Source organism: Stutzerimonas stutzeri (genome assembly GCF_024448895.1).
GTDB lineage: Bacteria > Pseudomonadota > Gammaproteobacteria > Pseudomonadales > Pseudomonadaceae > Stutzerimonas > Stutzerimonas stutzeri_Q.
Genome location: NZ_JAMOIC010000027.1, coordinates 1 through 52,514, shown reverse-complemented (window position 1 = coordinate 52,514; position 52,514 = coordinate 1). Strand labels below are relative to the sequence as shown.

General features: G+C 61.8%; 48 protein-coding genes, 2 tRNA genes and 3 pseudogenes. 28 read left to right on the top strand and 25 right to left on the bottom strand.

Annotated elements, in window-relative coordinates:
* From NA619_RS22185 to NA619_RS22160, 6 genes are all read right to left on the bottom strand, one after another.
* Positions 1–393, bottom strand: a 393-nt coding sequence (locus NA619_RS22185) for a hypothetical protein (protein WP_255963951.1), incomplete at its 3' end; no start/stop codon positions are given.
* A 92-nt stretch (positions 394–485) separates the two neighbouring features.
* Positions 486–950: a periplasmic heavy metal sensor gene (locus NA619_RS22180; RefSeq protein ID WP_064481056.1), complete on the bottom strand. Its 465-nt coding sequence runs from the start codon at positions 948–950 to the stop codon at positions 486–488.
* Complete coding sequence (locus tag NA619_RS22175) at positions 947–1,375, bottom strand: anti-sigma factor family protein (protein WP_003302068.1); 429 nt, start codon at positions 1,373–1,375, stop codon at positions 947–949. Before NA619_RS22175 ends, NA619_RS22180 begins: the two co-directional genes overlap by 4 nt.
* The gene (locus NA619_RS22170; RefSeq protein WP_230357763.1) at positions 1,368–1,928 is read right to left on the bottom strand and encodes an RNA polymerase sigma factor; all 561 of its coding nucleotides are present in this window, start codon (positions 1,926–1,928) and stop codon (positions 1,368–1,370) included. The genes NA619_RS22175 and NA619_RS22170 overlap by 8 nt, the downstream gene beginning before the upstream one ends.
* A gap of 149 nt (positions 1,929–2,077) precedes the next feature.
* On the bottom strand, positions 2,078–2,602 hold the full coding sequence (locus NA619_RS22165; protein WP_003302071.1) for a diheme cytochrome c: 525 nt from the start codon (positions 2,600–2,602) through the stop codon (positions 2,078–2,080).
* Positions 2,603–2,612: 10 nt separating this feature from the next.
* Positions 2,613–3,020: a DUF1924 domain-containing protein gene (locus NA619_RS22160; protein WP_034064865.1), complete on the bottom strand. Its 408-nt coding sequence runs from the start codon at positions 3,018–3,020 to the stop codon at positions 2,613–2,615.
* Between the two features lie 140 nt (positions 3,021–3,160).
* Here NA619_RS22160 and NA619_RS22155 point away from each other — a divergent pair, with 140 nt between their 5' ends.
* Positions 3,161–4,756 carry a 2Fe-2S iron-sulfur cluster-binding protein gene (locus tag NA619_RS22155; RefSeq protein WP_034064884.1) on the top strand — a complete coding sequence of 532 codons (1,596 nt, stop codon included), beginning with the start codon at positions 3,161–3,163 and terminating at the stop codon, positions 4,754–4,756.
* 96 nt (positions 4,757–4,852) lie between these two features.
* On the top strand, positions 4,853–5,134 hold the full coding sequence (locus tag NA619_RS22150; protein ID WP_064481053.1) for a hypothetical protein: 282 nt from the start codon (positions 4,853–4,855) through the stop codon (positions 5,132–5,134).
* Here NA619_RS22150 and NA619_RS22145 read toward each other — a convergent pair.
* The 8 genes and pseudogenes from NA619_RS22145 to phnC form a co-directional block, all read right to left on the bottom strand.
* Complete coding sequence (locus NA619_RS22145) at positions 5,127–5,486, bottom strand: MBL fold metallo-hydrolase (protein WP_230357762.1); 360 nt, start codon at positions 5,484–5,486, stop codon at positions 5,127–5,129. The two genes, NA619_RS22150 and NA619_RS22145, sit on opposite strands and share 8 nt — an antisense overlap.
* Before the next feature lie 73 nt (positions 5,487–5,559).
* Positions 5,560–6,027, bottom strand: a pseudogene (locus NA619_RS22140) (methyltransferase domain-containing protein); the annotation flags it as partial.
* A gap of 1 nt (position 6,028) precedes the next feature.
* Positions 6,029–6,337, bottom strand: a pseudogene (locus NA619_RS22135) (IS5/IS1182 family transposase); the annotation flags it as partial.
* A gap of 107 nt (positions 6,338–6,444) precedes the next feature.
* Positions 6,445–7,314 carry a LysR family transcriptional regulator gene (locus NA619_RS22130; RefSeq protein ID WP_003118428.1) on the bottom strand — a complete coding sequence of 290 codons (870 nt, stop codon included), beginning with the start codon at positions 7,312–7,314 and terminating at the stop codon, positions 6,445–6,447.
* Positions 7,308–8,318, bottom strand: coding sequence for a phosphonate dehydrogenase PtxD (ptxD, locus tag NA619_RS22125; RefSeq protein ID WP_003118429.1), 1,011 nt, complete (start codon positions 8,316–8,318; stop codon positions 7,308–7,310). The genes NA619_RS22130 and ptxD overlap by 7 nt, the downstream gene beginning before the upstream one ends.
* An 8-nt stretch (positions 8,319–8,326) precedes the next feature.
* The gene (gene phnE / locus NA619_RS22120; RefSeq protein ID WP_010466252.1) at positions 8,327–9,154 is read right to left on the bottom strand and encodes a phosphonate ABC transporter, permease protein PhnE; all 828 of its coding nucleotides are present in this window, start codon (positions 9,152–9,154) and stop codon (positions 8,327–8,329) included.
* An 8-nt stretch (positions 9,155–9,162) separates the two neighbouring features.
* Positions 9,163–10,026 (bottom strand): phosphate/phosphite/phosphonate ABC transporter substrate-binding protein, encoded by an 864-nt coding sequence (phnD, locus tag NA619_RS22115; protein WP_010466255.1) that lies wholly within the window; start codon positions 10,024–10,026, stop codon positions 9,163–9,165.
* Entirely contained in the window at positions 10,023–10,850 is an 828-nt protein-coding gene (gene phnC, locus NA619_RS22110) for a phosphonate ABC transporter ATP-binding protein (protein WP_003118432.1), read from the bottom strand. The genes phnD and phnC overlap by 4 nt, the downstream gene beginning before the upstream one ends.
* A gap of 272 nt (positions 10,851–11,122) precedes the next feature.
* Here phnC and NA619_RS22105 point away from each other — a divergent pair.
* Together NA619_RS22105 and NA619_RS22100 are read left to right on the top strand one after the other, a co-directional pair.
* Positions 11,123–11,461, top strand: a pseudogene (locus NA619_RS22105) (tyrosine-type recombinase/integrase); the annotation flags it as partial.
* A 152-nt stretch (positions 11,462–11,613) separates the two neighbouring features.
* Positions 11,614–13,449, top strand: a complete 1,836-nt coding sequence (locus NA619_RS22100) for a hypothetical protein (RefSeq protein WP_102828799.1) — start codon at positions 11,614–11,616, stop codon at positions 13,447–13,449.
* A 359-nt stretch (positions 13,450–13,808) separates the two neighbouring features.
* Here NA619_RS22100 and NA619_RS22095 read toward each other — a convergent pair whose 3' ends face one another.
* The 3 genes from NA619_RS22095 to NA619_RS22085 all read right to left on the bottom strand — a co-directional run bounded on the left by NA619_RS22095 (position 13,809) and on the right by NA619_RS22085 (position 16,693).
* Complete coding sequence (locus tag NA619_RS22095; protein WP_023443659.1) at positions 13,809–15,014, bottom strand: tyrosine-type recombinase/integrase; 1,206 nt, start codon at positions 15,012–15,014, stop codon at positions 13,809–13,811.
* A 198-nt stretch (positions 15,015–15,212) separates the two neighbouring features.
* Positions 15,213–15,740: an inorganic diphosphatase gene (gene ppa, locus NA619_RS22090; protein WP_015275614.1), complete on the bottom strand. Its 528-nt coding sequence runs from the start codon at positions 15,738–15,740 to the stop codon at positions 15,213–15,215.
* A 140-nt stretch (positions 15,741–15,880) separates the two neighbouring features.
* Positions 15,881–16,693, bottom strand: coding sequence for a zinc-dependent peptidase (locus tag NA619_RS22085; protein ID WP_255963950.1), 813 nt, complete (start codon positions 16,691–16,693; stop codon positions 15,881–15,883).
* Between the two features lie 168 nt (positions 16,694–16,861).
* Between NA619_RS22085 and NA619_RS22080 the strand changes: the two genes are divergently transcribed.
* On the top strand, positions 16,862–17,290 hold the full coding sequence (locus tag NA619_RS22080) for a RidA family protein (RefSeq protein ID WP_255963949.1): 429 nt from the start codon (positions 16,862–16,864) through the stop codon (positions 17,288–17,290).
* A gap of 274 nt (positions 17,291–17,564) precedes the next feature.
* Here NA619_RS22080 and eutC read toward each other — a convergent pair whose 3' ends face one another.
* From eutC to exaC, 4 genes are all read right to left on the bottom strand, one after another.
* Complete coding sequence (gene eutC / locus NA619_RS22075) at positions 17,565–18,371, bottom strand: ethanolamine ammonia-lyase subunit EutC (protein WP_255963948.1); 807 nt, start codon at positions 18,369–18,371, stop codon at positions 17,565–17,567.
* A 510-nt stretch (positions 18,372–18,881) separates the two neighbouring features.
* On the bottom strand, positions 18,882–20,276 hold the full coding sequence (locus tag NA619_RS22070; RefSeq protein WP_255963947.1) for an ethanolamine ammonia-lyase subunit EutB: 1,395 nt from the start codon (positions 20,274–20,276) through the stop codon (positions 18,882–18,884).
* A gap of 242 nt (positions 20,277–20,518) precedes the next feature.
* Entirely contained in the window at positions 20,519–21,967 is a 1,449-nt protein-coding gene (gene eat, locus NA619_RS22065) for an ethanolamine permease (RefSeq protein ID WP_255963946.1), read from the bottom strand.
* A gap of 165 nt (positions 21,968–22,132) precedes the next feature.
* Entirely contained in the window at positions 22,133–23,653 is a 1,521-nt protein-coding gene (exaC, locus tag NA619_RS22060; protein WP_255963945.1) for an acetaldehyde dehydrogenase ExaC, read from the bottom strand.
* A gap of 215 nt (positions 23,654–23,868) precedes the next feature.
* On the opposite strand from exaC, the gene mpl reads away from it, so the two are divergent.
* From mpl to dgoD, 12 genes are all read left to right on the top strand, one after another.
* The gene (gene mpl, locus NA619_RS22055) at positions 23,869–25,218 is read left to right on the top strand and encodes a UDP-N-acetylmuramate:L-alanyl-gamma-D-glutamyl-meso-diaminopimelate ligase (protein ID WP_255963944.1); all 1,350 of its coding nucleotides are present in this window, start codon (positions 23,869–23,871) and stop codon (positions 25,216–25,218) included.
* Between the two features lie 242 nt (positions 25,219–25,460).
* Positions 25,461–26,090 (top strand): flavin prenyltransferase UbiX, encoded by a 630-nt coding sequence (gene ubiX, locus NA619_RS22050; RefSeq protein WP_255963943.1) that lies wholly within the window; start codon positions 25,461–25,463, stop codon positions 26,088–26,090.
* 70 nt (positions 26,091–26,160) lie between these two features.
* Entirely contained in the window at positions 26,161–26,460 is a 300-nt protein-coding gene (locus NA619_RS22045) for a YceK/YidQ family lipoprotein (protein WP_255963942.1), read from the top strand.
* A 509-nt stretch (positions 26,461–26,969) separates the two neighbouring features.
* A complete protein-coding gene (locus tag NA619_RS22040) occupies positions 26,970–27,695 on the top strand; it encodes a FadR/GntR family transcriptional regulator (protein WP_255963941.1) in 726 nt (241 codons plus the stop codon).
* Positions 27,696–27,719: 24 nt separating this feature from the next.
* Positions 27,720–28,592 carry an SMP-30/gluconolactonase/LRE family protein gene (locus NA619_RS22035; RefSeq protein ID WP_255963940.1) on the top strand — a complete coding sequence of 291 codons (873 nt, stop codon included), beginning with the start codon at positions 27,720–27,722 and terminating at the stop codon, positions 28,590–28,592.
* Positions 28,593–28,642: 50 nt separating this feature from the next.
* Positions 28,643–29,461, top strand: a complete 819-nt coding sequence (locus NA619_RS22030) for an SDR family oxidoreductase (protein WP_255963939.1) — start codon at positions 28,643–28,645, stop codon at positions 29,459–29,461.
* 138 nt (positions 29,462–29,599) lie between these two features.
* The gene (locus tag NA619_RS22025; protein WP_255963938.1) at positions 29,600–30,604 is read left to right on the top strand and encodes a substrate-binding domain-containing protein; all 1,005 of its coding nucleotides are present in this window, start codon (positions 29,600–29,602) and stop codon (positions 30,602–30,604) included.
* A gap of 92 nt (positions 30,605–30,696) precedes the next feature.
* Positions 30,697–32,211, top strand: coding sequence for an L-arabinose ABC transporter ATP-binding protein AraG (gene araG, locus NA619_RS22020; RefSeq protein WP_255963937.1), 1,515 nt, complete (start codon positions 30,697–30,699; stop codon positions 32,209–32,211).
* Positions 32,212–32,232: 21 nt separating this feature from the next.
* Entirely contained in the window at positions 32,233–33,201 is a 969-nt protein-coding gene (gene araH, locus NA619_RS22015; protein WP_255963936.1) for an L-arabinose ABC transporter permease AraH, read from the top strand.
* Between the two features lie 38 nt (positions 33,202–33,239).
* A complete protein-coding gene (locus NA619_RS22010; protein ID WP_255963935.1) occupies positions 33,240–34,217 on the top strand; it encodes a 2-dehydro-3-deoxygalactonokinase in 978 nt (325 codons plus the stop codon).
* Positions 34,192–34,815: a 2-dehydro-3-deoxy-6-phosphogalactonate aldolase gene (locus tag NA619_RS22005; protein WP_255963934.1), complete on the top strand. Its 624-nt coding sequence runs from the start codon at positions 34,192–34,194 to the stop codon at positions 34,813–34,815. The genes NA619_RS22010 and NA619_RS22005 overlap by 26 nt, the downstream gene beginning before the upstream one ends.
* 26 nt (positions 34,816–34,841) lie before the next feature.
* Entirely contained in the window at positions 34,842–35,990 is a 1,149-nt protein-coding gene (gene dgoD, locus NA619_RS22000; RefSeq protein WP_255963933.1) for a galactonate dehydratase, read from the top strand.
* Positions 35,991–36,288: 298 nt separating this feature from the next.
* Here the strand turns inward: dgoD and NA619_RS21995 are convergent, their stop codons facing one another.
* Positions 36,289–37,437, bottom strand: a complete 1,149-nt coding sequence (locus NA619_RS21995) for an aldose epimerase family protein (protein WP_255963932.1) — start codon at positions 37,435–37,437, stop codon at positions 36,289–36,291.
* A 212-nt stretch (positions 37,438–37,649) separates the two neighbouring features.
* Positions 37,650–38,723, bottom strand: a complete 1,074-nt coding sequence (queG, locus tag NA619_RS21990; RefSeq protein WP_255963931.1) for a tRNA epoxyqueuosine(34) reductase QueG — start codon at positions 38,721–38,723, stop codon at positions 37,650–37,652.
* 161 nt (positions 38,724–38,884) lie between these two features.
* On the opposite strand from queG, the gene NA619_RS21985 reads away from it, so the two are divergent.
* The 11 genes from NA619_RS21985 (at position 38,885) to NA619_RS21935 (ending at position 51,849) form a co-directional block, all read left to right on the top strand.
* Positions 38,885–40,384, top strand: coding sequence for an NAD(P)H-hydrate dehydratase (locus NA619_RS21985; RefSeq protein WP_255963930.1), 1,500 nt, complete (start codon positions 38,885–38,887; stop codon positions 40,382–40,384).
* Complete coding sequence (gene tsaE, locus NA619_RS21980) at positions 40,372–40,842, top strand: tRNA (adenosine(37)-N6)-threonylcarbamoyltransferase complex ATPase subunit type 1 TsaE (protein ID WP_255963929.1); 471 nt, start codon at positions 40,372–40,374, stop codon at positions 40,840–40,842. The genes NA619_RS21985 and tsaE overlap by 13 nt, the downstream gene beginning before the upstream one ends.
* Before the next feature lie 17 nt (positions 40,843–40,859).
* Positions 40,860–42,275, top strand: coding sequence for an N-acetylmuramoyl-L-alanine amidase (locus NA619_RS21975; RefSeq protein WP_272891875.1), 1,416 nt, complete (start codon positions 40,860–40,862; stop codon positions 42,273–42,275).
* Entirely contained in the window at positions 42,272–44,137 is a 1,866-nt protein-coding gene (mutL, locus tag NA619_RS21970; RefSeq protein ID WP_255963928.1) for a DNA mismatch repair endonuclease MutL, read from the top strand. The genes NA619_RS21975 and mutL overlap by 4 nt, the downstream gene beginning before the upstream one ends.
* An 87-nt stretch (positions 44,138–44,224) precedes the next feature.
* Positions 44,225–45,196, top strand: coding sequence for a tRNA (adenosine(37)-N6)-dimethylallyltransferase MiaA (miaA, locus tag NA619_RS21965; protein ID WP_255963927.1), 972 nt, complete (start codon positions 44,225–44,227; stop codon positions 45,194–45,196).
* A 90-nt stretch (positions 45,197–45,286) separates the two neighbouring features.
* Positions 45,287–45,541, top strand: a complete 255-nt coding sequence (gene hfq, locus NA619_RS21960; RefSeq protein WP_255963926.1) for an RNA chaperone Hfq — start codon at positions 45,287–45,289, stop codon at positions 45,539–45,541.
* Between the two features lie 12 nt (positions 45,542–45,553).
* Positions 45,554–46,855 carry a ribosome rescue GTPase HflX gene (hflX, locus tag NA619_RS21955; RefSeq protein ID WP_255963925.1) on the top strand — a complete coding sequence of 434 codons (1,302 nt, stop codon included), beginning with the start codon at positions 45,554–45,556 and terminating at the stop codon, positions 46,853–46,855.
* A 97-nt stretch (positions 46,856–46,952) separates the two neighbouring features.
* A complete protein-coding gene (gene hflK / locus NA619_RS21950; protein WP_255963924.1) occupies positions 46,953–48,140 on the top strand; it encodes an FtsH protease activity modulator HflK in 1,188 nt (395 codons plus the stop codon).
* Entirely contained in the window at positions 48,140–49,012 is an 873-nt protein-coding gene (gene hflC, locus NA619_RS21945) for a protease modulator HflC (RefSeq protein ID WP_255963923.1), read from the top strand. The genes hflK and hflC overlap by 1 nt, the downstream gene beginning before the upstream one ends.
* Before the next feature lie 277 nt (positions 49,013–49,289).
* Positions 49,290–50,477, top strand: a complete 1,188-nt coding sequence (locus tag NA619_RS21940; RefSeq protein ID WP_255963922.1) for an ATP phosphoribosyltransferase regulatory subunit — start codon at positions 49,290–49,292, stop codon at positions 50,475–50,477.
* Positions 50,478–50,553: 76 nt separating this feature from the next.
* A complete protein-coding gene (locus NA619_RS21935; RefSeq protein WP_255963921.1) occupies positions 50,554–51,849 on the top strand; it encodes an adenylosuccinate synthase in 1,296 nt (431 codons plus the stop codon).
* 162 nt (positions 51,850–52,011) lie between these two features.
* Here the strand turns inward: NA619_RS21935 and NA619_RS21930 are convergent.
* Both NA619_RS21930 and NA619_RS21925 read right to left on the bottom strand, forming a co-directional pair.
* A tRNA-Leu gene (locus tag NA619_RS21930) sits at positions 52,012–52,098 on the bottom strand.
* Between the two features lie 106 nt (positions 52,099–52,204).
* Positions 52,205–52,291: transfer RNA gene (locus NA619_RS21925), tRNA-Leu, on the bottom strand.
* Between the last annotated feature and the right edge of the window lie 223 nt (positions 52,292–52,514).

Genomic DNA, 52,514 nt, shown 5'->3' with positions numbered 1-52,514 from the left:
ACCGGCCGGGGCGCCGCTCATGGCGTCGGCACCGGCGATTAGCTGGGCGATGATCAGGTGCAGCTGCGCGTCGGCCTCGGCGCTCAGCTTGCAGTTCTCCACCATGTAGGCGACCTGGCCGCGCACCGTCTCGGCCAGTTCGCCGTAGCGGGCGGCGGGCAGACGGTCTTCGTGGATCGCCGGCAGCGCCTGGCGCATATCGTTGTTGATGGTGCCCATTGCCTGGCGCAGCGGCGCGTCGGTGGCCCAGCGCTTGCCGGCATCGAGTTGCAGCGCCGGCGCGCCTTCGCCGTGGCCGTGGTCATGGCTGGTGGCGGCGAGGCTGGTGCCGGCGTGGCCGAGGGTGCCGGCGAGGATGATGGCGAGGGCGAGAGCGTGGGGTTTGCGGATCATCGATAGAACTCCATTGAGCGAGCCGGCGAAGTGCGGCTCCTGATGTTCTAACGCAGGCGCGACGGTTTTGTTCCATCGCGCCGTGCAATCCGTCATTTGCGGTGCAATTGCTCGATGCTGTCGGCGCCGAACGACTGCTGCGTGAGCACCTGGGCGAGCCGCGCGCGCTGCTGCGGTTCGAGGATCTCGCGCTCCTGCAGCAGCTGGTCGATGAGTAGGCGCTGCTGTTCGTTCTGCAGTTCGGCGATCTTCGCCTGCTCGGCGTCGATTACCGCGCGGTCTACCTGTTCAGCGAAGATCGCCTCGATCAGCCGGTTGCGGTGTTCGCCGAGGCTGGCGTTGGAGGCGCGCAGGTAGGCCAGGAACGGCGCCTCGGCATCGTGCCAGCGCTGCAGCTGGCTGGCGCTCAGTTGCAGCTCGCGCGACAGCTCGGTCGGTGCGCCAGAGGGCATCGGCAGGCCATCGCGACTGAGTTTCTGCCAGCCGAGGCCAGCGAGCACGCCGACGTTGACCAGCACGGACAGGACCAGGGCGTTGCGCAGGGTGGTGTTGCTCATTTCAGGTTTACCTTCAGGTAGCAGAATTCGGGGCGCGCGCAGAGCGCGCCAGGTGGGGTGCTGCCGAGGACGGCGAGCAGGTCGTGGCTGGGTGAGCTGCCCGGCGGCTGGCCGGGCAGGGCATAGCCGAGCAGCAGGCCGAGCAGGACCGACGCCGCGGCGCCGATACCCTGCGCCCAGTGCCGGGCCCACCAGCTGCGCACGGGCGGCGGCGCGAAGGGCCGCTGCAGACGCGCCTGCAACTCGGCCGGCAACTCCGGGCAGGCCAGCGCACGCAAGCCCTGGCCGAGCCCGTCGAGTTCGGCCAGGGTGGCGCGACACTGCGGACAACCCGCCAGGTGGGCGGCGGCGTGGCGCTGTGCGGCGGCGTCGAGTTCGTTGTCGAGGTAGGCGGACAGGATCGCCATGTCCAGATGCTCAGTCATCGAGGGTGCCTCCGTTGGCCTGGCGATAGCCGTGCAGCAGCGCCTCGCGGGCGCGTGCCAGGCGCGACTTGACGGTGCCGGCGGCGAGCTGCAGCGTGGCGGCCAGTTCGTCGTAGGCCAGCCCCTCCACCTCGCGCAGCAGCAGGATCTCGCGCTGTTCGTGGGGCAGGCGGGCTAGCAAGCGTTCCAGCAATGCCAGATCGCGCCCGGTCTGCAGCCGGCTCAGCGGCGATGGCGCCGGATCGACCGGCTCGGCCAGTTCCTCCGGCGCCACGTCGACGTAGCGTTGCCGCTGGCGCAGCGTATCCAGCGCGGCATTGCGTGCGATCTGCAGCAACCAGGTCTGCAAGCGTGCTTCCGGGCGCCATCTGGGCAGCGCCTGGAAGGCGCGGATGAACGTTTCCTGAGTCAGGTCAGCGGCCTCGTCGGCGCTGCCGAGCAGGCGACGGAGGAAGTGGAAGACCCGCGCCTGATGGACGCGCACTAGCGTGCCGAACGCCTGGCGATCACCACGCGCGGCCTGCTGGATGAGGTCCTGTTCGCTGTCGTTCATTAAGCGCTCGTCTGGGCTGACCGCGCAGGGCGCCGCTAAAACCTGCTGCGTTGCCAACGCCTCAGTTTTTGCAGTGCCCATGCGCTGCCGTCCGGGTTGCCGCAGGGATATAACGCAACGGTTGGCAAAATGTTCCGGCTATTTTTGTCTCAGCGCGGAATCTTCACCCGGTCCTCGTCGAAGTCGCCTTTTTCCGCGTCGCGATGGCAGGCCACGCAGTTGAAGCGGCCGCCGACCGACTCGCGGGCGAACTTGGCTTCGCTGAGCTCGTCGTGTTTGTGCTCGAACCAGCGCGTCTGGCTGATGCGTGGCGGCTCGCCGGCGGTGGGTGACGGCTCCACCGGTAGGCGGTTGGCGGCCGAGGCGCGGACCAGGAAGTCGAGGATTTCCTTTTCCTGCACCGGGTCCAGCGACGCGTTGCTGCCGTAGTGATCGCCCAGGGTGCGCATCTGCTCGCGCCAGGCATCGGCAGGCAGCAGGCCGGGAGAATAGAGCATGTGGCAGGCCGCGCATTCTTCCTTCCACACCAGCGGTGCGTCGCTGGGTACCGTCAGGCGCTTGGGCCGCTTGTAGCCCTTGCGCTCTCGATGGTCGTCGTCATCGGCGAAGCTGAGGCCGGCCAGTACCAGGGTCAGGCCCAGCCCGGCGACGGCAGCGAGGGGTGCGATCTTCATGGCAGGCTCCTTATCTGATGCTGTCGATCCAGCTGATGAAGTCACCTTTTTCCTGCGCGGTGCATTCACGGGCGTAGACGTCGTCGCAGTTGCGGCGGAACCATTTCTCGACCTTCTTCAGGTCGGTGAAGCGCTCGGGGTTGGCTGCCGGCGCCAGCGGATCGACCTTGCGATGCGCCGGCGTCTTGCCGGGCTGACGCGGGTCGGCGGTGTGGCAGGTGGTGCAGCTCATGGTCTTGCCATTGCGCTGCTCCTCGGCGAAGTACAGCGCCTTGCCGCGCTCGGCGGAGAAACCGGCGAAGTTCGGATTCTCCTGACGCGCCTGGGCGGCGTAGCCGGGCAGCAGTGGGTGTTCGGTTTCGGCCAGGGCGGGCAGGCTCAGGCAGCAGGACAGGAGGATGATCCAGCGGGCTTTCATGGTGCGCTCTCCGGTTGGGAATGAGTGCAGCCTAGGCGCGCCGCCTTACGCCAAGCTGAACCGCAGCGGCTGGCGGCGTTCAGTTTCGTTTCAGCTCGCAGGAATACAAAGGCGGCATCCATTCAATGAGGATCGCCGTCGTGGCTGCTTTCAATCGTTTCCGTCTGTTCCACTGGCTGCTGGCCGGTTTCTTTCTTGGCGCCTACCTCAGCGGTGACGACGCCGAGACGCTGCATATCTGGCTGGGCTACGGCCTGGTGGCGCTGTTGGTGTGGCGCCTGCTGATCGTGCCGCTGCGCCTGCGCGGCTTCCCACAGCTGCTGCCGCCGAAGGGCCAGCGGAGCAAGCCGGGCCTGTCGAGCGTCGGCAAGTGGCTGACGGTCGGCGCGCTGGGCAGTTTCGCCATTGCCAGCGTGGTCGGCCTGGGTATGGTCGACAACGGCGATGTGCTGGCCGCCCTGCCGGGCGTGGGGCCGGATGTCTTCGGCGCTGCCAGCGACATCGATTTCATCGGCTGGATGGGCGATGCCGAGGAGGTGCACGAGTTCTTCGCCAACCTGGGGCTGTGGCTGATCGGCCTGCATGTCGGCTATGTGCTGCTGTTCCGCCGCAAGTCGGTATGGCCGATGCTGCGCGGCGTGCCCAAGGCGGGGCCGGCTTCGACTGCACCTTCGGCTTCGACGTCGACACCGGCAACGACGTCGGTCGCGACCGCGTTCGCATCGGCGCCAGCGCCTGCCGCCGGGGAGTTCACCCGTCTGCGCATCGTCTCACGCCAGGCCGAAACCGCCGACAGCTGCTCGTTCACCCTGCAGGTGCCGGCCGCCCAGCGCGCACGCTTTGCCGCGCAGCCGGGGCAGTTCCTCACGCTGAAGGTGCCCGCTGCCGAGCCGGCGCTGCTGCGCTGCTACTCGCTGTCGCAGCGACCGCAGGCGGATGGCGCGCTGCGCATCACCATCAAGCGGGTGCCCGGCGGCCGCGCGTCGAACTGGCTGCTGGACAACCTGCAGGCCGGCGATTGCATCGAGGCGCTGCCGCCGGCCGGCGTGTTCGTGCCGCGCAACCTGGATGACGATCTGCTGCTGCTCGGCGCCGGCAGCGGTATCACGCCGCTGATGGCGATCCTGCAGGCGGCGCTGGTCGAGGGCAGCGGGCAGGTACGGCTGTTCTATGCCAGCCGCGATGCCGCCTCGCTGATCTTTGCCGAGGAGCTGGCCGAGTGGTCTGCGCGTTACCCCGATCGCCTGCAGCTGCGCATCTGGCTCGATGCCGAGCAGGGTGTGCCGAGCGGCCCGGCGATTGCCACGAAGATCGCTGACTGGTCAGCCGCCGACGCCTTCATCTGCGGGCCGCAACCGTTCATGGATGCCGCGGGTGCCGCGCTGGGCGAGCGGGGTGTGGATGCGGCGCGTATCCATCTGGAACGCTTTGCCGCCGCAGCGCCGACGGCCGCACCGGGCGGGCGCCGCAGCCGCCTGCGGGTCGCGCTCGACGGTCGCCGTCACGAGCTGGACGTGCCGCGCGGCGAGGTGCTGCTGGAGGCCATGGAACAGGCTGGCCTGCAACCGCCGAGCGCGTGCCGCTCGGGTGTCTGCGCCGCCTGCAAGTGCCGGGTGGTGGAGGGCAGCGTGAGCATGCGCAGCAACCAGGTGCTGAGCGAAAGCGAGGTGCGTCAGGGCTGGGCGCTGGCCTGCCAAGCCGAACCGCGCAGCGCCGAACTGCAAGTCGAATACTGACGTGTGGGAAAGGCCGCTGGCCGTTTTCCACCCTGCGCATCGGGTGATCGACGGGGCGTAGGGTGGATAACGGCGCAGCCTTATCCGGCAGTACCTGTGCCTCTGGCCGGTGGAAAAAGCGATTGGCCATTTGCCGAGGGTGGAGTGGCGACGGTCACCGATGGATTTGCCGCAGGCCGAGCCGGCGCCGTGGCAGGGGTAGATCTCGATGCGTTCGCCGAGCGGCAGGTAGCGGGTGAACAGCGTGGCGTAGAGCTGCGCTGCCAGCTGCTTGGTGCTGTCCTCGCCGAGCAGGTCGGGGCGGCCGACGTCGAGGTTGAACAGCGTATCGCCGGTGAACAGCGCGAAGGGCGCTTCGCCCTGCTGGCTGTCACGTAGCAGCAGCGAGATGTGCTCGGGGGTGTGGCCTGGCGAGTGCAGCACTTCCAGGCTGACCTGACCCAGTTCCAGCACCTCGCCGTCGTCCACCTGACGCAGCCCGAAGGCGTAGTCCGCCGATGATCTCGGCGCCGCAGCGTTCGGCCAGCGCCTGGGCGCCGGAAACGAAGTCGGCGTGGATGTGCGTCTCGATGGCATAGGCGATGCGCAGGCCCTTGTCGCGCGCCAGGTCGAGGTAGACCTCGACGTCGCGCCGCGGATCGATCACCGCGGCGACGGCGGCCTTGCTGTCGCCCACCAGATAGGAAATCTGCGCCAGACCTTCGGTGTAGATCGACTCGAATACCAGCATGCGTGTGCCTCCGTAATCCGTGAGGGTTACGGATGTGAGCGCCGGTTGGCCGCCGGCGTTCAATCGCAGCGGGTCACTTGCGGACCAGCAGCACCCCGGATTCCATGTGGTGGGTGTAGGGGAACTGGTCGAACAGCGCGCAGCGTTCGATGCGGTGGGTGTCGGCCAGCTGGGCGATGTTCTGCGCCAGGGTTTCCGGGTTGCAGGAGATGTAGAGGATGCGCTCGAAGCGACGGGTCAGTTCGCAGGTGTCCGGGTCCATGCCGGCGCGCGGTGGGTCGACGAAGACGCTGCCGAAATCGTAGCGCTTCAGGTCGATATCGGCGAGGCGGCGGAACGGCCGCACCTCGTTCAGCGCCTGGGTCAGCTCCTCGGCGGAGAGGCGCACCAGCTCGATGTTGTCGATGCCGTTGTCAGCGATATTGGCCAGCGCCGCGTTGACCGAGGTCTTGCTGATCTCGGTGGCCAGCACGCGACGCACGCGGGTGGCCAGCGGCAGAGTGAAGTTGCCGTTGCCGCAGTACAGCTCCAGCAGGTCGTCGAATGGTGGTTTCGTCGGGGATGCGCTCCAGGTTCAGCCCGGCAAACTGGCGCAGGATCGTGGTTTCGTACAGCGCTTCCTCCATCGCTGGATCGCTGTAGCCGAACCAGTTCTGCAGCAGATGCACACGCAGCATCGCCATCAACGGGTAGGCCGGACGGCCACCTTCACCCTTCGGATAATGTGGCTCGATCAAAGCAATCAAGCCCTTCCACGGCACCACCCGATCCATCTCGATCAGGAACAACTCCTTGCGGGTTTGCTTGCGCTTGCCAGCGTACTCGGCGTCGGCGAAGGTCATCTGCTTCATCGGGAAACTCGGTGGGTGGGGTCGCGGTATTTTGCCAAATCAGAAAGTCTTTTTCAGAGTTTCCCTAGGCTGACAAGCCAAGCGCTGGATCGCAACCATCCATCACCTTATCCAGCTAGATCTGCCTCCTCCAATAAGTGCCGCACAAATCCCGGCGGGTGCAGATTTCCGGGAGGTTTGCGCCAGATCAGTTGGAGACGCTTTTCAAGCCCCGGGATGGGAAGAGCTACCAGCGCGCCACTGCGAACTTCGTCTTGTACTGCGGAAGCCATCACCAACGACACGCCGAGTCCCGCCCTCACTGCTTGTTTGACTGCCTCGGTGCTGCCTAGCTGCATACCGCTGCGAGGCACGCCCAGTTCGCCAAAGTATTCGGTCAGAAGCCGTCCGGTACCGCTACCCGGTTCACCTCCCAGCATCGGCAGGTCCACCAGACGATCACGTTCTATGCACCCTGCTTCAGCCAGCGCATGGTCGGGGCTGACGATAAGCACCAGCGGCTCGACCCGCCAGAGGCGGTATTCGAAGTCGGGGTGAGGTAGCCACCATTCCATGATCGCGGCGTCGAGCTGGCCCGCCAGTAGCTGGTCGGCCACATCCGGGTTGGCGGCGATGCGCAGATCCACCTCGCCCCTCTCATTTGCGGTCGTCAGATAGTTGCGCACGAATGGCTGGAGAAGGTAGGTGCCGATGTTGGAGCTGGCCCCGACGCGCTCACGATTGCCATGCAGGGCTTCTAGCGCCCGGGCGTGCATGTCGAGCAAGGCGGTCGCATGCGGCATGAAGGCCAGCGCCCGTGTGGTAGGCTGGCAGCCGCTACGACTGCGCTGCACCAGCGTTACGCCGACCTGCTCTTCAAGCTTCTGCAAGTGCTGCGACACCGTCGGCTGGGCCAGCCCCAACGCCCTCGCCGCGCTCTGAAAACTGCCTGTTTGAACGATCGCTACCAGGCTCTTCAGCCAGACCGGATTCAACATGCGGCAGGCTCGGCCTTGGGCAGACGGTTCGCAGCGTTGATTGGGCGCGCACCTGCCAATACCTGGATGATGTTCTGCGCTGCACAACGTTCAATCTCCAGGCGCACCGCGCGCACTGCCGACCCTATGTGCGGAGTGAACAGCGTATTCGGATGCGCGAGCAGCGCAGGATCGATCAGCCGCGGCCGGTCCGCGCGAGCCCAGTCTTCCATTTCGAATACATCCGCCGCATACCCGCCGAGCTGGCCTCGCTCAAGCGCCGCGAGCACGGCGGCTTCATCCACTACCGAACCACGACAGGGGTTTACAAGCAGAGCGCCCGGCCGTACGAGGGCAAGCAGCTCGGCGTTGACCAGATGCTGGGTATCGGCATTCAAGGGAAGCGCCAGCAGGATGAAGTCCGAGCTGGCGAAGAGTTCGCTGCACGCCACCTGGCGCAGGCCGAGCCGTTGCTCGGTTTGTGTATCCAGAGCCTTCGCCTCGTGGTACTGCAGGGTCGCGCCCCATCCCTGCAAGCGATCAGCCATGGCCAGTCCGATGGCGCCCATGCCAAGGATGCCGACCGTAGCGTTATCCAGCCCCGTGCCGTAGAACTGTGGTTGCCAGCCCTGGAACTCGCCAGAGCGGACGAACGCATCTGCTGCCCGCAGATGCCGCCCCAGCCCCACCGCCAGTCCGATCGCCAGCTCGGCAGTCGGGACCGTCAACAGATCAGGCACGAAGGTCAGCCAGACCCCGCGGGCAGTACAGGCGTCCACATCGAAATTGTCGAAGCCCTTGAGCGCGCAGCCGACTACACGCAGCTCAGGGCAGGCTTGAAGAAAGTCTGCATCGACCCGATCGGGCATGAACGCCATCATCGCCTGAGCATCGCGACAGCGGCGCAGAATTTCCTCGCGCGTCAGCGTGCTGTCGGTCTGGTTGGTCATCAGCTCGCAATGTGGCGCCAGCAGTTGCAGGATCTCATCGTGTACTCGGTGAGTTATAACGAGTTTCGGCAGCATGGTTTGTCCTATTTGAAACGTTTGCGCAGCACGCCACTGAAGGCGTCTACTAGCGTGACCATGGCCAGGATGACCAGCAGGATTGCTGCAACCTCCTGGTACTGCATGATGCGCAGCGAGCCCATGAGTTCGAAGCCGATACCGCCGGCGCCAACCATGCCCATCACGGTGGAGGCGCGAAAGTTGTATTCCCAGCGGTAGATCGCCACGTCGGCGAACTGCGGCGTCACCTGTGGCAAAACCGCGTGCAGCAGCACTTGCATCGGCGTAGCCCCCGCCGCCCGAGCGGCTTCCACCGGCGCTTCGTCGACGTGCTCGATGGCCTCGGCGAAGAACTTGCCGACCATGCCGACCGAATGCAGACCCAGGGCAAGCACGCCCGGCAAGGCGCCGAACCCTACGGCTGCAACGAAGATGATGCCCATGATCAGCTCCGGCACCGACCGCAGGGCATTGAGCAGCACCCGGGCAACACCGAACACAAGGGGGTGCGGCGCCGTATTGCGCGCTGCAACGAAGGCCACCACCAGCGAGAACACCACTGCGATGGCCGTACCGGCGATGCTCATCGCCAAGGTGTCGATCAAGGGGCGAATCCAGCTTCGATAGCCCGAAAAGTCTGGCGGCATGGCCTCGCCTGCCAGGGTCGCGATGGAGGGCAGCCCGTTCAGCAGCGTGGTGGCATCGAGCAGCCCCACGTACCAGCAGGCCAACAGCACCACTCCGAATACAATCGCCACCTGCCCCAGCTGGCGCCACCAACCGAGGCCGAAGCCTCGAAGGATGTGCTCGCGTTGCTCTGCAGGCAGCGCCTGCACGTCGTAATGAGTAGACATATCGGTGCTCACATCGTGGCGAAGTCGAGGCCGAGCAGCGATCCCATGTTGCGGATCACATCGTAGTCGGCGTCGGTGATTGGCGCGAAGGCCTCGGCCTTGAAGTTGCGCAGCACTTCGGGATCGTCGATACCGACGAATACATCCCGCACCTTGGTTTTCAGCTCGGGGCTCAGGTTCGAGCGCATCGCCCAGGGGTACTGGGGGTATTCGCCGCTGTAACCAAGTACTTTCACCTTGCTCGGATCGATTAGGCCACGTTCGGCTACGTGATTGAAAATTACCTCCGACAGCCCACCCGCATCGGCGTTGCCGTTCGCCACGTTGACGGCAACGGCGTCATGCGTGCCCACAAAATGTTGTTCGTAGTCCTGCCCACCCGTCAAATCGGCCGTCTCAAGAAGCACGGTTTTGGGAATCAAATGGCTGGACGTCGATGCCCGGTCACCATAGGCCATCTTCTTGCCCTTAAGGTCGGCATACTCATTCACGCCTGACGCCACATTGGCGATAATCACCGAGCGATAGGTCGGCTTGCCGTCGATGACCATGGCAGCGAAGGGCTCGATGTCGCTTTTGCTTTTGGCCATGACGTAGGACAGCGGACCGAAATACGCCAGGTCGATACGGCCAAAGCGCATCGCCTCAATCATCGAGGAATAGTCGGTGGTTACGATCAGCTGCACCTTCTTGTCCAGATGCTCTTCCAGATAATCCTTCAGCGGCTGGTTACGCTTGATCAGCTCGGAGGCGTTTTCGTCCGGCAGCAGGGCAACCTTTAGCACATCCGGATCGGCATCGGCCGCTAGGGCGGACAAACTTGAAACAGCGGACAGCAAGCAAGTCAATAAGAGCGCGGATAAGCGTTTCATCGGGACATCTCCAGTGAAGGTTCGAGCATGACAGGTGGTTCAGCCGGAGCATTCGCTGGCTGAGTCGTAGAGCGGCCTGCATAGATGCGCTCAAGCTGCGCATCGGTGAGTTCCGAGGGCGCGGCATCGAAAACGATCTGAGAATCGGCCAGCCCGACGACGCGATCGGCGAAGCGGCGGGCATATTCGAGTTGATGCAGCGAAACGATGGCGGTGATGCCGTCTTCCTTGCAGATGTCGCGCAGCAATCCGAGAACACGGACCGAAGTGGCCGGGTCGAGACTGGCTACCGGCTCATCGGCCAGAATGATCGCCGGCTGTTGCGCTAGCGCACGCGCGATGCCTACCCGCTGCTGCTGGCCACCGGACAGTTTGTCCACCCGGCTTAGCGCCTTGTCTGCCAGACCGACCCGAGCGAGGCAACTGAGCGCAATCTCCTGATCGGCACGCGGCAGAGGAAACAGCGAGCGGAGCGTGTTGTGAAAGGCCAGCCGACCGGTAAGCACATTAGCCAGTGCGCTTTGACGTTCGATTAGCTGGTGGTGCTGAAAGATCATGGCGGTACGCCGACGATGCTGACGCAAGGCCGAGCCGCTGCCGAGCTCACCGAGTTCGCTGGTGACACTGCCGCCAGTGGGCGTGACGAGTCGATTGAGACTACGGAGCAAGGTCGACTTGCCTGCGCCCGAGAGACCAAGCAGCACGGTGAACTCACCACGCCGAAATGCAATCGAGGTATCGCGTAGGGCTGTCACGCCGCCTGGATAGACGACGCTCAACCGGTCGACCCGCAGCACGGCGTCCTGTATCGGATGGGGCGTCATTTGATCACCTTTCGCAATATTGCTGGCCGCACAATTGCGGTTCGCGATGCAAAGGGTAGAAATTCCTTGTTAACGCACTGCTTCTAAAGGATGACATTTCGATGAATACTTCGAATCTGCCGTAGCGGGGCGGCAAGCGAAGCCGTGGAAGAACGGGCGCAACGTAGCGTCTTTCTTCACGCGGGATACAGGAGGCTTTGATTGATACTGCTGCGGATTCGCTACAGTAACGTTGGGCCAGAACGTAATGCCATCCAAGCAAGAGAGCGCACACTAGGGAAACACGGTCTGCTCTCGCCGCCTGGATACATCAAGCACAGCTCCGGAGCCAGGACTGCCTTTTCCCGAGCAGGCTGCATACATCAGACCATCTATCCACTCGTCAATACGCTCGTATCGTCAAAGGCTGGGTAAAAGCCATTGGCCTAGATCCTGCCATATATGGCACACACACGATGAGACGTACGAAGGCATCGCTGATCTATCGCAGGACGAAGAACCTACGGGCGATTCAAATTCTGCTCGGCCATACGAAGCTTGAGAGCACCGTCCGATATCTTGGGATTGAGGTCGATGACGCTCTGGAAATGGCGGAGCAGACCGAGGTCTGACCATATATTGCGACGGTCGAAGTCAGACCGTCGCTAACCGGCCAGGAGCTGCCACCCACGATGAGAGCAGCTTTTAAGCCGCCCTGCTCCACTAGACAGATCTCATGTAGTTTTAATAGCGTTCTGCCATCTTCTTCATTGGGGTCTGGATGATGCGCGCCATCACAGCCTTTGCTGCCTTAGTTGTTCTTCAGTCCGCCCTTTTCGGTTGCGTCGCCTCAGCGGTTGATCCGCAACACCTCGGCCCACAGACGCCTCCGCCCAGCTTCACCGTCGACCCGCAGGCCAACCCGGAGGTATGGGGGGTCTATTCCCGCCTCGTTGGGCATCGCTACGCCCCAGCAACCGGTGGTTTTCCGGGTTTTGAGGTGCGCTGGAGCGAGCCCGGTAAAGCCATCATTGAGACCAGCTTGTTCTTAGAGGGCGCAATCGTTGGGCCGGATGTGAAATGGAGCCGGACTATTCGCCCGGGCAGCAAGCCCGGCGAACTGAATATGGACTTCAATGGCACGCCGTGGCTCGGCACGATCGAATCGGATGGCTCAGTGGTGTTTAAAGCGGTTACGCCGCGAGCGGGTGAATTTCCTTACCGGATTCGCCTGTCATCGCGTGGCGAGATGCTTGTGCAGAATATGCAGTGGGTGAATGGCTCGCTGTCGAATGTCATCTACTCGACGCCCTATCCGGTCGAATCCGTGCCGGGTGGTCCGGACCCAGCCGTGGCTGAGGTACCGGGCGTCGCAACGCCTCAGCCCCCTACCGACGCGGGCGTGAAGCCGTTGGTGCTGGGGCAAAAGATCATCGGCAAGCTGGATGACAACAGTCAGAAAACCTCGATCATGCGAACGCGCTATGACCTCTACCGTCTGCCAGCGCGCAAAGGTGAAAGCGTTGTAGTGGGCCTCGATTGCGATATCTACAGTTTCTACGGCTGCTACTACACATTCGTAAACCTGCGCGAAGGCTACGGCAACACCTACGAAGCGATGATCGATGCACCAAAGCGCAAGGCCTACCGTTTCACCCTCACTGAAGACCATCAGGTGCTGAAGGTGGAGAGCAATGGCAGGCTCGATTATGGCTTGGTGGTCGAACAGGGAGCAGCAGGCAATGCACTGTGGGCGGTGACTCAGGCCGAGCGGACTTCCTTCGATCAAGCAAAAGCACGGCAAGACGCCGCAAACAGCGCCGAGAACGCGCAATTATTAGGTGCCGTAATGCAGGGTTTGAGTCAGGGACTGACAGCGGCCAACCAGGCAGCCAGCGCCAACGCTGCTCAATCCAGTGCCAGCCTGGCCGCCACACTCGTCCAGGCCCGAGCACAACCGCCGGTAAGTCCATCCGTGCAATCCAGCCAAACGTCCAGTTTATCGAGCGGCGATAGCTCCGCGCAGGACGCCCAGGTGGCAGCCCTGATGGCGCAGAACCAAGCACTGATGCGCGAGATGGGCATCGAGAGCGAGGCCAATGCCATGGCGGCGGCCATGTTGGCGCAGATTGAGCGCCAGCAGGCTTCGGGGCGTGCGCAAAGCGTTGTCGAAGAGCAGGAAGACGAGGCTCCAACCGCCAAGCCCGAGAAGCCTGTCGCCGAGGCTGCACCCGCGAAAGATGGCGGACTCATCAAGACGGTCAATGGCCAGAGCTACAGCGTCGGTGCAACGCTCCCGGCGCAAATCGAGGGTCGTTACCTCTATGAGGGTGAAGGCGAGCCCATCGTCTTTATCGGATCGGGAAGCATGCAAAGCCGCTTTCAGCCCCACCAAGACCCCGAGATACCGATGACCGCCTGGATCGTGCAAGGGCCGGATGGCAGTCCTCTGCGCGAGAAGGGAGTCGGTGAGCGCTACCAGGTTACTCTGGTGGTCGAATATGGTGCCGGCGGTGGTGGAAACTATCCCGAAGGTAGTCTGAACCTGCTGCCCGTTGTGGTCGCGCCCGATATGAATAAAGCCTTCATCCTCGGCGAGCGGATCAAGAGCGGCCTGTAACCGCCGTGCTCGGCAAGCGCATTTAAGTCGACCTCCAGTCGATCCGCCTTGCCACCTCCAGCGCAACTTCTTGCGCTCCGAGCAACTGTCGACCAAGTTCTGGTGAGCGCACAGCAGAATTCTGAATCGCCTCCGGTTTCGTAGATGCTAGATGACCGCTTTTGGCCGGTTGCTGCCTGTTACTACCGTCTGCTTAACGGTAGTTGGCACTAATCAGCGTATCGAAACGACCTTTCTGTCCCGACTTTCCTTGATAGCTGACATCGAAAGATTGCCGGTAGCTGCTTGCTGAATGTGCTCACTCCATCAGGTCATCATCGGGCGTCTGCGTTCGATGTAGTCCCTTGATGCGAACCTCCTCATTGCAGGCTTGTGCAGAAATCTGCCCAGTCTGCCATCAGAGCTCTGCGCTTCTCCAGAAGATCGGAGCGTGAATAGGCTGCCTCGGTCTGGTCGCGTTCGTCATGCGCAAGCGCAAGTTCGCAAACCTCTCGCGGGTAGTTGGTGCATTCGTTTGCCCAGTCCCGGAAGGTCGATCGAAAGCCGTGCCTCGTGATGTCTGCATGCCCTAGCTTGTGCAGTAGGTTGCGAACTGCGTTGCCATGCATGACGCCGTTCTTCCCTTGCCCAGGGAAAAGATAGATTGAATGAGTCTTATTCATGGTCTTTAGCATCTCGACTACCTGGGGCGACAGTGGGATGACGAAAGGTTTTCGCATTTTCATGCGCTCAGCCGGAAGTGCCCAGGTGCCAGCTTCGAGGTCAAACTCGGACCATTGAGCATGTTGGATCATGTGGTAACGAGCACCGGTCAGAATCAGCAGCCTGGTTGCGATGGCGTCACGTGTATCGATGTTGGCTAGAGCGGCTATCAGCTTCGGAGTGTCTTTCCATTGCAGTGCTGGGAAGTGCTGGCGCTGCCTGGCCTTCTTCTTCTCTGCCTTGCTCAGCAAGTTGTCCAGGTGTCCGCGCCAGCGGGCAGGGTTGTCCCCCTCGCGTAAGCGCCGAGCCTTGGCTGCATCCAGTATTTGCTCGATCTGGCCCCGGACTTCATCAGCGGTACGGGTCTTGGTTGCCCAGATGGGTTGCAATGCAGCAAGCACATGCTCGGTACTGATGATGTCAGCAGACAGGTTGCCCATGGTTGGAAAAGCGTAGAGCTCCAGTTTGCGTAGCCAGCCTTTCCGCCATTTCTCAGACCAGCTGCCGCCGTGTGCCTGCTGGTATTCGCGAGCGAGATCCTCGAACGTCATGCGACGTGCTGCGGCTTGGCGTTCGGCCTCGCGCTTGGCTTCTTTTGCCGCGTCGCGGGCTGCGAGTGGGTCGCTTCCGGAGGCTAGGAGCTTGCGTTGGTCGGCGGCCAACTGTCGGGCTTGGCCGAGTGTGACGGCAGGGAAGGGGCCTAGCCCCATTTCGCGGCTTCGGCCGTCCAGCTTGTAGCGAAAGATCCAGCTTGTGCCGCCGCTCTTGGATACCTGGAAGTACAGGCCGTCGCCATCGTTGGTTTTTCCTGGCGTGGCAGCTTTGGCGATCGACTCCACTGTCTTGCTGGTTAGCTTACCCATTGCTCCTCCTCAAACCCACACCCCTCAACCCACACTCTGACCCACACCTTGGTCGCGGATTTTATAGGTGGCTACTGGATGTCTTGGGATGGATGCTAAGCTGTAAGCCGCTTATTTACTAGGGCTGTAGGATCTTGTTGGATTTCTTCGGGCAATAAAAAAGCCGGCTTGTGGCCGGCTTTTCTTCAGTGCTTTGGCTTACTTCTGATAAGCCTCGGCAGCTTTGATGATGGCGGCTCGGGCGGCGTCGGCGCCTTCCCAGCCTTCAACCTTGACCCACTTGCCCTTCTCCAGATCCTTGTAGTTCTCGAAGAAGTGCTTGATCTGCTCGATCAGCAGCGGCGGCAGGTCGGTGTATTCCTTCACGTCCACGTACAGCTGGCTCAGCTTGTCGTGCGGGACGGCGATCAGTTTGGCGTCGCCGCCGGCTTCGTCGGTCATGTTCAGCACGCCAACTGGGCGGCAACGGATGACCGAGCCTGGGGCAACCGGGTAGGGGGTCACGACCAGTACGTCGAGCGGGTCGCCGTCGTCAGCCAGGGTGTGCGGGATGAAGCCGTAGTTGGCCGGGTAGAACATCGGGGTGGCCATGAAACGGTCGACGAACAGGCAGTCGGTGTCGTGATCGATTTCGTACTTGATCGGCGCGTGGTTGGCCGGGATTTCGATGGCGACGTAGATGTCGTTTGGCAGGTCTTTGCCGGCCGGGACTTTGCTGTAGCTCATGAACATTGCTCCGTGGTCGGCCAACGCGGCCTGGGGCTAAAAAAGTGGGCGCGATTATAGGCGCACTGTCGGGCGTTTTGCCATGCCGGTCTCGGGGGGCCGCCATTGGCATCGTGATGCGCGCATTCGACGGCTCGAACTCAACGAGGTTCCGCGTACTCGGGACGGCTTTCCTGCAGGCCCTTCAGGCGCGTCAGCGGGTCCTGCCGGTAGAAGAGGGCGAGCTGCTCGTGGACGTCGGGAAAGGCGGCGTGCAGGACGTCCGGTGCACAGAAGAAATACTCGCTTGTGACGGCAAAGAACTCCGCAGGATTCTCCGCGGCATAGGGATCGATCGCGGTGTCGGCATCAGGGTTGGCGTCGAGTAAGGCATTGAGGGCGTCGTAGGCGCTCTGCATGACATTCGCCCAGGCCTCGATGCGCATGTTGCGATGCAAGGGGGGCAAGCCGTTGGCATCGCCGTTGAGCATGTCGAGCTTGTGCGCGAGCTCGTGGATGACCAGGTTGTAGCCTTCCCAACCGCCGCTTTCCTTGACGCCGGGCCAAGCCAGAATGACCGGGCCCTGCAGCCAGGCCTCACCGCTGTGTTCGCCGTCCCACTCATGAACGACGCCAGCGGAATCGCGGTGCTTCTGCGGGCTATGAAAATCGTCCGGGTAGATCACGATTTCGTGGAAACCCTGATACCAGTCCAGGTCGGCTAGCTGCAGTAAGGGCAGCTGCGCTTGTGCAGCCAGACGCAGCCTGTCTGCCGGTTCCAGATCCACGCCCGGAAGCGCAGTCAGCCGCTTCGCGTGCAGAAACAGCAGGCTGCGCTCGCGCAGGCGCTCGGTCTCTTCGCGGTTAAGCCCGTCGAGTATCGGCAGGCTGTCCAGCACGCTTTGCCAGAGTGCAGGTTCGATGGCGAGGCGGGCGAGGATGCGCTTGCGGCGCCAGTCGCGAAATGACCACATGGAGAAGCTTTCCAGTCAGGGGCGTCAACCTTAAGCGGCGAGCTGGGCGCCGGCAAGCCGCGTGGACGTTCGTGCCCGTTAGCCCCGACAACCGTGCGTCATGCTGAACGTACTACCATGCCGATCAGCGCCTACCGGCATTCAATCGACTTGATTAACGGGAACAGCATGAGCGAATCGGATATTTCACCCAAGCCAACTTTGATCAATCCGCCCGGGCTCTATGATCCTGCACCCAATGGTTATTCCCATGTGGCGGTTGTTCCGGGCGGAGCACGGCTGGCGTTCATTGCGGGGCAGGGTGGCGAGACCGAGGACGGTCGGTTGTCAGCGGATTTTCATGAGCAGGTTCGACAGGCAATGGACAATCTGTTGATTGCCATTGCTGCGGCGGGCGGCCAGCCCTTGCAGGTTGCCAAGCTGACGGTGCTGATCGTCGACCACAACGAGCAGCGGTTGGCCATTCTCGGTGAGGAGCTGGCGCGTGCATTTGGTGGAGAGATGAAGCCGGCCTGCACGCTGATCCCGGTCCCGCGGCTGGCGCTGGACGGGATGTTGTTCGAAGTGGATGCAGTGGTGGTGTTGCCGGAGACCTGATCGGGCGGGGAGCAGTGGGTAGCGTTTGAAGTATCCAAATCGGCAATGCAGGAGTGGAACTGCTTCGGTTTCGACTGATGCTGCGAGGCTGTGCGTTTGCTTGAAACGACCTCTAAGAACTCGACGTCTCTCATGCGCAAGCACGTCAGCGGAATCATGCTTGGTGGATTGCTGCGCGAGGGTGCAGGCGGGATGCAGAATCCCAATTGCACAGTTGTGAGCCCTCAATGGCAGCCTTGGCGGTGCGAGTGAGCTTCTTCTATACGGCCGCCGCTTAGCTCAGTAGGAAATTGCCGACTTTCGGTGAGTTGTCGTCGAGGCTGAGCATTTCCGCTTCGTCTTTCAGGTTCACGCCCGAGAGCTGCCGGCGACAGGCTTCGCGCATCAGGTGGATCAGTCTGTGAGCGGCAAGGTTGTAGCTCAGACCCTCCAGCCGGATGTTGGAGATGCAGTTGCGGTCGGCGTCGGTGCGACCGACTTTCGGGTCGTAGGTGAAGTACAGACCAAGGCTGTCCGGGGAGCTGAGGCCGGGTCGTTCACCGAGCAGCATCACCACCATCTTCGCCTTGAGGCGCTCGCCCACTTCATCGCCGAGCGCCACCCGGCTTTGCTGCACCAGGGTGATCGGCGCAAGCGACCAGCCATCTTTCTCGATCTGTTCCTCAATGCGCTGCAGCAAGGGCAGGGCGTGCCGTTGAACTGCAAGCGCGGAAAGGCCGTCGGCGATGACGATGGCCAGGTCGTATCCCGCTCCGTTCTGGTGCGTGTGCTTGTCTAGCTCAATGGCCGATTCGTCGCTCAGGCGCCTGCCAAGGTCGGGGCGTTGCAGATAGGTATTCCGGTCCGGTGCAGCGCTATGCAGCTGCAGGCAGGTATGGCCTTGTTGCTCGATCTGCACCGCCAAGTCTGCGCAGTCGAGCGAGAGGTGTACTGCATCGCGGGCCTGGGCGTGGGCAAACTGGAAATCGAGCTGGGCGTCGGTTGGCAGGCTTGCGCCGGCACGGCCCAGGGCGATTCGCGCTGGGGTGAGCTGGCGCAGGTGAGCCCAGGGGTTGGTGATGGCGGTGGGCTTATCAGGCATGGTGACCTCCGAAGGGTATGCATGCTCGGTTTGCGAGCAAGGAGTGTGCATTCCCCGCTCCGGCAGGTCTTCGCATGGGGTTGATCGCCAGCAAGCTGGCTCCTACGAAATGCGGGCCGTGCGGTATCTGTAGGAGCCAGCTTGCTGGCGATCCGATGCGTGCACGGACATGGCCAGACTTCAGCGGGCTGCCTGGGCTCGACGGCGTCATGCCAGCCGCTCCAGCGCATGGCGGAAGGCCGGAGGTAGCTCGCTGCCCATCTGCAGCCGTCCGCCGTCCTGGCGCAGCTCCGTAGGATGGGTTGAGCCTGCGATACCCATCGTTGGTCCGAGATTTGATGAGTATCGCTTCGCTCAGCACCATCCTACGAAAAGCCAGCCCACATGGTACGGCGCTACTAATGGACATCGTCATGCCAGTCGCTCCGTAGGATGGGTTGAGCTTGCGATACCCATCGTTGGTCCGGGATTTGATGGGCATCGCTTCGCTCAACACCATCCTACTGGTCGTCACACCAGCCGCTCCAGCGCTTGCCGAAAGGCGGGCGGAAGCTGCTCCCCCATCTGCAGTCGCCCGCCGTCCTGGCGCAGAATTTCCATTTTTGCCAGCCATCCCTCGAACTCTGGAGCGGGTCTGAGCCCGAGGCTCTGGCGTAGATAAAGCGCGTCGTGGAAGGAGGTGGTCTGGTAGTTGAGCATCACGTCGTCAGAGCCCGGAATACCCATAATGAAGTTGATGCCGGCGGTACCGAGCAGGGTCAGCAGCATGTCCATGTCGTCCTGATCGGCTTCGGCGTGGTTGGTGTAGCAGATGTCGCAGCCCATGGGCACGCCGAGCAGCTTGGCGCAAAAGTGGTCTTCCAGCCCGGCGCGGATGATCTGCTTGCCGTTGTAGAGGTATTCCGGGCCGATGAAACCAACCACGGTGTTCACCAGCAGCGGTTTGAATTTGCGTGCCACGGCGTAGGCGCGAGCCTCACAGGTTTGCTGGTCGACGCCATGGTGGGCGTTGGCCGACAAGGCTGAGCCCTGGCCGGTTTCGAAGTACATCAGGTTGTCGCCGACCGTCCCGCGCTTCTGCGACAGGCCGGCCTCGAAGCCTTCCTGCAATACCGCCAGGTTGATGCCGAAGCTGGTGTTGGCCGCTTCGGTGCCGGCGATGGACTGGAACACCAGGTCCAGCGGCGCGCCACGGTTGATCGCCTCGATGGAGGTGGTGACATGGGTGAGGATGCAGCCCTGGGTCGGAATCTCGTAACGCTGGATGATGGCGTCAAGCATCTTCAACAGTTCGCAGATGCCGCTGGTGCTGTCGGTGGCCGGGTTGATGCCGATCACCGCGTCGCCGTTGCCATAGAGCAGGCCGTCGACGATGCTGGCCGCGATCCCGGCGGCTTCGTCGGTGGGGTGATTGGGTTGCAGGCGGGTGGACATGCGCCCGCGCAGGCCGATGGTGTTGCGAAAGCGGGTGACGACGCGCACTTTCTGCGCCACCAGAATCAGGTCCTGCACGCGCATGATCTTCGATACCGCGGCCACCATCTCTGGCGTCAGCCCCGCTGCCAATGCTTTGAGCGCAGCCTCGTCGGCATCATCCCCCAGCAGCCAGTTGCGGAAGTCGCCGACGGTCAGGTGACTGACCGGGGCGAAGGCTTCGGTGTCGTGGCTGTCGATGATCAGCCGGGTGACTTCATCGGTCTCGTACGGGATCAAAACTTCTTCGAGGAAGCGCTTGAGCGGGATCTGCGCCAGGCACATCTGTGCGGCCACGCGCTCGGCATCGCTGTCGGCTGCGACTTCGGCGAGGTAATCACCGGAGCGCGCCGGGCTGGCCTTGGCCATTACCTCGCGCAGGCTGTCGAATCGCCAGTTCGTTCCGCCTACGCTGTGCGTGTATCCCGCCATGCTCGTCCCCCATAGCAAGCTGTGAAAACTACCTGCGTTGGCATCCCTGCGTTAAAAGCGGCCTCGGTTGCGAGCCCAGTCAACATGCTCATTTACAACACGTAAACTCGTACGCGAGCCCGGTCCGCTGTTTCGGCCGCTTTGACTCGCGACGCTCGCCCTTCGGGCCAGCCGTTTGGCTGTTACTCCTTTCGGTCGTTGCGCCTTGTACTGCCTGCCTCGCTCACGTTTTCAGCAGCCTGCTAGTTAAGCGATGCCTCGGCATTCTCGATTGCGGCGAATTCTTCTTCCGGCGTGCCGGCCACCAGGTGGTGCCGGCTGTAGAACGCGAAGTAGGCAATGAAGACGCCGTAGATCACCGCTGCGGCGATCACCACGCGCGGGTCGACCAGGAAGCCTGCGACCACTGCGATGCACGCCAGAACCAGCGCAATACCGGACGTCAGCACGCCGCCGGGCGTCTTGTACGGGCGATGCAGGTCGGGACGGCGAAGGCGCAGGACGATGTGCGAGGCCATCATCAGCACGTAGGAAATGGTCGCGCCGAACACCGCCACGAGGATCAGCAGGTCGCCCTGACCAGTCAGCGAAAGCAGAAAGCCGATGATGCCGGGGATGATCAGCGCCAGCACCGGCGCCTTGTTCTTGTTGGTCAACGACAACTTGCGAGGCAGATAACCGGCCCGCGACAGCGCGAAAATCTGCCGTGAATAGGCGTAGATGATCGAGAAGAAGCTGGCGATCAGACCGGCCAGGCCGACCAGATTGACGAAACCGCTCATCCAGGTGGACGACCCATAAGCTGTGGTCAGCGCCTCGACCAGCGGATTGCCGGATGCCACCAGCGTGCTTGAGCCGGCGCCGCCGGGGCCGACCAGCAGGATCAGGCCGGCAAAGGCCACCAGAATCAGCATGGCGCCGATCAGCCCGCGCGGCATGTCGCGTTGTGGGTTCTTGGTTTCCTCAGCAGCCAGCGGCACGCCTTCGACCGCGAGGAAGAACCAGATCGCGTAGGGAATGGCCGCCCAGATACCGACGTAACCATAGGGCAGGAAGTTGCTGGCGCCGGCCGCGGTGGTCGGGGCGATGTCCAGCAGCTTGTCCACCGAGAAGTGCGGCACCATCGCGACGATGAATACCGCCAGTGCCAGCGCCGCGATTGCGGTAATGACGAACATCAGCTTCAGCGCCTCGCCGACGCCGAAGATATGGATGCCGATAAAGATGATGTAGAAGGCCAGGTAGATCGCCCAACCGCCGATGCCGAACAGCGATTCGCAGTAAGCGCCAATGAACACAGCGATGGCTGCTGGCGCAATGGCGTACTCGATGAGGATCGCCGTGCCGGTGAGAAAGCCCCCAAGTGGGCCGAAAGCGCTTCGGGCGAAGCCGTAACCGCCGCCCGCGGTAGGAATCATCGAGGAGAGTTCGGCCAGCGAAAAGCACATGCACAGGTACATGGTCGCCATCAGCAGTGTCGCGATGAACAGGCCTCCCCAGCCACCTTGCGCCAGGCCGAAGTTCCAGCCGGCATAGTCGCCGGAAATCACATAGGCAACGCCCAGCCCGACCAGCAGCACCCAGCCGGCGGCGCCTTTCTTCAGTTCGCGTTCCTTGAAATAGGTGCTGCCAACTGCTTCGAAATCGGTGGCGTGGGGCGGGGTGGTCGCACTGCTGTGTTCGAGAGCCATGAAGATCATCCTCTGATGGGTTCGGGTACGGCAGGATCGTTAAAGCAAGCGCTGTGCCTTTAGGGGTTGTAAGTGTTAGCGGGACGTTCGGAACGGAGGAGCAGCCAAAGGCGCACCAGCCCGACGCCATATGGCGCGGGCCGGCACTCTTTCGGCGCGTGAGGGTTAGAAGAACCCCAGTGGATTGATGTCGTAGCTGATCAGCAGGTTCTTGGTCTGCTGATAGCTGTCGAGGATCATCTTGTGGGTCTCGCGACCGACACCGGACTTCTTGTAGCCGCCGAACGCCGCATGCGCCGGATAGAGGTGGTAACAGTTGGTCCAGACGCGCCCGGCCTTGATCGCGCGGCCCATGCGGTAGGCGCGGTTGATGTCGCGAGTCCATACACCCGCACCCAGGCCGTACTCGGTGTCGTTGGCGATGGCCAGCGCTTCGGCTTCATCCTTGAAGGTGGTTACGCCGATCACCGGGCCGAAGATTTCCTCCTGGAACACACGCATCTTGTTGGTGCCCTTGAGCAGCGTCGGCTGGATGTAATAGCCGGTCGCGAGTGAGCCTTCCAGCTTCTCCGCCGCGCCGCCGGTGAGCACCTCGGCGCCTTCCTGCTTGGCGATTTCCAGGTAAGACATGATCTTGTCGAACTGCTGCTGGCTGGCCTGAGCGCCGACCATGGTGTCGGTGTCCAGCGGATCGCCGCGCTTGATCTGCGAGACCTTCTTCATTACCGCTTCCATGAAGGGGGCGTAGATAGACTCCTGCACCAGCGCCCGTGACGGGCAAGTGCAGACTTCGCCCTGGTTGAAGAAGCCCAGCACCAAGCCCTCCGCGGCTTTCTCGATGAAGGTCGGCTCGGCCTGCATGATGTCTTCGAAGTAGATGTTGGGGCTCTTGCCGCCCAGCTCGACAGTGCTCGGGATGATGCTTTCGGCGGCGCGCTTCATGATGTGCGAGCCGACCGGGGTGGAGCCGGTGAAGGCGATCTTGGCGATGCGCTTGCTGCTCGCCAGCGCCTCACCGGCCTCACGGCCGTAGCCCTGCACGACATTGAGTACGCCCGGGGGCAGCAGATCACCGATCACTTCCATCAACACAGCGATGCCCAGCGGTGTTTGCTCGGCAGGCTTGAGCACGACGCAGTTGCCCGCGGCCAGCGCTGGCGCGAGCTTCCAGGCGGCCATGAGAATGGGGAAGTTCCAGGGAATGATCTGCCCGACCACGCCCAGCGGTTCATGGAAGTGATAGGCCGCAGTGTGTTCGTCGATCTCGGCGCTGGTGCCTTCCTGGGCACGGATGCAGCCGGCGAAATAGCGAAAGTGGTCGGCGGCCAGCGGGATGTCCGCATTCAGCGTTTCACGCACGGCCTTGCCATTGTCCCAGGTTTCGGTGATGGCGAGCATTTCGAGGTTCTGCTCGATCCGGTCGGCAATCTGCAACAGGATCAGCGAGCGCGCCTGCACGCTGGTCTTGCCCCAGGCATCGGCGGCGGCGTGGGCGGCATCCAGGGCTTTTTCGATGTCGGCGGCGTCGGAGCGGGGGAATTCGGCGATGGGCTGGCCGTTCACCGGGGATAGGTTGGTGAAGTATTGGCCGTTGGCTGGCTCGACGAACTCGCCGTTAATGAAGTTGCCGTAACGGGACTTGAAGGAAACGACAGCGCCTTCGCTGCCGGGATGGGCGTAACGCATGATGAGTCTCCGGGACTTGTAATTGTGTGGGACTGCTGTGATCCAGCGTAGAACAAAGTCCGTTCGTCGGCTGGTGAGGCGACGTGCGGTGTACCGCTGGTCGGGCATTGGCAGCGCCAGTGCTGTGCTAATCTGCGCCGCAGTTTTCGGCGCCGACAGGCGTGGCTGTGCCGCCTGATCCCATTGCCCGGCGCGGCGTATTTCAGAGGTCATTCATGCATATCCATATTCTCGGCATCTGCGGCACCTTCATGGGATCGCTGGCAGTGCTGGCCAAGGAGCTGGGCCACCGCGTCACTGGCTCGGACGCCAATGTCTACCCGCCCATGAGCACGCAGCTCGAAGCCCAGGGCATCGAACTGACGCAAGGCTACGAGCCCAGCCAGCTCGAGCCGGCGCCGGATCTGGTGGTGGTCGGCAATGCGCTGTCGCGCGGTAACCCTGCGGTGGAATACGTGCTCAACAAGGGCTTGCCCTATGTGTCCGGCCCCCAATGGTTGGCTGATCACGTGCTGCAAGGGCGCTGGGTGCTGGCCGCCGCCGGTACCCACGGCAAGACCACGACGAGCAGCATGCTCGCCTGGGTGCTGGAACATGCCGGGATGAGCCCAGGCTTCCTTATCGGTGGTGTGCCGCAGAATTTCGGTATCTCCGCGCGTCTGGGGGGCACGCCGTTCTTCGTGGTCGAGGCGGACGAATACGACAGCGCCTTTTTCGACAAGCGCAGCAAGTTCGTCCATTACCGCCCGCGCACGGCGATTCTCAACAACCTTGAGTTCGACCACGCGGACATTTTTCCGGATCTCGCGGCCATCGAACGGCAGTTCCACCATCTCGTGCGCACCGTGCCCAGCGAAGGGTTGGTTATCCATCCCGAGTCAGAGACGGCGCTCAAGCGTGTGATCGGTATGGGCTGCTGGACGCCGGTGCAGACCACTGGAGATGGCGGGCAGTGGCAGGCAAACCTGCTGAGCGCTGATGGTTCGCGCTTCGAGGTGATCTTCGAGGGCGCTGTGCAGGGCGTTGTCGATTGGGCGCTGACCGGCTTGCACAACGTCAACAACGCACTGGCGACGCTTGCCGCGGCGCGCCATGTCGGCGTGCTACCGAAGCAGGGCGCCGAGGCGCTGAGCGAATTCCTGAGCGTCAAGCGACGCATGGAAAAGGTCGCCGAAGTCAACGGCGTGACCATTTACGACGATTTCGCCCATCACCCGACCGCCATCGCCACCACCCTCGACGGGTTGCGCAAGCAGGTAGGCGATACGCCGATCATTGCTGTGGTCGAGCCGCGCTCCAACTCCATGAAACTCGGCGCACACCGCGAAGGTCTGGCTGAGTCCGTGGCGCTTGCGGATCAGGCGATCTGGTACGCACCGGCCAATCTCGGCTGGGATCTGGCCGCGACGGTCGCCGGCTCGCCCGTGCCGACCACCGTGTGTGATTCGCTTGAGGCGATCATCGCCAAGGTCAAGGCCGACGCCACGCCGGGCACCCAAGTGGTGGTAATGAGCAACGGTGGTTTCGGTGGGTTGCATACGAAGTTGGCGCAAGCTTTGGCGTAGGGTGGAAAACGCCGAAGGCTTTTCCGCGCGTATGGTTGCGGTGGTGGAAAACGCTTCGCGGTTTTCCACCCTACGATTCTTGCTGGCGATCGCAAACCTGCTCCCACCGCTGATCGCCAGCAAGCTGGCCCCTACTTCAAATGACAAGGCAGGGTTGGCGTTAGCCCGCCAGAACACGACTAAGCCCAGTAGGGTGGGCTTCAGCCCACCAAGAAGACCACCCGATAGGACAACAGCAACGAATGAACGGACCGGAACGCATCACCCTCGCTATGACCGGCGCGTCGGGCTCTCAATACGGCCTGCGCCTGCTCGATTGCCTGATTCAGGAAGATCGCGAGGTGCATTTCCTGATCTCCAAGGCGGCGCAACTGGTGATGGCCACCGAAACCGATGTCGTGCTGCCGCCCAAGCCACAGGCCATGCAGGCGTTTCTCTCCGAATACACTGGCGCGGCGGCAGGGCAAATCCGCGTGTTTGCCAAAGAAGACTGGATGGCCCCGCCGGCCTCCGGTTCCGGCGCGCCGACTGCGATGGTGGTGGTGCCCTGTTCCACCGGCACCCTGTCGGCTATTGCCACGGGCGCCTGCAACAACCTGATCGAGCGCGCTGCTGATGTGGCGTTGAAGGAACGCCGCCAGCTGATCTTGGTGCCGCGGGAAGCGCCGTATTCGAGCATCCATCTTGAGAACATGCTCAAGCTGTCCAACCTTGGTGTGACCATCCTGCCGGCGTCACCGGGCTTCTATCATCAGCCGCAGACAATCGATGACCTGATCGATTTCGTCGTGGCGCGGATTCTCAACCTGCTCAACATCCCGCAGGACATGCTGCCGCGCTGGGGCGAGCACCATATCGTCAGCGACGACTAAACCAACCCAGCATGAAAGGGGTGAGCGTAGTGACGTTCATCAGGCGGCTAAGACAACCAACGGAGCGGCCATGAATCGATCAGCGATGCGACTCTGCTCCAGCGCGCTGGCTATCCTGCTGCTTTCGGGCTGCGGTACGGTCCGAACCCTCGATGCTGGCAAGCCCGGGGCCCCGATCGTCTACTCCGGCACTCGCCTGGACTGGTACAGCCTCAACGGCGGCTGCTGCCCGGTTGATCGCTTCGGTGCCGACGCGCCCCGGTACGCTGCGCTCGATCTGCCCGCCAGTTTGCTGCTCGACACGCTTCTGCTCCCGTTCTCCCTTGCCGCTGTGCTCGGGCTGGGGCTGAACGTGCAGGGCGGTTTCTGATCCCTCGCAACAAAAGTCATTTTCCGTCGCGCATCTTCTGCGTGGTGCTTACCGATAAGAAACGGTTATCGCCAGATCAGTGGCTGTCATTAGGCAGCGCGCATGGCTGTTCATAGAGTGGTGTCATGCAGGGCCGTCATGGCCACCACGAAGAACAATAATGCGAGGGAAGACGATGAGGCCTGGCCTGATCGCGAGCCGCCAGCGACGCACCGTAGCGTTCTCTAGTACCCATTCATATGATCTCATCCGGATTCAACGCGCCTCGCCTGGGATGTCGTCGTCCGGCCGTTCATGCCTGCACAAGCCTCGGGTAGAACGTCCGCTCTCCTCAGTACCGCCTTACACGCTGCGCTTAGTTGCGCTTAGCTGCGCTGAATTCAACGGCGTGCAAGTCGCTTGCTACACCATTCGATCTAATTGGCGATCAAACACGACCGTCGGATTTGACAGCCAATCATATGATGATAGGGTTCAGTAGACCCAAGGGCAGCTGCACAGAGGCTCGCATGTCGAACAACTATCACAGCGCAACGGTGGATTGGCTGGGTTCCTGGATCGCGTCGGGCAAGGTTCAGCCGGGCGAGGCGCTTAAGGTCGAGGCCGGTCTCTGCGAAGAGCTGGGTGTGAGCCGCACCGTGATTCGCGAGGCGATCAAGACGCTGGTGGCCAAAGGCATGTTGGATGTCGGGCCTAAAGTCGGCACGCGAGTCACGCCGGTGCGGTCCTGGAACCTGTTCGACGTCCAGGTGGTGGGCTGGCTGGCTGAGAACGGCCTGCCGGAAAGCTTCGTGATGGACCTGCTCGATCTGCGCCGGACTATCGAGCCGACCGCCGTGCGCTGGGCCTGCGAGCGCGCGACGCCCAAGCAGATCGCCGAAATTCAGGCTGCCTACCAGATGCTCGCCGAGTCCCTGGGCGACAAAGATGAATACAACCGCGCCGACAAGCTCTTCCACGAGGCGGTTCTCGCGGCCAGCCACAACCAATTCATCGAGCGCATGGTGCCGGCGCTGGGCGCCTTGCTGGCGGTGTCCTTCGAGGTTTCGTCGACGGTGCCTGACGAGCTCGGCCTGACCCTGCCTTTGCACAAGGATATTTCCGACGCCATTGCCAGCCGCGATGTCGCGCGTGGCGTATGGGCCTGCATGACGCTGATCGAGCGCGCGGCCCTGACCATTTCACGAAACTACCCGGAGCTGGTCGTGTTACGCGGCGAGCAGACTGCGCCATAAAAACAATGAAAGCGGAGTGCGACCATGCAATGGCTGCCCATCTCGCAACAACGCTACATCTTGGCCGAGGGCCCCTTCTGGGATGCCCCGGACCAGACGCTCTACTGGGCTGACATCGTCGGTCGACTGGCTTGCCGGATGGGGACGGACGGTTATCGGCAATGGCAACTGACCGAGCCGGTATCGGCCTTCATTCCCTGTAAGTCCGGCGATGCGCTGGTGACCTTGTCCAGCGGCGTCTACCGTCTCGATCTGCAGGCAACCGAAACAAATCTCAAGCGGTTCTGCGTTGCCGACGCTACTCCCGGCAACCGCGCCAACGAAGCGCGTTGCGACGCACAGGGCCGGCTCTGGCTCGGCACCATGCAAAACAACATCGACGACGACGGCAGCGATCTGCCGATCACCCGGCGCTCGGGCGGGTTGTTCCGGATCGATCAGGACGGCTCGGTGATGCAGCTGCTCAGCGATCTGGGCATCGTCAATACGCTGCTGTGGAGCGAGGCCGGCGACCGCGTCATCTGCGGCGACACGCTGGACGAGTCCCTGTTCATCCATGAAATTGCTGATGCAGGCCATCTGACCCGTCGCGATACCTGGGCCGGCCCGCATCCGCGAGGCGTGCCCGATGGTTCTGCAATGGATGCCGAAGGCTACGTCTGGAACGCGCGCTGGGGAGGTCACTGTCTGCTGCGTTTCGCACCAGACGGTTGCCTTGATCGCGTTGTTGAACTGCCCGTCAGTCATCCCACCAGCTGCGTGTTTGGCGGGCCGAACCTGACCCATCTGTATGTCACCTCGGCGAGGCCGGGCGAGGCGGCGACCGCACTGGACGGCGCCGTGCTGATGGCCGACGTCGGCGTCGTTGGCCTTCCCTGTACACGCTTCGCGGGCTGACCCGGTTACCCGGCCGTTTGCGGCCACCCATTCGATCAGGAGTTGTTCACATGGCTTCACCGCTTTCACTGCCACCGACACCCCAACCCCAACGCGGCGAACGCCTGAAAGGCAAGGTCGTGGTCGTCACCGGTGGCGCCCAGGGCATCGGCGAGGCCATCGTGGCCTGCTTCCAGGCCCAGCAGGCCAAAGTCGTCATCGGCGATATCCAGGGTGAAAAGGCCGAGCGGGTTGCTGCCGGCTGGCGCGAGCGCGGCGGTGAGGTGCTTGCGCTAAAGACCGACGTTACCAAGCCTGCTGAGCTCGAAGCTCTGGTCGACCTGGCTCTCGAGCAGTACGGGCAACTCGACGTGCTGGTCAATTGCGCCGGGGTCAACGTATTCCGCGACCCGCTGGAAATGACCGAGGAAGATTGGCGGCGTTGCTTCGCCATCGACCTGGACGGCGTCTGGTTTGGTTGCAAGGCAGCCCTGCCGCATATGGTGCAACGCGGCATCGGCAACATCATCAACATCGCCTCGGTGCACTCGACCAACATCATTCCCGGCTGTTTTCCCTATCCGGTCGCCAAGCATGGGTTGCTCGGCCTGACCCGCGCGCTGGGCATCGAATACGCGCCCAAGGGTATTCGCGTCAACGCCATCGCGCCGGGCTACATCGAGACGCAGCTCAACGTCGACTACTGGAATGATTTTTCCGATCCGCATGCCGAGCGACAGCGCGCGTTCGACATGCACCCGCCACGGCGCATCGGTCAGCCGATAGAAGTGGCGATGACGGCACTGTTCCTCGCCACCGACGAGGCGCCGTTCATCAATGCCGCCTGCATCACCATCGATGGCGGCCGCTCGGTGCTTTACCACGACTAAGGACGATGAAATTTCGATTCAAAAAGGGCTGCACGCGGCCCTGCGGCAAGCCGCCAGTGGGCATTCGGTGGTGACGTATCAGGTGCTGACCGCCTAAGGGTCAATAACAGCTATTCAATAAGAATAATGGAGGTAGCTATGTTCCGTTCTATCGGAATCCGTTCGCTTTGCTGCGCGGCGTTAACTGTCGGCGCGATGAGTTTCGCCGCCGCAACAATGGCCAAGGAAGAGGTCAAGATCGGCTTCTTGGTCAAGCAGCCCGAGGAGCCCTGGTTCCAGACCGAGTGGGCGTTCGCGGAGAAAGCCGCCAAGGATCACGGTTTCACCCTGCTCAAGATCGCCGTGCCGGACGGTGAGAAAACCCTCGCCGCCATCGACAGTCTGGCCGCCAATGGCGCCAAGGGCTTCGTGATTTGCCCGCCTGACGTAGCGCTCGGCCCGGCCATCGTCGCCAAATCCAAGTTCAATGACCTAAAAGTCATGGCGGTCGATGATCGCTTCGTCGATGCCAAGGGCCAGCCCATGAAGGACGTGCCGTATCTCGGCATGGCGGCCTTCGAAGTGGGCCAGAAGCAGGGCGCGGCCATGGCTGAAGAAGCCAAGAACCGCGGCTGGGACTGGAAGGACACCTACGCGGTGATCAACACCTACAACGAACTCGACACCGGCAAGAAACGCACTGACGGCTCGGTGGATGCGCTGAAGAAGGCCGGCTTCCCTGAAGACCACATCCTCTATACGCCTCAGAAAACGCTCGACGTGCCAGGCAGCATGAACGCAACCACGTCGGCTTTGGTGAAGCTGCCGCGAGGCGCGAAGAACCTGATCATCGGCGGCATGAACGACAACACCGTATTGGGCGGCGTACGCGCCACTGAAAGCGCCGGTTTCAGTGCCGCCAACGTGATCGGAATCGGCATCAACGGCACCGATGCCATCGGCGAGCTGAAAAAGGACAACAGCGGCTTCTTCGGCTCGATGTTGCCGAGCCCGCATATCGAAGGCTACGAAACCGCGCGGATGATGTACGAGTGGGTCACCGAGGGCAAAGAGCCACCCAAGTACACCGCCATGGACGAAGTCACGCTGATCACACGCGCCAACTTCCAGGAAGAACTGGAGAAGATCGGGCTCTGGCAGTAAGGCCGGTTCCGCCGCGTGAGGCCTGATTTTCGGGCCGCTTATCAGCATCGAATGTCGTCCGGGCGCTGCCCGGGCGAGGGTGGAGACGCTCCATGTTTCAGCAAGTCAAAGCGGGCGAGAGCCTGCGTTTCAACGGCATCGGCAAGAACTTTCCGGGCGTGCGGGCGCTGTCGGACATCAACTTCGTGGCTCGGCCCGGCACTGTGCATGCGTTGATGGGCGAAAACGGGGCCGGCAAGTCGACGTTGTTGAAGATCCTCGGTGGCGCCTACCAGCCCAGCAGCGGCGAGCTGCAGATCGGTGATCGTTCGTTCGCGTTCCGCTCAGCGGGCGAAAGCATCGCCAGCGGGGTTGCGGTGATTCACCAGGAGCTGCATCTGGTGCCGGAAATGAGCGTGGCCGAAAACCTGCTGCTCGGGCATATGCCTTCGCGCTTCGGGTTGGTCAATCGTCGCGCGATGCTTCGCCAGGCCCGCGAACTGCTCAAGGGGCTGGCTGATGAAATCGACCCCGCGGCGCGCCTGGGCAGCCTGTCCCTCGGGCAACGCCAGTTGGTCGAGATCGCCAAGGCTATGTCGCGCAATGCCCACGTGATTGCTTTCGATGAGCCGACCAGCAGCCTGTCTTCGCGTGAAATCGAGCGGTTGATGGCCATCATTGGGCGGTTGCGCGACGAAGGGCGGGTGGTGCTCTATGTCTCGCACCGGATGGAGGAGATCTTCCGCATCTGCGATGCCGTCACGGTATTCAAGGATGGCCGCTTCGTCTGCACCTTCGACGACATGAGCGAACTGACCCACGATCAGCTGGTGACCTGCATGGTCGGTCGGGATATCCAGGATATCTACGACTACCGGCCGCGCGAGCATCACGGTGAGGCACTGCGAGTAGAAAGCTTGCTCGGTCACGGGCTGCAGGAGCCGGTGAGCTTCTCGGTCAGCCGCGGTGAAGTGCTAGGCTTTTTCGGCCTGGTCGGCGCGGGGCGTACCGAGCTGCTGCGCCTGCTGGCCGGGCTGGCGCCGCATAAGGCCGGTACGGTGCTGCTCGATGGGCAGCCGCTGAAACTGAAGTCGGCGCGCGATGCCATCGAATCGGGAATCCTGCTCTGTCCGGAGGACCGCAAAAAAGAAGGCATCGTGCCGCTCGCCAGTGTGGCGGAAAACATCAACATCGGTGCGCGCCGGCGCAATGCCCGCATGGGTTGTTTGGTGCAGGGCCGCTGGGAGCGGGAGAACGCCGACCGGCAGATCCGCGCGATGAACATTAAGACGCCATCCCCCGACCAGCAGATCGTCTTTCTTTCCGGCGGCAACCAGCAAAAGGTAATCCTCGGTCGCTGGCTGTCGATGCCGATGAAGGTGCTGCTGCTCGACGAGCCGACCCGCGGCATCGACATCGGTGCCAAGGCCGAGATCTACCAGATCATCCACAACCTTGCGGCAAGCGGCATCGCAGTGATCGTCGTCTCCAGTGATCTGATGGAAGTCATCGGCATTTCCGACCGCATCCTGGTGATGAGCGAGGGCGCGCTGACCGGCGAGTTGTCTCGCGCTGAGGCCGAAGAGTCCCGCCTGCTGCAAATGGCACTTCCGCGTTCGCGCGGCTGAATAACAATGATGAGGTGCTCTATGTCTGCTCAACAAAACGCTCTGGCTGCGCCGCGACAGGGCTTGAATCTGCGCCGCTTCCTCGATGACTGGGTAATGCTACTGGCGGCGCTCGGCATCTTCGTGCTGTCGGCGATCTTCATCGACAACTTCCTCTCTCCGCTGAACATGCGTGGTCTTGGCCTGGCGATTTCTACCGTTGGCATCGCCGCCTGCACCATGCTGTTCTGTCTGGCATCCGGGCACTTCGATCTTTCGGTCGGCTCGGTGATCGCCTGCGCTGGCGTCGTGGCGGCGGTGGTAATGCGTGATACCGAAAGCGTATTTCTCGGCGTGTCGGCGGCGTTGGCCATGGGGCTGGTGGTGGGGCTGATCAACGGCATCGTCATCGCCAAGCTGCGTATCAACGCGCTGATCGCGACGCTGGCGACGATGCAGATCGTGCGCGGGCTGGCCTATATCTTCTCCAATGGCAAGGCCGTCGGAGTGATGCAGGAAGACTTCTTCCTGTTCGGCAATGGCAGCCTTTTCGGCGTGCCGGTGCCCATCCTGATCACCGTTGTCTGCTTCGCTTTCTTCGGCTGGCTGCTCAACTACACCACCTATGGGCGCAACACCATGGCCATAGGCGGCAATCAGGAGGCGGCGCTGCTGGCCGGCGTCAATGTCGATCGCACCAAGATCATCATCTTCGCGGTGCACGGCCTGATCGGTGCCTTGGCCGGGGTGGTGCTGGCATCGCGGATGACCTCGGGCCAGCCGATGATCGGACAGGGGTTCGAGCTGACAGTGATCTCTGCCTGCGTACTGGGTGGTGTCTCGCTCAGTGGCGGGATCGGCATGATTCGCCATGTGATCGCTGGGGTGCTGATCCTGGCGATCATCGAGAACGCTATGAATCTCAAGAACATCGACACCTTCTACCAGTACGTCATCCGCGGCACGATCCTGCTGCTGGCGGTGATTATCGATCGGCTGAAGCAGCGCTGATCTCAATCGCGCCGCTCGCCGGCGCGCTGGAGAAATCCGTGAACACACATCTGATCGCGCTGGACTGGGGCACCAGTTCACTGCGCGCTTATCGGCTCGGTGCGGCCGGCGAAACGCTGGAAACTCGCAACCTGCCGCTGGGCGTGATGCAGCTTGACGGCAGTGAGGCTGACTTTGAGCGTGCACTGGAGCAGTCCTGTGGCGACTGGCAACGGTTGGCGCCAGAGGTGCCGATGATCGCCTGCGGCATGATCGGCAGTGCTCAGGGTTGGCGTGAAGCCAGTTACGTGGAAGCGCCGCTTGGCGCCGATGAACTCGGCTCGGCGCTGCTGCCTGTCGGGCGCCCGCGTGGTATGCCGCTGTGGTTGGTTCCCGGCGTGATCCAGCGTGGCACCTTGCCCAACGTGATGCGCGGCGAGGAAACCCAGGTGTTCGGCCTGCTCGATGCCGATGCCGATCATGGGGCGCCATTGCTGATTGGCCTGCCGGGCAGCCACAGCAAGTGGGTCACGGTTGAGGGTGGTCAGCTCAGTCGTTTCCAGACCTTCATGACCGGCGAGGTTTATCAGGCGTTACTCGGTCACACGATCCTCGGGCGCACGGCGGTGATCAGCGATGCCTTCAACACCACAGCCTTCGAGCGCGGGTTGCAGGTCGCCAAGGGCCGCGATGGTCAGTCGGGCCCGCTGGCGACCATTTTCAGCAGCCGCACGCTGGTGCTGACTGGCGAACTCAGCGGTGCGGCGCAGGCCGATTACCTGTCCGGGCTGCTGATCGGCCATGAACTGGTCGCCATGACGTCCGTGCTGCAAGTGCCGCCTTCACAGCCCATCGTCCTTATCGGCAACTCGACGCTATGTGCGCGATACCTGTGGGCGCTGGAATATTTCGGTTTCGAATCGCTGCGCTTCGCGCCCGAGGCAACTGCCGCCGGGCTGTGGGAAATTGCAGTGGGTGGCGGGCTGGTTCCGGACAAAACGGGAGAGACGCATGTTCGACAAAGCGCTGGCCGTTAACGGGTTGATAGCGATTCTGCGCGGGCTGCGTCCCGATGAGGCGGAGGCTGTCGGCGGTGCGCTCTATGCCGCCGGCATGCGCATCATCGAGGTGCCGCTCAACTCGCCGCAGCCACTGCGCAGTATCGAAATATTGCGCCGGGGCCTGCCTGATGATTGCCTGATCGGCGCCGGCACGGTGCTTTCGACGCAGCAGGTGCAGGAGGTAAAGGACGCCGGCGGGCAGCTGATCGTGATGCCGCACTGCGCTGTCGAGGTGCTGCACGCGGCCAGAGACGCCGGGCTTTATCGCACCCCGGGCGTAGCCACGCCGAGCGAAGCCTTTGCGGCGTTGGCGGCCGGTGCCAATGCGCTCAAGGTGTTCCCCGCCGAGCAGGTCGGGATCAGCGCGATCAAGGCATGGCTGGCGGTACTGCCAACCGGCACGTCATTGCTGCCGGTGGGCGGGATCACGCCGGACAACATGGCGCCTTATTTACAAGCCGGAGCAGTCGGCTTCGGCCTTGGCTCGGCGCTTTATTCGCCGGGATTGCCTGCTGACGAAGTAGGGCGACGGGCGCATGCCTTCATTCAGGCCCGCCAAGCGGCGGCGGCCTGATCATTTTTCTACAAGAGAGCTCTGCGATGAAGATTACCCGCCTGACGACACTGGTAGTGCCGCCCCGCTGGCTGTTTCTCAAAATCGAAACCGATGAAGGCATTACCGGCTGGGGCGAGCCCGTGGTCGAAGGCCGTGCACACAGCGTCGCGGCAGTGGTCGACGAACTGGCCGACTACCTTGTCGGGCGCGACCCGCGCAACATCGAAGACCTCTGGACAGTGATGTATCGCGGCGGCTTCTACCGCGGTGGACCCCTGCACATGAGCGCCATTGCCGGCATCGATCAGGCGTTGTGGGACATAAAAGGCAAGGCGCTGGGTGTCTCAGTCAGCGATTTGCTTGGCGGCCGCGTTCGCGAGCGCATTCGCGTGTATTCCTGGATCGGCGGTGACCGGCCAGCAGACACCGCCAATGCCGCACGCGATGCCGTGGCGCGCGGCTTCAGCGCGGTCAAGATGAATGCCAGTGAGGAAATGCAATTCGTTGACAGCCATGCCAAGGTCGATGCCGTGCTGGCAAACATGGCGGCCGTGCGCGATGCAGTGGGTGGCGACATCGGCATTGGCGTCGACTTTCATGGCCGCGTGCACAAGCCCATGGCCAAGATCCTGATCAAGGAGCTCGAGCCGTACCGACCCATGTTCATCGAAGAACCGGTACTCAGCGAGAACTACGAGGCGCTCAAGGAGCTGGCGCCGCTGTCCTGCGCGCCCATCGCGCTGGGCGAGCGGTTGTACTCGCGTTGGGATTTCAAACGCATCCTCGCCGAGGGCTACGTCGACATCATTCAGCCGGACGTTTCCCACGCCGGCGGCATCACCGAGACGCGCAAAATCGCCAGCATGGCCGAGGCCTACGACGTCGCGCTGGCCCTCCATTGCCCACTCGGGCCGATAGCCCTGGCGGCCTGCCTGCAGCTGGACGGCGTTTGCTACAACGCCTTCATTCAGGAGCAAAGCCTTGGTATTCATTACAACCAGGGCAACGACCTGCTCGACTACATCAGCAATCGCGAGGTGTTCGCGTACGAGGAAGGCTTCGTGGCCATCCCGAACGGGCCAGGCTTAGGCATCGAGATCAACGAGGAATACGTGCTGGAGCAGGCGCGTATCGGGCATCGTTGGCGCAACCCGATCTGGCGTCACGCCGATGGCAGCGTGGCTGAGTGGTAGCGCGGCGGCGTTTCAACCGGTGGCGTCGTGCCTGAGTCGGCGGGCTGAAGCGGAGCACCGCACCCGTAGGGTGGGCTTCAGCCCACCACGGAACCGCTCCGCACTTGCGAGCGCTGACCAGGGCAAGGTGCATAACGAAGTTCTAGCCATCACACATCATGCCGTGGTGAAGCGGCGTTCCGTTTCAGGCCTCCGCATCGTGCTCATAACGACGGGCCGAAGCGAAGCGCCGCCCGGCCCACCCTATTGCCGCGGTGAGCCGGAACCAATTGGAAGGCCCCTTGCGGGGCTTTTCACGTCAGGGTTTTGGGAACTTGTAAATCGTGGTCTGGGTATAGGTCTCACCCGGATCGAGGCGAGTGCTCAGGAAGTCCGGCTGATTGGGCGCATCCGGATAGTGCTGCGTTTCCAGCGTAAAGGCGCTCCAGTGCGGGTAGGCCTTACCGCCTTTGCCGTTGATGCTGCCGTCGAGGAAATTGCCGGTGTAGAGCTGCACCCCGGGCTCGGTGGTGTACATCAGCAGCCGCCGGCCTGACGCGGGATCGAGCACTTCGGCAGCCAGTTTGCTCAGGTCGCCGTCGGTGTCCAGCACCCAGTTGAAGTCGAAGCCACCGGCCTTGGATTCGGCGTATTTCAGCTGTTGATGATCGTCCTTGATATGCGCGCCGAAAGGGGTCGGTTTGAGGAAGTCCATCGGCGTGCCCTTGACCTCGGCCAGCTCGCCGGTGGGTATCAGCTTCTCGGTGACCGGCGTGTAGCGCGAGGCGTGCAGCGTCGCGACCTGATCGAGCACGCTCGGACTCCCAGCTCCGGCGAGGTTGAAGTAGCTGTGGTTGGTCAGGTTGAGCACCGTGGGTTTGTCGGTGGTGGCGCGGTACTGGATGCGCAGTTCGTTGTCTTCGTTGAGGCTGTAGGTCACGTGGGTGGTCAGGGTGCCGGGGAAACCCATCTCGCCATCGGGTGACACATAGCTCAGCTCGACGCCGACCCAGCCTTTCTCATCGGCGGTTTTGGCCGTCCAGACCCGTTTGTCGAACCCCTCCGGCCCGCCGTGCAGGGCGTTGCTGCCATCGTTCTGCGGAATCTGGTAGCTCTTGCCGTCGAGCTCGAAGCGGCCATCGGCGATACGGTTGCCGAAGCGCCCGATGGTCGCGCCGAAGTACACGTTGCCGTTCTTGATGTACCCGTCGACATCATCGAAACCGAGCACGATGTCTTCAAGCTTGCCGTTCTTGTCCGGGATCATCAGTGATTGCAGCACGCCGCCGTAGGTGATCACGACCGCCTCCACGCCCTGGCTGTTCTTCAGGGTGTATTTCTCGATTGTGGTGCCGTCCGGCATCTTGCCGAAGCTGCCTTGCTGGTTGGACAGGCCCGCGGCCTGAGCGCCGAATGTGCTGATCATGAGAGACAGGGCAATTCCGTTGAGTAACAGTTTGGGTTGCATGGCTTCACCTGACATTGTTGTTGTTTTTCGCGTGAGTGCACGTCGCTAGCGCTGAGCGATTGGTTGGCGGCGTTGCGACGGCTGAAGCCTAGACAGCGGACACATTCCCTCCCAATACCAAATAAGCCATCTGATATATGCAAACGAGTATGTCGTCGGGCGCGGTCGCGTGGTTCTGTTGTGAAGCCGGGATTGCGCGTCACCCTGGCGAGTCAGTGAGCCTGTCGGCCCTGGTGTTCGGCCAGTGCCCACTCGACGTGCTCGCGTACAAGGTCCGAAGGGTCGTCTCGACGCGATTGCAGTGCTTCAAGAACGGGAATGCTCGAAGGCGCGTTGCCTAACCCGACGGCCAGATTGCGCAACCAGTTCCGGTAGCCGGTGCGACGCAGGGGCGAGCCTTCAGTGCGGCTGAGAAATTCCTCTTCAGTCCACCGGAACAGCGTGGCCAGTTCGGCGTTGTCCAGGCTATGACGCGGCTGGAAGTCGCTTTGCTCGGTGGGACGTGCAAAGCGATTCCAGGGGCAGACGATCTGGCAGTCGTCACAGCCGAACACGCGATTGCCGATCTTCGACCGCAACTCCACCGGGATCGCCCCTTTCAGCTCGATGGTGAGGTAGGAAATGCAGCGCCGCGCATCCAGCACCCGCTCGCCGACGAAGGCGTCCGTTGGGCAGATGTCCAGGCAGGCATGGCAGCTGCCGCAATGGTCGCGTGCGTTCGGCTCGTCAACCGGGAGTTCAATGTCGACGAACAGCTCGCCGAGAAAGAACCAACTGCCCGCCTTGCGATTGAGCACCAGAGTGTTCTTGCCGATCCAGCCGAGGCCGGCCTGCTGCGCCACGGCCTTTTCCAGCACCGGTGCGCTGTCGACGAAGGCACGGAATCCGAACGGGCCGATGACTTGCTGGATGCGCTCGGCCAGCTGCTGGAGGCGCTTGCGGATCAGCTTGTGATAGTCGCGCCCCAGCGCGTAGCGGGACACATAGGCCTTTTCGGGCTGTGCCAGTTGCTCGGCCATACGCGTGTCGCCCGGCAGATAGTCCATGCGCAACGAGACCACCCGCAGCGTACCCGGCACCAGTTGCTCGGGATGTGAGCGCTTACTGCCATGAGCCGCCATGTAGTCCATTTCGCCGTGATAGCCGGCCGCGAGCCATCGATCCAGGTGGGCTTCGTGCTCGGCCAAATCCACGCCGGTGATGCCGACCTGCTGAAAGCCAAGCTCGCGCCCCCAGTCCTTGATGGATTGGGCTAGGGCAGCGGGGTCGAGGGCGTGACTGGACATCAGGGCATTCTTCAAAGGTTGCGCGGGGCGCGCTATGGTCTGCTGCGCCGCGGCGGGGAGCGGGGTGTGCCCGCATCGTGGGGCTGCACTGGAATGCGAAGGTACGGGCGGCCCGTCAGGCGCGTGCGTATAATTCTGCCAGATATTCACTCGGGTGATTCATGTCTCAGACCACCGATACCTTGCCCACCTCCTTGTATTCGGCCGCGCAGGTCCGTGAACTCGACGCACGGCTGATCGCCGCCGGCACGCCTGGCTTTGAACTGATGCAGCGGGCCGCGCATGCAGCGTGGCGCGCGTTGCGTCGGCGCTGGCCGGATGCCGAGAGCGTCACGGTGCTGACGGGGCGTGGTGGCAACGCAGGGGATGGCTATCTGATCGCCGCCCTGGCGCAGCGGGCCGGCCGGCAGGTGCAGGTATATACGGTTGGCGATCCGCAACAGCTGCAGGGTGATGCCGCGCGGGCTTTCGCCGAGGCGCAGGCAGCTGGCGTCGAAATGATGCCCTGGAGCCGCAGCGCCGTATTGCAGGGTGTGCTGGTCGATGCGCTGCTGGGGACTGGCCTTTCCGGTGACGTCCGCGAACCCTATGGCGAGGTGATCCAGTCGATGAACGCCAGCGCGCTGCCGATTCTGGCGGTCGATCTGCCGTCCGGCCTGTGCGCCGATACTGGCCGCGTGCTTGGGCAGGCCGTTCACGCAGACCTCACCGTATCGTTCATCGGATTGAAGGTCGGGCTGTTCACCGGCGATGGGCCAGATCGAGTAGGTGAGCTGGTTTTCGATGATCTGCAGGCCGATGCCGCCATTGTGGGCCCGGTCGAAAGCAGTGTGTTGCGCCTTTGTGAGACGACTATCCCCGCGCTGTCGCCGCGTTCGCCGACAGCTCATAAAGGCAGCTTCGGTCAGGTCCTGGTAGTCGGTGGCGATATCGGTACGGGTGGCGCGGCGCTGCTCAGTGCCGAGGCCTCGCTGCGCTGCGGCGCCGGCATGGTGACCCTGGCGACCCGGCCGGAGCACGTGACGGCGGCGTTGGTACGGCGACCGGAGATTATGTGCAGTGGCGTCGAGTCTACCTATGCGTTGACGTCGCTGACTGAGCGCGCGGACGTGCTGGTAGTGGGGCCTGGTCTGGGGCAAGCGCCGTGGGGGCGCAGTTTATTGTCCTTGGCTGCGCAATGCCGTATGCCTCAAGTGTGGGATGCCGATGCACTCAATCTGCTGGCGACGAGTGCCGTTGAGCTGCCGGAGGGATGCCTGATTACGCCTCATCCGGGTGAGGCTGCGCGGTTGCTGGGGATCACCACCGCCGATGTACAGGCTGATCGCCCGGCGGCGGCTCGTGCTCTTGCGGCTCGTTACCACTGCACTGTGGTGCTCAAGGGGGCGGGCACCCTGATAGCCGATCGCGATGGACGGCTGGCGCTTTGTGATCGTGGTCACCCGGCAATGGCAAGCGCCGGGCTAGGTGATGTGCTGGCTGGTGCGGCAGGTGCGCTGTTAGCCCAAGGACTGGCACCGTTCGAGGCCGCGTGCCTTGCCGTATGGCTGCATGCCGTCGCCGGCGAGCGCGCGGGTCAGCTGGGCCGCGGATTGGCAGCGTCCGATCTGATTCCAACCATCCGCCAGTTGCTCGAGGAGCATTCGCCATGCCGGACGTGACGCTCTTTGCTGCTGACGAAGAAGAAATGCTCTCGCTGGGTTCGCGCATCGCTCAGGCGACGGGCGGGCGCGGTGTGATCTACCTGCATGGCGATCTGGGCGCCGGCAAGACTACCCTTTCACGGGGGCTGATACGGGGTCTGGGGCATCAGGGAAAGGTCAAAAGCCCGACCTTCACGCTGGTGGAACCTTATGAAATGCCCGCCGCACGGGTCTTTCATTTCGATCTTTATCGGCTTGTCGATCCGGAAGAGCTGGAGTTTCTCGGCATTCGCGACTACTTCGATGGGGAGGCGTTGTGCCTGGTAGAGTGGCCCGAGCGGGGCGCAGGCATTTTGCCAAAGGCCGACCTGGACATTACCATTGCGCCGCAGGGGGCCGGGCGTTCGCTTTGCCTGTCGCCACGAGGCGAGCGCGGTGAAGGCTGGTGTTCCATCCTGACCATCGGAAATCAATGAACATCATGGGGTTGGGTATGCGCATGCGCGCGTTGGTAAGTGGTTTGGCATTGATGCTCGCGGCCTTGCAGGTCCTGGCTGCTTCCGACGTCCAAAGTGTGCGTTTGTGGCGGGCACCCGATAATACCCGCCTGGTGTTCGACCTATCCGGCCCGGTGCAACACAAGGTATTCACGCTTACAGCGCCGGACCGCATCGTTATCGATGTGGATGGCGGCAACCTGTCCAAGCCACTCGATCAGCTGCCATTGAAAAACACGCCCATCTCCGGCGTCCGGGCGGCGAAGTACGACGCCGACACCCTGCGTGTGGTCATCGACCTGTCCGCTCAGGTAACACCCAAAAGCTTCACGCTGACGCCGAACCAACAGTACGGCCATCGCCTTGTCGTCGATCTTTTTGACTCGGGCGCCGATGCATCCAGTACCGCCAATGTTCCGGCAACGGTCACGCCGAGTACGCCGACAGCTCCAGTCTCGCCAACGCTTCCCTCGCTAAAGCTGCCGCCCATGCCCAGCAGCAAGCGTGACATCGTGGTTGCCATTGATGCCGGACATGGCGGCGAAGACCCGGGCGCGATCGGCCCGGGCAAGATTTACGAAAAGAGCGTGGTGTTGCAGATATCCAAGGAGTTGCAGCGCCAGATCAACGCTGAAAAGGGCTTTCGCGCGGAGCTGGTGCGAACCGGCGATTACTTCATCCCGTTACGCAAGCGCACCGAAATCGCTCGCAAGCAAGGTGCGGATCTTTTCGTGTCCATCCATGCCGATGCAGCCCCTCGTTCGGCGGCCTACGGTGCCTCGGTGTTTGCCCTTTCGGATCGCGGTGCGACGTCGGAGACGGCAAGATGGCTGGCGGACAGCGAAAACCGCTCCGACCTGATCGGCGGGGCGGGCAATGTAAGCCTTGGCGACAAGGATCAGATGCTCGCGGGCGTGCTGCTCGATCTGTCGATGACAGCGTCTCTGTCCTCCAGTCTGAACGTTGGGCAGAAGGTTTTGAGCAACATGGGCCGCGTCACGCCGTTGCATAAAAAGCGGGTCGAGCAGGCTGGGTTCATGGTGCTGAAGTCTCCGGATATTCCCTCGATCCTGGTAGAGACCGGCTTTATCTCCAACCCTTCCGAAGCGCGCAAGCTGCAGACGGCCTCGCATCAGCAGTCGCTGGCACGCTCCATTCACAGCGGCGTACGCCAGTTCTTCCATGAAAACCCACCGCCGGGCACATACGTCGCCTGGCTGCGCGATTCGGGCAAGATCGCCAGCGCGCCGCGGGAGCATGTGGTTCGCTCGGGTGAGAGCCTGGCGCTGTTGGCCGAGCGCTATCAGATCAGCCTGCCTGCGCTGCGCAGCGCCAATAGCCTGAAGAACGATGTCATCAAGGCTGGTCAGACGCTCAATATTCCTGCCACAACGCTGGCCGCACAGCCATGAGCGAGGCGGCGCGCATCCAGCTGCTAAGTCCGCGGCTGGCGAACCAGATTGCCGCCGGCGAAGTGGTCGAGCGCCCGGCCTCGGTCATCAAGGAGCTGCTTGAAAACAGCCTTGACTCCGGAGCCACCCGGATCGAAGTGGATGTCGAACAGGGCGGTGTGAAGCTGCTGCGCGTGCGCGACGATGGCTGCGGTATCCCCGCCGATGATCTTCCGTTGGCCCTGGCCCGGCACGCAACCAGCAAGATCCGCGACCTCGAAGACCTCGAGCGCGTGATGAGCCTTGGTTTTCGCGGCGAGGCCTTGGCCTCCATCAGTTCGGTATCACGACTGACCCTGACCTCACGCACGGCCGACGCAGCAGAGGCCTGGCAGGTAGAGACCGAAGGTCGCGATATGGGGGCGCGTGTTCAGCCCGCCGCACATCCGGTAGGTACCTCGGTCGAGGTCAGGGATCTTTTTTTCAACACGCCGGCACGACGTAAGTTTCTGCGTACCGAAAAAACCGAGTTCGATCATCTGCAGGAAGTGATCAAGCGCCTGGCTTTGGCGCGTTTCGATGTGGCGTTTCATTTGCGTCACAACGGCAAAGTAATTCTCGCACTGCATCCGGCCAATGATCCCGCCTCGCGCGGGCGTCGCGTGGCATCGGTGTGCGGCTCTGCGTTCCTTGAACAGGCGCTACCGGTCGAGATCGAACGCAACGGCTTGCATCTGTGGGGTTGGGTCGGACTGCCGACATTTTCTCGTAGTCAGGCCGATTTGCAGTATTTCTATGTGAACGGGCGCATGGTGCGCGACAAACTGGTCGCACATGCGGTGCGACAGGCCTACCGAGATGTGCTCTTCAACGGGCGTCATCCGACGTTCGTGCTGTTTCTGGATGTGGATCCGGCTGTTGTGGACGTCAATGTCCATCCGACCAAGCATGAAGTGCGCTTCCGTGATAACCGCATGGTGCATGACTTTCTCTACGGCACCCTGCATCGCGCCCTCGGTGATGTGCGTCCGGAGGATCAACTGGCCGCGCCGGCCAGCGTCGCGCAGGTTACCGGTCGCGATGCCGGAGAGTTCGCCGGACAGAATGAGATGAGTCTGGCTGCCAGTGTTCTGGAACAACCGCAGTCCCAGCCGGCATGGCGCGGCGTAGGCGCCGGCTATCAGGCGCCTCGGTCGTTGCCGACAGGCAATGTTTCGGAGGTGCAGGGCGCCTATCGTGAGTTCTTTTCGCCGCTTGCTGAGGCCAGCGCTACGGCGCTACCAGAAAGCCAGGACGACGTCCCTCCGCTCGGGTACGCGCTCGCCCAGCTCAAGGGTGTTTATATCCTTGCTGAAAATGCCCAGGGCCTGGTGTTGGTGGACATGCATGCCGCCCACGAGCGGATCATGTACGAACGTTTGAAAACAGCGATGGCTAGCGAAGGGCTGCGGGGCCAACCTTTGCTGGTGCCCGAGTCCATCGCCGTCAGTCAGCGCGAGGCCGATTGCGCCGAAGAGCACGCTCGCTGGTTTCAGATGCTCGGTTTCGAGCTCCAGCGCCTCGGTCCAGAGAGCCTGGCGATCCGCCAGATACCCTCGTTGCTCAAACAGGCCGAGGCTACGCGGCTTGTGCAGGATGTACTTGCCGACCTGCTTGAATACGGCACCAGTGATCGTATCCAGGCGCACCTCAACGAGTTGCTTGGCACCATGGCTTGTCACGGTGCAGTCCGTGCGAATCGGCGCCTTACGCTGCCAGAAATGAACGGCCTGTTGCGCGACATGGAGCAGACCGAGCGTAGCGGGCAGTGCAACCATGGGCGTCCGACTTGGACGCAGCTTGGTATGGGCGATCTCGATAAGCTGTTCCTTCGGGGTCGATGAGCGGCCTTCGGAACTTCACTCTAGGCGATCAGTTTGCAAGTTACAGCTTGCTCTCCCACCAATCGGTCACGGTAGTACGAGCGTCTGATGAGTCAGCTTCCCCCCGCCATTTTTCTTATGGGTCCCACAGCCGCTGGCAAGACCGATCTTGCGATTGAGCTCGCGCGGTCGTTGCCTTGCGACCTGATCAGCGTTGACTCGGCACTGGTATATCGCGGCATGGACATCGGTACAGCCAAGCCCTCAGCTGAGCTGCTTCATGAATTCCCTCACCGGTTGATCGATATCCGGGATCCCGCACAGAGCTATTCGGCCGCCGACTTCGTCGCCGATGCGCTGGCGGCGATGGAGGCGAGTACCAGCAAGGGGCGCATTCCGCTACTGGTTGGCGGCACCATGCTCTACTTCAAGGCCCTGCTCGATGGGCTGGCCGACATGCCCGCTGCGGATACTGCTGTCCGCGCCGAACTGGAGGCGCTGGCGCAGCGCGAGGGGCTCGCGGCCTTGCATCGCCTCCTGGTTGAAGTGGACCCGGAATCTGCGACGCGGATCCATCCCAATGATCCACAACGGCTGATCAGGGCGCTGGAGGTCTATCGAGTCAGCGGAATGACCATGACTCAGCATCGTGCACGACAGCGCGAGCAAAAAGCCGGAGACGGCGCGCCAGACAGCGGCGTCTTGCCTTATACTGTCGCGCAGTTGTCCGTTGCGCCCGCGCAGCGACAGGTCCTGCATCAGCGTATCGAACGACGCTTCGTGGCTATGGTTGAACAGGGCTTCGTCGCAGAGGTCGAAATGCTTCGCGAGCGCGGTGATCTGCATCCCGAACTGCCTTCCATGCGTGCCGTAGGCTATCGTCAGGTCTGGAACTACCTGGAGGGCGCCTGCTCTCGGGAGGAGATGGTCCAGCGTGGCGTAATCGCGACTCGGCAGCTGGCCAAGCGTCAACTGACCTGGCTGAGGGGATGGGAGGGAGTTCACTGGCTGGAAAGTTCAGCCTGCGACAATCTGCCGCGAGCATTGAAATGCTTGGAGCGGCTCACCATATTGAGCTGACACTGTAGTTTGACCGGCTATCCTCAATACTGATTTGGCTGTGTCTGATTCTAAATAACTAATGAAAAGATCCTTTAAGGAGTGCGGCACATGTCAAAAGGGCATTCGCTACAAGACCCTTACCTGAACACCCTGCGTAAGGAACGCGTTCCGGTTTCCATTTATCTGGTCAACGGTATCAAGCTTCAAGGCCAGATCGAGTCATTCGACCAATTCGTCATTCTCCTGAAGAACACAGTCAGCCAGATGGTATACAAGCACGCCATCTCGACCGTCGTTCCTGGCCGTCCTGTACGTCTGCCTGCTACTGGCGACGCGGAGCAGTCCGAGGCGGGTAACGACTAAAGGGGGCTTTCATTGTTCTTCGAACGTCCCGGTGGTGGAGAGCGGGCTATCCTGGTTCACCTGGATGGCCAGGATCCCGCGGCGCGTGAAGATCCCCAGGAGTTTCGTGAGTTGGCGCGTTCAGCTGGCGCCGACGCTGTTGGCTTCGTCAATGTCGCTCGGCATCAGCCCTCGGCCAAGTTCCTGATCGGCAGCGGCAAGGTCGACGAACTCCATGACCTCGTCAAGGACGGCGAGGTCGAGCTGGTCATCTTCAATCACACTCTGACGCCAAGCCAGGAGCGCAACCTAGAGCGCGCTCTGGAGTGTCGTGTGCTGGATCGAACCGGCCTGATTCTCGATATCTTCGCCCAACGTGCGCGTACGCATGAGGGGAAGTTGCAGGTCGAACTGGCTCAGCTTGAGCACATGAGTACGAGGCTGGTGCGAGGCTGGACGCATCTGGAGCGGCAGAAAGGGGGTATTGGCTTGCGCGGGCCGGGTGAGACTCAGCTTGAGACCGACCGGCGGCTGTTACGCGTACGAATTCGGCAGATCAAGCAGCGTCTCGAGAAGGTGCGTGGTCAGCGCGAACAAGCGCGGCGCGGGCGGCGACGTGCTGATATACCGGTCGTTTCCCTGGTTGGATATACCAACGCCGGCAAGTCCACGCTGTTCAATGCCCTAACTGAATCCGATGTGTACGCGGCAAATCAACTGTTTGCGACACTCGATCCTACCTTGCGTCGTCTTGAGCTCGGCGATCTGGGGCCGATCGTGCTTGCCGATACGGTGGGCTTCATCCGGCATTTGCCTCACAAATTGGTCGAATCCTTCCGGGCGACGCTCGAAGAGTCGAGTAATGCGGACCTGCTGCTCCATGTCATCGATGCTCACGAGCCTGAGCGCGACCAGCAGATCGAACAGGTGCTGGCTGTGCTGACCGAGATTGGTGCTCATGAGCTGCCGACTCTCGAGGTCTATAACAAGGTCGATCTGCTGGAAGGTATCGAACCCCAGATCCAACGTAATGCCGATGGTGTGCCACAGCGAGTATGGGTCTCTGCGCAGCTGGGTCTTGGTCTGGATCTCTTGAAACAGGCCGTCGCTGAATTGCTCGGTAATGATCTTTTTGTGGGTACGCTTCTGCTTCCTCAGCAGCTCGGCCGCTTGCGAGCACAATTATTCGATCTCGGCGCGGTTCAGTCAGAAAAACATGACGAAGAAGGTGGCAGCCTGCTCGATGTGCGGTTGCAGCGGGTTGAGCTGCATCGGTTGATCAGTCGAGCTGGCCTCGAGGTGGAGCAGTTCTTCGAGCAACACACTTTGCAATAAAGCTTGGAGGGCTTTTAAGCCGTTCGTTCCGGGCTTTCGGTAGCATTGGCGGGCGCGCCGTTGGCGCGCCTTTAGCTTTATCTGAATGGAGAGCGCTATGGCTTGGAATGAGCCGGGTGGCAACTCGAATAACCAGGATCCCTGGGGTAGCGGTGGCGGTGGTCGTCGCGGCGGTGGCGGTGGCGATCAGAAAGGTCCGCCGGACCTGGATGAAGCTTTCCGCAAATTGCAGGACAGCCTTAACGGCATGTTCGGCGGCAAGAAACGTGGCGGCGGATCGTCGAGCGGTGGTTCAGGCCGTCGTGGTGGCTTCGGGCTTATCTGGATTGGGCTGGTGGTGCTGCTCGCCGTCTGGCTCTTCAACGCGATTTATATTGTCGACGAGCAAGAACAGGCGGTGGTGCTGCGCTTTGGTAAGTACCATGAGACTGTTGGGCCGGGTCTGAACATATATTTCCCGCCTTTCGATCGCAAGTTTCAGGCAAACGTTACCCGCGAGCGCTCCTACAGCAAGCAGGGCCAGATGCTGACGGAAGATGAGAACATCATCGAGGTTCCGCTTACCGTTCAGTACAAGATCAGCGATCTGCAGGCGTTCGTACTTAACGTTGAAGATCCCGAATCATCTCTGCAGCATGCTACTGACAGCGCCGTTCGCCATGTGGTGGGCTCGACGGCAATGGATCAGGTGCTGACTGAAGGTCGTGAGGCCATGGCTGGCGAGGTGAAGGACCGTTTGCAGCGTTTCCTCGATAACTACGGAACCGGCATCATCGTCACGCAGGTCAACCTGCAAAGTGCTGCAGCGCCACGTGAGGTGCAGGAAGCATTCGATGACGTGATCCGTGCACGCGAGGATGAACAGCGTGAGAAGAATCAGGCTGAGTCCTATGCCAATGGCGTGATTCCAGAGGCGCGTGGTCAAGCCCAGCGCATGCTTGAAGAAGCGAGCGGTTATCGTGATGCAGTAATTTCCCGGGCTCAGGGTGAAGCGGATCGCTTCTCCAAGCTGGTTACCGAGTACCGCAAGGCGCCCGATGTAACCCGTGAGCGTCTGTATCTCGAGACCATGCAGGAAGTGATGACCAGTACCAGTAAGGTTCTGGTCACAGGCGAGAGCGGTCAGAACAATCTGCTGTACCTTCCATTGGACAAGATGATCAACAGCCGTTCAGCTTCGTCCGAAGGTTCTTCCGCAGTATCGACTTCGGGCGCTTCGACTCAGACGACGCGTCTGCCGCCGGAGCTCGACCCGCGTGAAGTACGTACAAGGGAGGTCCGCTAATGGGTAACAAGTCTCTGACCGCCCTTATCGTGGGTGTGGTGCTGGCGATTGTGGCGTGGAACAGTTTCTACATCGTTTCGCAAACGGAACGTGCAGTGCTGCTGCGCTTCGGCCGTATCGTCGAGCCTGACGTGAAGCCGGGTCTTCATCTGAAGATTCCGTATGTGAACAGCGTGCGCAAGTTCGATGCGCGTCTGATGACTCTTGATACCACCACGTCTCGCTTTCTGACGCTGGAGAAGAAGGCTTTGATGGTCGATTCGTATGCCAAGTGGCGTGTGGACGATGCAGAGCGTTTCTACACGGCGACTTCGGGTATGAAGCAGATTGCCGACGAGCGTCTTGCGCGTCGTCTTGAGGCTGCACTGCGTGATCAGTTCGGTAAGCGCACCTTGCATGAGTCTGTGTCTGGTCAGCGTGACGAGTTGATGAGTCTGGTGACCAACAGTCTCAATCGTGCCGCGCAGCAAGAGCTGGGTATCGAAGTCGTTGACGTTCGCGTCAAGGGTATCGATCTCCCCCGCGAGGTGAATCGCAGCGTGTTCGAGCGGATGAGTTCCGAGCGTGAGCGCGAGGCACGTGAGCATCGCGCGAAAGGTAAGGAATTGGCCGAAGGCATTCGCGCCGATGCTGATCGTCAGCGTCGCGTGTTGTTGGCTGAGGCGTTCCGAGAGGCGGAGGAGTTGCGTGGTGATGGTGATGCGCAGGCGGCGGCAATCTATGCCTCTGCCTATGGCCAGGACCGCGAATTCTACTCTTTCCATCGGAGCCTCCAGGCTTACCGTGAAAGCTTCGCGAACAAGGAAGATGTCTTGGTGCTTGACCCGAACAGCGATTTCTTCCGCTATCTGGAGTCCGCTACCGCACGATGATGCGAGGGGCATCCGGCTGGACGAATTCCGTCCACCGGGTGACCCGCCGTCGAAACGTTGTTATGATCCGCGAGCCGGGGAAAACCCGGCTTTTTTGCGTCTGCAGCCAGTGGAGCAGGCGATCCGGGCATGGTCAGCCATGCTGAAGCTCCTAGCGGGGCGTGGCGATATCGCCATTGTTAAAACACAATCGCACGCGACCGATGGGCGGCTCAGGCTGTAGCCCCGGTGTTCGTCTGCTTGACTAGGCTTGCCGTATCGAGAGGTGAATGGCGAAATGGCAACGGTAGACCGCTGGCTCCTGCCAGATGGCATCGAAGAGGTGCTGCCGCCCGAGGCGGCACGTATCGAGACTGCACGACGTCGAGTGCTGGACCTGTTCCAATGCTGGGGTTACGAGCTGGTGATCACCCCTCATGTGGAGTTCCTGGAGTCGCTGCTCACGGGCGCCGGGCAGGACCTTGATCTCAAGACTTTCAAGGTCGTTGATCCGTTGTCCGGCCGGCAGATGGGGCTTCGTGCGGATATTACCCCGCAGGTGGCGCGCGTAGACGCGCATACATTGCGCCGCGACGGTCCCAGTCGCCTCTGTTATGCCGGCAGCGTGCTGCACGCCAAGCCGCATGCGCTCGCCACTTCGAGAAGTCCCATACAGTTGGGCGCCGAACTCTATGGTGACAGCAGTACCTCCAGTGATCTGGAAGTCATAAGCCTGATGCTGGAGACCCTCGCGCTTGCCGAGGTGCCCGATGTGCACATGGATCTCGGGCATGTGGGCATCTACCGCGGCCTGGCTCGTGCGGCAGGGCTCTCGGGACACGCCGAGCAGCAACTTTTCGATGCGTTGCAGCGCAAGGCCATGGATGAGATTGCGGACCTGACCGCAGATGTCGAGCCGTCTCTGGCTAAGATGCTGCGGGCGCTTGCAAGGCTCTGTGGCGGTCGCGAGGCGCTCGATGATGCGCGAGAGCAGCTTGCTGGGGCGCCTGATGGGGTGATCGAATCGCTGGATGGCCTGGCGCAGATCGCTGATCAGCTGGCGGCTCGCTATCCCGATCTGCCGCTATATTTCGACCTGGGTGAACTGCGCGGCTATCACTATCACACGGGTGTCGTCTTCGCCGTGTTCGTTCCGGGGGTTGGTCAGTCCATCGCCCAAGGCGGACGCTATGACGACATCGGCGCTGACTTTGGTCGCGCACGTCCGGCTACCGGGTTTTCTACGGATCTAAAAACCCTGGTCGGTCTCGGCAATGCCGAGCTCGTCGCGCCTGTAGTCGGTGTGTGGGCGCCGCATGGAACGGATCAGGCGTTATGGCAGGAAATTGTTCGCCTGCGTGTGCAGGGCGAGCGAGTTGTGCAGGCGCTGGAGGGGCAGAATCGAGATGCGGCCCTGAGCGCTTGCTGTGACCGGCAGCTAGTGTTTCAAGGCGGCTCCTGGGTTGTTGCGCCGTTAGCTCGCTGAGCCGATCGTCCAGAATTGATTTCTCCCGATTTTTCGCCGGTCATGGCCGGTATGCTTCGCCAAGAGGACAAGGTTTATGGGTAAGAATGTCGTGGTCCTGGGCACCCAGTGGGGTGATGAGGGCAAGGGCAAGATTGTCGATCTGCTGACCGACCAGGCAGCGGCCGTGGTTCGTTTCCAGGGCGGCCACAACGCCGGTCACACTCTGGTCATCGATGGAGAAAAAACCGTTCTGCATCTGATTCCTTCGGGGATCTTGCGTGAGAACGTGCAGTGCCTGATCGGCAATGGTGTTGTCGTTGCGCCCGATGCGCTGATGCGCGAGATCGCCAAGCTGGAAGAAAAGGGCGTACCAGTGCGCGAGCGGCTGCGCATCAGTCCAGCCTGTACGTTGATCCTGCCGTACCACGTGGCGCTGGATCAGGCGCGCGAGGCCTCTCGCTCCGAGGGCAAAATCGGTACGACCGGTCGCGGAATCGGCCCTGCTTATGAAGACAAGGTTGCTCGTCGTGGTCTGCGGATTGGTGATCTGTTCAATCCGGAGCGCTTTGCGGTCAAGCTGCGTGAGCTGCTGGAATATCACAACTTCATCCTGCAGAACTTCTACAAGGTCGAGCCGGTTGATTTCCAGAAAACGCTGGACGAGGCGCTAGGCTACGCAGAAATCCTCAAGCCTATGATGACCGATGTGTCTGCGCGCCTGCATGAGCTGCGCAAGCAGGGCGCTCGCATCATGTTCGAGGGCGCCCAAGGGTCGCTGCTTGATATCGATCACGGTACTTACCCCTATGTGACCAGCTCCAGCACTACAGCTGGCGGCACTGCAACGGGTTCGGGTTTTGGTCCGCTGTACCTGGATTACATTCTGGGCATTACAAAAGCTTACACCACCCGGGTCGGTTCCGGGCCGTTCCCGACGGAGCTATTCGATGACGTGGGTGCTCGGCTTGCTGAGCGCGGCCACGAATTCGGCTCTACCACTGGGCGTGCGCGCCGCTGCGGTTGGTTCGATGCGGTCATCCTGCGTCGTGCCATCGAGATCAACAGTGTGTCTGGCATCTGTCTGACCAAGCTGGACGTACTCGACGGTCTGGAAACGATTCGTATATGCGTGGCGTACAAGGATCGCAATGGCGAAATGCTGGTGGATGCGCCGACCGATGCGGATAGCTATCAGGGGCTGCAGCCTGTCTACGAAGACCTGCCTGGCTGGAGCGAGTCCACAGTTGGTGTGAAGTCGCTGGAAGAGCTGCCCGATAATGCTCGTGCGTACATCAAGCGTATCGAGGAGCTCGTCGAGGCGCCGGTAGACATCATTTCCACCGGACCGGATCGCAACGAAACCATCGTGCTGCGTCACCCATACGCCTAAGTCGCCGTGTAATGAAAAAACCGCCTTTTGGCGGTTTTTTCATATTTGGCAATTATAGATAGTGCGAGCCGATGACTTGTTGATTGCCCAAGCTCAGGGGCAATCGAGGTTCGCAGGCTGAAACGAGAAAACCGAGCCATTGGCTCGGTTTTTTCTGAAGAGTGGTGCCCAGGAGAAGACTCGAACTTCCACGATGTTGCCATCGCTAGGACCTGAACCTAGTGCGTCTACCAATTCCGCCACCTGGGCACATTGCGATGATTGCTCACCGGCTTTTGTCGATTGCTGGTCGAGGCCGACAAACCCCGTGTATATGAGACGCTTTGAGCAACTGCTAGCATCTCATCGTATTAAATGGTGCCCAGGAGAAGACTCGAACTTCCACGATGTTGCCATCGCTAGGACCTGAACCTAGTGCGTCTACCAATTCCGCCACCTGGGCACTGCAAACGATGATACTTCGTCGTTTCCGTGTTACAACGTCTACCAGACATTGTGGGCGCGAACTATACGGGCGGGGTTATGCCTTGTAAAGCCCCGGTCAGGAAAAATAATTCGCGCGAAAGCTGCCGTGCGCATGCGTTTCGCGCTTCAATAGATATAGGGCGTTCTGCCTCTATAAATGAATGAAAGGTGACATCTCTTAATGGCCGATTGGCAATCCC

What these genes read in the sequence shown, in the direction of transcription:
- NA619_RS22040 (WP_255963941.1), top strand. Translation starts at nt 26,970, where the DNA reads ATGTCGAACAACTATCACAGCGCAACGGTGGATTGGCTGGGTTCCTGG.
- NA619_RS22035 (WP_255963940.1), top strand. Translation starts at nt 27,720, where the DNA reads ATGCAATGGCTGCCCATCTCGCAACAACGCTACATCTTGGCCGAGGGC.
- hfq (WP_255963926.1), top strand. Translation starts at nt 45,287, where the DNA reads ATGTCAAAAGGGCATTCGCTACAAGACCCTTACCTGAACACCCTGCGT.
- ptxD (WP_003118429.1), bottom strand. Translation starts at nt 8,318, where the DNA reads ATGCTGCCGAAACTCGTTATAACTCACCGAGTACACGATGAGATCCTG.
- hflC (WP_255963923.1), top strand. Translation starts at nt 48,140, where the DNA reads ATGGGTAACAAGTCTCTGACCGCCCTTATCGTGGGTGTGGTGCTGGCG.
- NA619_RS22045 (WP_255963942.1), top strand. Translation starts at nt 26,161, where the DNA reads ATGAATCGATCAGCGATGCGACTCTGCTCCAGCGCGCTGGCTATCCTG.
- ppa (WP_015275614.1), bottom strand. Translation starts at nt 15,740, where the DNA reads ATGAGCTACAGCAAAGTCCCGGCCGGCAAAGACCTGCCAAACGACATC.
- miaA (WP_255963927.1), top strand. Translation starts at nt 44,225, where the DNA reads ATGAGTCAGCTTCCCCCCGCCATTTTTCTTATGGGTCCCACAGCCGCT.
- phnD (WP_010466255.1), bottom strand. Translation starts at nt 10,026, where the DNA reads ATGAAACGCTTATCCGCGCTCTTATTGACTTGCTTGCTGTCCGCTGTT.
- mutL (WP_255963928.1), top strand. Translation starts at nt 42,272, where the DNA reads ATGAGCGAGGCGGCGCGCATCCAGCTGCTAAGTCCGCGGCTGGCGAAC.
- eat (WP_255963946.1), bottom strand. Translation starts at nt 21,967, where the DNA reads ATGGCTCTCGAACACAGCAGTGCGACCACCCCGCCCCACGCCACCGAT.
- phnE (WP_010466252.1), bottom strand. Translation starts at nt 9,154, where the DNA reads ATGTCTACTCATTACGACGTGCAGGCGCTGCCTGCAGAGCAACGCGAG.
- NA619_RS22175 (WP_003302068.1), bottom strand. Translation starts at nt 1,375, where the DNA reads ATGACTGAGCATCTGGACATGGCGATCCTGTCCGCCTACCTCGACAAC.
- NA619_RS21985 (WP_255963930.1), top strand. Translation starts at nt 38,885, where the DNA reads ATGTCTCAGACCACCGATACCTTGCCCACCTCCTTGTATTCGGCCGCG.
- tsaE (WP_255963929.1), top strand. Translation starts at nt 40,372, where the DNA reads ATGCCGGACGTGACGCTCTTTGCTGCTGACGAAGAAGAAATGCTCTCG.
- NA619_RS21995 (WP_255963932.1), bottom strand. Translation starts at nt 37,437, where the DNA reads ATGCAACCCAAACTGTTACTCAACGGAATTGCCCTGTCTCTCATGATC.
- NA619_RS22170 (WP_230357763.1), bottom strand. Translation starts at nt 1,928, where the DNA reads ATGAACGACAGCGAACAGGACCTCATCCAGCAGGCCGCGCGTGGTGAT.
- NA619_RS22180 (WP_064481056.1), bottom strand. Translation starts at nt 950, where the DNA reads ATGAGCAACACCACCCTGCGCAACGCCCTGGTCCTGTCCGTGCTGGTC.
- ubiX (WP_255963943.1), top strand. Translation starts at nt 25,461, where the DNA reads ATGAACGGACCGGAACGCATCACCCTCGCTATGACCGGCGCGTCGGGC.
- NA619_RS22145 (WP_230357762.1), bottom strand. Translation starts at nt 5,486, where the DNA reads ATGCTGGTATTCGAGTCGATCTACACCGAAGGTCTGGCGCAGATTTCC.
- NA619_RS21935 (WP_255963921.1), top strand. Translation starts at nt 50,554, where the DNA reads ATGGGTAAGAATGTCGTGGTCCTGGGCACCCAGTGGGGTGATGAGGGC.
- dgoD (WP_255963933.1), top strand. Translation starts at nt 34,842, where the DNA reads ATGAAGATTACCCGCCTGACGACACTGGTAGTGCCGCCCCGCTGGCTG.
- NA619_RS22160 (WP_034064865.1), bottom strand. Translation starts at nt 3,020, where the DNA reads ATGAAAGCCCGCTGGATCATCCTCCTGTCCTGCTGCCTGAGCCTGCCC.
- mpl (WP_255963944.1), top strand. Translation starts at nt 23,869, where the DNA reads ATGCATATCCATATTCTCGGCATCTGCGGCACCTTCATGGGATCGCTG.
- NA619_RS22165 (WP_003302071.1), bottom strand. Translation starts at nt 2,602, where the DNA reads ATGAAGATCGCACCCCTCGCTGCCGTCGCCGGGCTGGGCCTGACCCTG.
- NA619_RS22130 (WP_003118428.1), bottom strand. Translation starts at nt 7,314, where the DNA reads ATGTTGAATCCGGTCTGGCTGAAGAGCCTGGTAGCGATCGTTCAAACA.
- NA619_RS22080 (WP_255963949.1), top strand. Translation starts at nt 16,862, where the DNA reads ATGAGCGAATCGGATATTTCACCCAAGCCAACTTTGATCAATCCGCCC.
- NA619_RS22030 (WP_255963939.1), top strand. Translation starts at nt 28,643, where the DNA reads ATGGCTTCACCGCTTTCACTGCCACCGACACCCCAACCCCAACGCGGC.
- NA619_RS22005 (WP_255963934.1), top strand. Translation starts at nt 34,192, where the DNA reads ATGTTCGACAAAGCGCTGGCCGTTAACGGGTTGATAGCGATTCTGCGC.
- phnC (WP_003118432.1), bottom strand. Translation starts at nt 10,850, where the DNA reads ATGACGCCCCATCCGATACAGGACGCCGTGCTGCGGGTCGACCGGTTG.
- NA619_RS22095 (WP_023443659.1), bottom strand. Translation starts at nt 15,014, where the DNA reads ATGGGTAAGCTAACCAGCAAGACAGTGGAGTCGATCGCCAAAGCTGCC.
- queG (WP_255963931.1), bottom strand. Translation starts at nt 38,723, where the DNA reads ATGTCCAGTCACGCCCTCGACCCCGCTGCCCTAGCCCAATCCATCAAG.
- NA619_RS22070 (WP_255963947.1), bottom strand. Translation starts at nt 20,276, where the DNA reads ATGGCGGGATACACGCACAGCGTAGGCGGAACGAACTGGCGATTCGAC.
- NA619_RS21940 (WP_255963922.1), top strand. Translation starts at nt 49,290, where the DNA reads ATGGCAACGGTAGACCGCTGGCTCCTGCCAGATGGCATCGAAGAGGTG.
- exaC (WP_255963945.1), bottom strand. Translation starts at nt 23,653, where the DNA reads ATGCGTTACGCCCATCCCGGCAGCGAAGGCGCTGTCGTTTCCTTCAAG.
- NA619_RS22100 (WP_102828799.1), top strand. Translation starts at nt 11,614, where the DNA reads ATGCGCGCCATCACAGCCTTTGCTGCCTTAGTTGTTCTTCAGTCCGCC.
- eutC (WP_255963948.1), bottom strand. Translation starts at nt 18,371, where the DNA reads ATGCCTGATAAGCCCACCGCCATCACCAACCCCTGGGCTCACCTGCGC.
- hflK (WP_255963924.1), top strand. Translation starts at nt 46,953, where the DNA reads ATGGCTTGGAATGAGCCGGGTGGCAACTCGAATAACCAGGATCCCTGG.
- NA619_RS21975 (WP_272891875.1), top strand. Translation starts at nt 40,860, where the DNA reads ATGCGCATGCGCGCGTTGGTAAGTGGTTTGGCATTGATGCTCGCGGCC.
- NA619_RS22085 (WP_255963950.1), bottom strand. Translation starts at nt 16,693, where the DNA reads ATGTGGTCATTTCGCGACTGGCGCCGCAAGCGCATCCTCGCCCGCCTC.
- NA619_RS22025 (WP_255963938.1), top strand. Translation starts at nt 29,600, where the DNA reads ATGTTCCGTTCTATCGGAATCCGTTCGCTTTGCTGCGCGGCGTTAACT.
- araG (WP_255963937.1), top strand. Translation starts at nt 30,697, where the DNA reads ATGTTTCAGCAAGTCAAAGCGGGCGAGAGCCTGCGTTTCAACGGCATC.
- araH (WP_255963936.1), top strand. Translation starts at nt 32,233, where the DNA reads ATGTCTGCTCAACAAAACGCTCTGGCTGCGCCGCGACAGGGCTTGAAT.